Consider the following 57,671-nt stretch of genomic DNA (forward strand, 5'->3'; position numbering starts at 1 on the left):
ATCACTGGCCTGGCGAATAAATAACCCTGCATGAGTTCAACTCCCAACTCCAGTAGGGCATCGCGCTCCTCGCTAGTCTCAATTCCCTCAGCAACAACGGTGATGTTCAGCCGGTTTGAAAGCAAAGCGATGCTTTCGACTATGGCGCGCCGCGCTCGGTCTTTGTCGATTCCGCGCGTGAGCGCCATATCGATCTTTATGACTTGCGGCTGGAACATCGCCAGAAAGTTGAGGCCAGAATAGCCAGATCCGAAGTCGTCGATAGCCGTGGTGAAGCCTTGGCGCTCGTACTCTTGGAAAATGGATTTCAAATGATCCGGATCATCCACGCGTTCGCCCTCTGTCACCTCAAACATAAGGCGATTGACCGGAAAGTCGAATATGCGAGCTGCTTCCAGGGTTGCGCGGATGCACGTCTCAGCCCTGTACACGGCATTGGGTAGAAAATTGATACTTAGCTTGCATTCGGGGATGGCAGGCAGGCCAAGGCGGGCGGCGAGTTCAATTGCCCTAACTCTGCAGGCCTGATCAAACCGATAGCGATTGGTGTCATTCACCAAGCCGAGGATGTGTGCGGCTGATTCACCATTGACACCACGTACTAATGCTTCGTAGGCGTAAGGTGCCCCTGTGCGGACATTGTAGATGGGTTGAAAAGCCATGGTGAATTCGAAGCCCAGACCTTCAAGATTTCGACATTCCGCGCATCCGACAGCCAGAGGTATAAGTTGCGTCATTGCTAGTCCCTTGATAAATCGACACTCGATATAATCGTTCTCGAATGGTTGGTATCTGCGTGGGTTGATACACGCGTGGCGAGCATTTATGGTGGGGCGTCGGAGATTATGAAGCGCTACTCAATGCTGAAACAGACTCACAATATGCCCAAGACGTTGCGCATCTTCTCCTGCCGCGCGACCACGTGCCAAGGTGCTTTCCGACAGCTTGGCGGTGTGTCCAGCAACGTTGGCTACATTGGTTATCCGCTGGTTGATTTCGTCACTTACCGTCGATTGCTCGCGGGCAGCTTCCGCAATGTGCAGGCTCATTTTCGATATGGAAGCCACTAACACGCTAATATTGATAAGGGCCTGACCTGCTGTTTCAACTCTAGCTACGCCATTTTCGGCGTGCTCACGGCTTTCCTGCATCACTTTTACAGCGTGTTGCGAGACACTTTGTAGTCGCTCAATCATGCTTTGGATTTCTTGTGTTGAGGCTTGCGTGCGGCTGGCCAGTGTCCGCACCTCATCGGCCACCACAGCGAATCCGCGCCCCTGTTCACCCGCACGCGCGGCTTCGATGGCAGCATTGAGTGCAAGTAGATTTGTCTGGTCAGCAATGTTGCGAATAACTTCAAGTACACCGCCGATGGACTGCGAATGCGTCTGCAGTGCTTGAATAACCTCGGCGGCTTCACGCATTTCTTCGGCCAAAGTGCGTATATCATCAATTGTTTGATTAACCACACCGATTGCGGTTTTCGCCTCACGATCAGCATCTTCTGTTTGAGCTGCGCTAGCTCGGGCATTGGAGGCGACACCTTGAACGGTGGCGGCCATTTGGTTGATGGCGGTGGCGACCTGTTCAATTTCGACCCGCAGTACTTCGGCGCTTTGCTCAGCCGCCAATGCATCCGAGACCAGATAGCCGGACGATTGCCCCAAGGTATTACCCACTTCGGCAACTGTTGCGATTTGCCCACGTAGCCCAGCGATGAACTGATTAAAATCGGCGACCACCACACCAATTTCATCATCATTCTCCTGATGCAAGACGACGCGTAGGTCACCGCTGCCAGCACTCAACTTTCGCAATGAACCCGACAAGTGATTTAGCGGCGGCAACACTCTTCGGTTGATCAGCCACAGCGTGATGAGCATGAATACCAGTACAAGCCCCCACGCCAGCAAATTATTAAGTTTGAGAGACTTACGTACTGCTGCTGTGACGTCCTGGTTCGCCTGATATTTTTTGACCAAAGGCTCATGAAGGGCAGAGAAATTTTCTATTACCTCTTCCGAGCGCTTGTCAAAATCCTCCATCACCTTATCGCCAGCGGCTTTGCCTGAGGCGCTGTAGGCCTGAAACATGCGGTCGCCGATGCGATCAAGCGCCTCTATAGGCCCACGAGAAATTTCCAGCTCACGGCCCAGTTCGGGTATCAACGTTTTTAGCTCATTCAGTTTTTCAACTGCCTGTAGAGAATTTTGATGACCTTGAACAACAGAGTCTCGCTCACTGGTCAAACTGGCATCCGTGTAGAACTGCTGGACTTGTGCAGCGTGATAACGAAGCTCTTGAACGACTTCGCGCGCCTCGCTGATTTTCTCTGATTGATAGCCAAGCTCATCCATCCTCTCAACCTGCGAAGACGTCCATAAAGAAAGACCTAACGCCACAAGAACCATTGTGGTCGCGCTGCCAAACATTAGGCGTGCAATATTGAGGTTCATTAATCGTCCTTCAGAGCGGTTTGGAGGTGGCCTTAAACTGTGAGCCCAAGAGCGCTAGAACCATGCCAGCACGAGGCCATGACTGATGATACGAACTTGCACATACTTGTACAATAGCTATACATGGGTATCACTTGTGCATAGGGATCAGAAGCGTGGTTTCCCTCACCGTCGACTCTATCTGTTTGTAACCGCTCCATTATCTCGATGATTCCCTCAGGCGTGTTGAGCTTTACCAGCGCTTGGCACCTGCCGCCCTGCATGCTGCGATTGACTTCAGATGATGAGCCTCGGCAAGGTGAGGCCGCGAGCTCAGGAGATCCTAATGTTTCCAACGTATTGGATGTTCTCCACCGGGTCGAACTTCAGGCGATAGCATCCGGGATCCCCAGTCATAAATGAATCAACATATTAAAGCAGGGAATTTGCATCATTTTGATTGAATCCGAGCGGCCGCTAAGCGAAGAACCCGTGGGTCATTCGCTCAAGCTCATCCCTGACCAGTAGGTATCCTTCAGCCTCGCGTGCAAGCTCCAGAGGCGCTCGGTCACCGAAAGCTTTTTGGGCTGATTGAGCCAAGCATCTGCCTTTTCTTTGTTGCCAAAAGTCTGTTCGGCTTGGTGCTTTATCTGCTCTAGATAATTCATCTCTGACTTCCGTGGGATGGGCGCTTATTGGTAGGCGCGAGGTTCGCAGACGATTAAGCGATTGCTCAAGCAGCTTCGATTTTGATGATGGGGCGTTTATGTCACTTTACTCTCTCCCTGGCAGCCGCCGATCACAAGGCCGTACCGACTACTGCAGGCTGGGCAGTCAATGCGCGTGCGTCGGCAGAGTATCTCTAGAAGCATTTTACCAAGGCGGTAAAGGATGTCGGGAATTTGGCTTGCTACCTGGGTACCGACCCAGACTATACTGAGGTACATAATAGAGCTGATCGGAGATGTGTCAGTTTTTTTATATATGGAATTTAAGAGAATTAGCAATTGATTAATGATCTTCCGACGTCAGATGAGTTTTTTTCCGCAGGTAAAGAGTTGCTGGACTTTGCTTGGGGTACACTTTTTGATCTTTTCACTGATTTAGATCAAGCGGAGTATTTTGGCTATGATCAGGCGGAGATGTCTGAGCCGTATTGGATTGCAGCTAAACGCCGACTGAGCACCTCTCTTGCTGTTGCCCAGCAGGGTGTTGAACAATTGTTGAAGGGAAAAATATGCGAAATTTCCCCATTCCTTTTAATCAGTGAACCCCCTGCAAAATGGCCATCACCTTACGGAGGGAAGTCTATAAGCTTCAATACCTTCAGGATGCCTGATGCTCAAGACTTGCCCAGAATATATGATACTTTCTCCAGTTCTCCCTTATCTAAGAAGTTCGCGGAAGCTTTCCGCTCGCAACGTGAACAACGTAACGCTATTATGCATTCGACGGGTAAAGACTTTCGCATCCAGGCTACTGAAATCGTTGAGGTGATCCTGTTTTCTTACTCTGAACTTTGCCCGAACGAATCCTGGTTAGGTATTCGTAGAGATTTTTTGAAAACGGGGCCAGCATCTTAGCTTGGTAGCGGCGAATTTGCGACTAACCGAGTTTGTTGGGAAGCAAAGATCGCGATCGACAAACTTCCTCCGGCTTCGGTGTCTCGGTATTTTGGCATCGATAAGAAGCAACATCGCTTTTTTTGCCCACAGTGTATACAAGACGCTAGTTCCGACGATAGTTTTGAATACCCTTTGGCAGTGTTGAATCCTAAGGAAGGTCTGAAATAAGACCTTCTTTTTCTGGCAAATCGGGCGTCAAGCGCTCCGAAAGAAAGTACTTCACTGAAATTTCGAAAATATCGGCTTTTATTGATGAATAAGCCGGTTTTAAGCACTTATTAACCCTTAATTTCCATACTGCGGACGCACCTGTCCTATAGGCTCCATCAAATGTCGGCGCGCCATCCACAGATTCGACAGTGCAAACAGTGTCACCAACTGCGCCGTGTTCTTTACCAACCCGCGAAACCGCACCTTGGTGTAACCAAACTGGCGCTTGATCACCCGAAACGGGTGCTCAACCTTGGCCCGAGTTTGCGATTTGGCGTATTCAATCTTGCGCAACGCACGGCCAATGACGCTTTTTTCTCCATGTTTGCGGCGGCTGCTGGGCCTGGCGGAGATCGACCAGATCATCTCGCGCCCCTCATGTTCAAGCCGCTTTTCTACGCCGGTGTAGCCCGCGTCGCCACAGAGATGGGTCTCTTCGCCGTGCAGCAACTGATCGACTTGAGTGACGTCCGCGACATTGGCTGCCGTGCCCACCACGCTGTGCGTCAGACCCGTATCAGCGTCTACTCCGATGTGCGCTTTCATCCCGAAAAAATATTGATTACCTTTCTTGGTCTGATGCATTTCGGGGTCGCGTTTACCCTCTTTATTCTTGGTCGACGTCGGCGCATGAATGATCGTGGCATCAACAATTGTGCCCTGACGAAGCATCAAACCTCGGTCTCCCAGGTAGCCATTAATGACCTCCAGGATTCCCCCGGCAAGATGGTTTTTCTCCAGCAGGCGACGGAAGTTGAGAATCGTGGTTTCGTCGGGAATGCGTTCCAGATTCAACCCCGCGAACTGGCGCAGAATCGTGGTCTCATAAAGAGACTCTTCCATTGCTGGATCGCTATAGCCGAACCAGTTCTGCATCAGGTGCACACGCAACATGGCCATCAAGGGATACGCCGGGCGGCCCCCTTCGCCTTTTGGATAATGCGGCTCGATCAAAGCGATCAACCCCTTCCAGGGGACGACCTTGTCCATCTCGCTCAGGAAAATCTCACGGCGGGTTCGCTTACGTTTACCGGCGTACTCGGCATCGGCGAAAGAAATTTGCTTCATGGGGGGCAACCGCTCGGCTCATGTGATGGGGGACATTTCACCAGATTTGAAAACCTTTTTCAGAGTTTCCCTAAGGGGGCTAAGACAAGAAAATTGTATTGCCCTGTATGTGATTCCGAGCACAAAGTGAGGCGGAAGCCGTGCCCTGCTAATTGTGGCGCGAACGTTTTGGATGATGAGGGTACTTGCCTGCTTTGCAAGCAGTCGTGACTAACAGGGTTGATTATCGCTCTATTCGCCCGCGTCTGACTATCCGACAACCAAGGTCGGCCGTGGGCTCTGGGTCGTAAATACTGGTTATTTACTGTTTCACTACGTAGCGGAAAACGGGCGGCTGCGATTATGAATTTGATCCAATCGGGAAGGTTGAACGGGTATGATACATACTCCTATGTGATGGACGTTTTCACGCGTCCGCCAGCGCAGCGTGCAAGTGTTATTTCTGAATCGGTGCCGCACAGGTGGCGACCGGTAGTTATGAAAGTCGGATACCCAGGAACTTACCGTTTTTTTGGCAATGCTAACTTAGGGCAGGCTGGAGTACGCTTCTCTGCTCTGATATTTTCAGTGGCTAAGGCACTAGTCTGCCGCATAAATACGCATGCGCTAGAGCGATGCCGAGGTATAGATAGAGCTGAAAAACATCAAAGACGGGAGAACAAGTGAGAAAGGAGTTTTTGAAGTCTGCAGAATCCGAGTGGAGGATAAAATCAGTATTGATATCGGAAGTTTTGGTATCTGCCTATCGTATATAGTACCCGCTCAGGTGGCATGCTGAGTATTTGTCAATCCGGATGGTCACTCACTTAATTTTGGCTCAAAGTGAAAATACCCGAACAATCCTTTGATATTCCAATGGTCTGTCCGGCTGCAGGGCGGGCGGTAGTAGAGAGGCATGGGTGCAGACGTCTTCGAGGAGATGCTTTTGCTAGTGAATTTGTAAACCTGCGCCCTTATACTTTAACAAAGACGCAAATTAAGCAACACCACCCGGCGAAAAACTAACGCCCTAGGAGCGAAGACAGTTCAATCAACGTCCCTAGGCCAGCGTTTGCTCTATGAGCCGCTCCAGAACCCCTTCCGAATCGTCAGCGACGCTTCCCTGTTTGCTGGCCCTCCATGAATGTATGCACGGGACAACCCTTGATTAAAGGTTTCGCATCCGATCTCAACCTGCACGCAGCCGCTGCAGGAGCTCCCCATGTCCGTGCACACCGGGTCGAAAGCACAGCTGAAGGCAAACATACTGGCATCGTCGAACCAACGCTTCAGGTAATGCTGAAAAAGAGTCAGCAGACCCCCTGCGGTATAGTTCTGGACTGATGAGACGTACAAGATCACTGACAAATCCATCGGCAGCAGGTATTCCTGAATACTCTTGGAGTCGTACCCCGTGTGGCGGCGCGCCGTGAGCATCAGGGAATGGCTGATTGAGTGCAACAGATGAAAAGGAGCACCTTTCTCCGGATGGGCCTGAGGGATCGCTTTCGCAACCATGCCCGGATGCAGCGACAGCGTCGGGTAATGGCTCAGGATATAGGCATGGCTCTTAGACCTGTCTACAAGTACATCATCGCCTGGTGTTTCCAGGTGCGCAGAGTCGATACACCATCGCAACACCCTGCAAGGATCTAGCCGGATCCAGAGCGCTTCAGTTTTTGCTGACATGGCATACACCGACGTTTTGCCTCTCATGGCCTCGTCTATCCGATCAGCAAACGCGTTGAGTACGACTGGCGGCACTCCTTCAGTGCCGGATGGGCTGCTTTTTTCACGTGTATACCCAAGTGTAGCCAAAACAACTCGCAAGTCCGGAATGTGAGAGATCGATTCAATTGCGTAACGCGCTTGTACGCTGCTCCATTGCTCGCTAAGGGCCGCGCGCTCCAACGGGTCAGTAGTCGCTGCGATTTGTTGCTCAACCGATATGCCGGTAACGTCATGCTGAAGGAAAACGGCCTCAAGTGATCGGCGGTGCTGCATCAATCCAATCAGCGTGCTCTCGTCTGGAACGAGGGAGCGCACCTCCTTAAAGCAACCTGATGAGCTAGCAAGCTTGGCGTCAATTTCCGCAATTTCTTTATTGGTGGACTTCAGCATCTCGGCCATGAACTCATCGGCTTTGGCCAGTTGGGTGAACCTGAGGACGCTTTCGTATTTTTTGGCTCTAATGGCCCGAAGCGCCTCTTGTTCGGCCTCATCTGCAACACTGGAGGACAACAGTTGTGAAAGTTTTTGTTCCAGCTCGCGTCCGGTGATTTTGCGTAGCAGGGCGAGCGCTACACCCTGCGCAATGTCTTGCGCGGGCCCGGTTCCTGCGGGCTGCTCGTCATGCAGACACTGCAGCAATTTCGCAATGAGCTTGCCTCGATCCTCGCTCAGTGCGATGTATTGGGTGCTTTGGGCGTAAAACGATTCTCCGCTCGTGAGCGGGGTGCCCCGCTTGTTGATTTCTTGTTGGTAGCGGTCGTTGCAGGCAGGGCAGTTGTCTTGAAGCGAACCTGCCAGCTTGTCGTTAGTTTCGACGTCAAAAAAAGAGGAGTGAATGAACGAGCCAGCATCTCGATACCCAATATTCCTGTTGCGCCGCGCCGAATGATGTATGTAGATCGGGCTGCCGTAGCCGCATCGATGTACTGCCAGATACGGAATCTGGATCATCTCTCCGGAGCATCCAGCGCGCTTGCAGGATATATAGCTTCGCCCGGCTCGATTCTTGATCCGAGATTCCATCTTAGAGAGCGCCTGGTCTTCGGTTAACCAAGAGTCGTGAAAGTCGATGACCTTGCATTTTTTGCAAGTAAGCATCAACGGCGCGGGAGTGACCGAGATTTCCGAAGGCGACTGAATTTCAAGTCGCTTCTTTTCAGCCGCTGTCATGAAAGTAGGGTCTACAACGCCGCCTAATCTAACCCAGTCGTTCACGAAGTTGAGCACGGCTTCACGCAGTTGCTCTTTGTCTACACCATCCAACGAGGAACCACTGCTAAGCACTCCAACCACACGGCCATAAGCTTGGTTTCGTAGTCGCGTGTAGGCACCAGGGAGAAAGGACTCTCTGAAGAGACGGCTGCGGCTCACATATTCCTTATCCATATTCGTATCCTTACCTGGCTAGGGCCATAAGAACCTGGTCAGCAGCGCTGTTGACCGGTTTGATCAAAATCTGGTTCTCAATATCGCGAAACGAACGGAAGGGCGCATAGCCAAATATGTCACCTAGCGCTTCGCTTATCGTTTGAGCATTTTTACTCCCGGGCCAGTTTTCCAGTTCAAAAAACGCATTGTCTACGCGCTCCTTGAGGGCGGTATTGAATCCGGATATGACGCGCTGATCGAACTTTCCCTGCAGCGATGCGGGGATACGTAGGGAATTGATGACCACGGTTTTGATTTGCTCAGCGATCGCTTTGCCACTGCTGCCGCGTAATAAAGAGACCAGTGGGCTTACATAGTTTGAGATATCTGATCCCCACGGTTGTTGCCGTGCCCAGTTCAGGATGATTGATGAGAGGATTCCCGGCAGTGTACGGTCGATGATATTGGGTGCAAACCGGTTGATCGGAACCGAGTCGACGAGGCGATCAAGGAAGGTGTGGTAGTCCCCAAAGTTCATGAATACGCCGGACTCGAAAAGTTGGTGCGAAGAAAGCACGCAAAATACGATTCCCGGATGTACGCGCCCACTCCGTGCAGATGCCTGGATATATTCAGCTGTGGATTTTGGCCATCCGGCCATGATCATAAAATTCAGTTCAGCGATATCCACCCTGTGTGATACCACGCTGGTGGCAATAATGTGCCGGCAGTTATCGTCCGGGGCTTTCGTTTCGACATGGCGGATGGCATCGAGGATCATGTCCAAACGGGTCTCACCGTCTAACAAGCGGGCGTTACGCTCTACCCCTGTTTTGTTGTTGACCTCTTCCATGTAGCGCATGATTTCCGTGATATTGCGCTTGCTGTTCGCATACACCAGATCAGTGTTGAGATTTTTCTCAATGTAGCGCAATGCGTCACCAGCTTGTGCCGCGGTGAGTTCCAACTGCGTGAGTAGGGAGGGATCGCCGGCGGCGAGGCGGATCCGCCATTGATCCACCTGATCCAGAAACCGAGAGCTGACTTCAGCCACCGCCTGCATCGCAATTCTTCCTCGGCCAATAGGAAGAATGCCAGCAAACCACCGACGAATCAGTGGTACTTCGGTTTCAGTATCCTGAACTTTACGCGCATAGAAAGACTCACCCTGATGTACCCCAGGGGCTGGGAATCTTACCGCCTTTCGCAGGTACAAATGATGGATATGGTCTTCGAAATCCTTGATCGTAGCCGTGGCCGCCAGCACTTTGGGGGCCCGACCATGGTGGCTGATCTGGAGGGTGCTCAACAGCGTTTCATAGTGCGCGTCGAAATTTCCCAGCGACTCGCGCAACAAGTGCAATTCGTCCTGCACGAGCAGGGCAAACCCAGGGTCTTTCATTGGCGGTACGGCGACCACTTTCAGTTCGCTTGTCCTGGTGTTATTGCCGCACTGGACACCTTCCCAAGCGTCGTTTTTCTTTACGATCCGACGATGCTCGCATTTGGATGCCTGCGTAAATCCATGCTCGGGACAAAAATAGCGCGCGCCGCCGAAATAATTCGCGAACCTTTTGTTGTGGCCAATCACCGCGAGCTTATCCACGGTGCCAACCAGAACCGAGGGCAGATATCGGTAGCATTCTTCATCTGATACGTAGATGCCGATTTCACCCCTGATCCCCTCGCCGTGGATCCCGGCGTCCGCTTCGGTGTTTGACCAACATCCCTCGTTGGTACACACATGCTTGATGCGTGCGCGAACCAGATCTTTCTCGATGCTTACAGAGCCCGATGAACCGCAGTAGGGACAGTCACTGATGAATTGATAGGCCTTCAGCCGTTCTTCGCTAATAGCAGGTAAAAAGCCTTTTTGTACGTCGTCCCCAAATGTGCTGCTAATGCGACTGGGCGTTCCGTCACCGGTGTAGTAGCCAATCGTCAGCGGCCAGCCGCCGAGGTTTTCACGCTGGCGGATCTTATTGGTTTGGGCTAGCACGAAGGAAAGTCGTTGGAATTGTTGCACCGACAACATGCGTAAAGGGAACCGTATCCATGCGGTGGTACCGTGATCCCGGCCTCTCATCCGTGCGAATAGCATCGCCATGCTGATGATGCCCAAGTACGCCTCTGTCTTACCGCCGCCGGTGGCAAACCATAGAACGTCTGCGGTTTCCATGCTGCCCCGAAGTTCTGTTACAGGAGCATGGCGTTCGTAGATCGAGCGTATTTGGGTCAGGATGAAGCCGAGCTGAAACAGATGCCAGCCGGCAAACTTCTTACCCTGCATTTTGATGGCCCGGGCCATGGCCTCGTTCATCCACTGGAAGCACTGGCGCAGATCGTCATGCTCTCGCAACAGGTCTACACCGTCTCGGATCCTGCTGATTTCAAATTGGAAGGAGTCCCGGTCTGCAATGGCTATATCACGATCTGCCATGAGCCCTGCTGACTCCAGAGAATGAATTCTAGAGGCCCACAGCCCCAAGTATTGTTCCTGGGCGTTGAGGAAACTTTCACAGACGACCAAAGGGTCGTGCGCGAGTCGTTTATAATCAGGAGCGTGCGTCATGCCCACATCGCCTGGCCGGGGTGCGTCAACCCGGGCCTGGGCTGAAGTGGGCATGCCATCGGTCATGAACTTATTGTCGTCGAGCTGAATAACACCGCAACTGACCCCATAACCCGGCAGACCGTCATCATCCCTGTACCGATAGTCCTCGGGCTGCAGGCGGTGAGGAACTTTGTGGCTTGTCCCGGCAGCCAGCTGTGCCACCAGGCGAGCATCGAGGAGGTATGGAAACTCGATACCGAAAGCACGGGCATTTGCGGTGGTGGTCTGGTTCTCCAAAAACAGCTCAAGCAAAAAGCGGCCTTCCATGTTCGCCCCAAAGGCAGTTGGCGCAGGGCGCAAACGACCGCGGAGGTTGATCTCATAGCTGAGAATCTCATTGGGGTCAGAGATAATTTGTTCATATACGGCGTAGTTCAGCCCTCGCTGATCAGCTAACGCAGCTTCACTCCATTCGAAACTGAGTCTGGCCCCCCCGTTGGGGTTCAGGCGGCAGCGGCGCATGATTCGGGGGTCGTCCAACCACCGATTTTTCTCTATGTTGAGGGTAGCGGTGACCACCGACTTGGCGGACATCCACTCGTTTGGCTTAGCTGGATCAAACGCGAGTGTGATTTCCGAAAAACAGACCGTGTATCGTTTGAACGTTACCGAAATGGTTTGGCTTCTGCGCGGCGTTGCACCGTCGAGAATGACGTCTCGCGCCATGCTGCGGATGTCCGGTATGTATCTGTGCACCAGATCAAATTGCCCGCTTAGTTCGCACTGGATTAGCCCTTCAGCGTCCGGCGAGACCAGCAGCACAATTCCCACCGAGTTAGGGGGCTGCGGCCCGGTGTAGTCAATGTCCGGTGCGGGGCCAATGCAGCCCACCAAGCTAAGCCGATTAGGCTCAGTGCCGTCATACAATTTGCCTTCAGGAGGCAGTACGTCCGCATCCTTGTCACTGAGTCGCAGGCGCATCTCACTGAGAAATGCGGCTGTCAGTCCCATTTCCTCTCGATAATTGAGCGTCATGGAGCTTCCTTAAGTCTGTGTGGTTTCCAGGTGTTTGCCAGCTTGATGAATGACGAGCAGCTGATCGTCCTCATCCCAGTCGAAATGGATGCGTAACGTGCGTGAAGGATCGCGTGCGTTGCCCAGACAAAAGTGCCTGTTGATATCGGCTGGCTTGCCTTTATATTTTCGGTTGTCGGAGTGCTGCCCCATCGTCACGGTGGACATCTTGGGTTGAAAGTCGATGCTTTCCTGTGTGAAGTTTTCGAGGACGTCGTGAAGACGCTCGGTTTTATTCCGATAGTGCTCGTAAAGCTTGGTGGCCATGAGCAATAGACATGCCCGAAACTTGGCGGTATCACGATAGACCGAATCACGCATCGATTTCAGGGCTGGGATCGTCAAATGGATGCGTTCCGGGTGCATCGCCAGGATGCTGTTCACTACATCCGACAGACCTTCATCCTTTACGGCGACAGCCTGAGTAACCGGCAGCCGGATTGATCTCACGGTGGCAATTTCAATCATGTCATCAAACGCATGCCCATCTAATGTGAGGGTGCCGATGGTGATGGTAGTGGCACCCTTGCTTCGATCAAGGAGGGCTTTTCTAAGCTGTTTACCCACCTGCTGATGAGCGCAACGTACTTGCTCGATAGCATTTGAAACGTAGACTGCAGCATTTTCCGGCTGCTTGACGCCTGCAAGACGCGCAAATACCAGCACAGCGGTACGATCTCGTGGGCCATACACGTTATGCCTGTACCAGTTCGAAACAGTTGCATCGCTGACGCTTACATTTTCCTTCTTCAAGTGAACTTGCACCTGAGATGGCTTGAAACGGGCTGAGACGGCGTCGACCATTAATTTCCATCGATCGGCCGCCCGAATCATTTGCTGCATGCCTTCCGAAAGGGCCACCATCTCGAAGAGTTTTTCCTGAGTTGCCAAGCGCTCATTGGTGTACTTGAGCAGGATGATCTGATCACCGGCCTCCAGTTGTTCCGCCGGAGTAGGGTGAATGTCCTCGTTTTGGAGAACCAACACTGGGCGTGTCTTACTCCACGGCAGGGGGGTAGGCGATTCATCAATCGTAATCCAGACAAGCTCCGGGCTTAAAACATCACCATCCTGGACTTCAGTCACGGGCTCAGCCGGCTGCTCCAGTAACAGCTCCAGCCAGTTATCCATTTCCATTTCGAGCGGGATTACCGCGTGATGTTTGCGTGGCGGATATTCGCTGTGATCAGATTCAGTGACAACGGTGAGTGCCAGAGATTGGGGCATTGTTTCACCGTCCTTGCAGCGAATGCCACCCCAATCTAGCTGCCAATGTCTTAACTTGTCGCCTCGGTCTGCGCTAGCCGTACCATGTTCCAACCACCAGCGCTGCAGCACGCGCACTATCTGGTCTGCCTCATAGGCATACACGGGTATTATCATTTTTTTGCACGGGATAGCGACCCAGTGTTGCCGCGTCGGCCACAGCATGCCGGTAATGATGACTTCATCGAGCATGCCGTGGTATTGCCGATAAGCTTTCACACCATCCATAGCCGTTAGCTGTATTATTTCGATCCACTCAGCATCGAGTATGTCATCCAGCCAATTGCCTAAGGCCAAAGCCTCGTGTGGGCTGCCACATAAGACGAGCGTTTTCACCTTGCCAGCCCGGGCTCTGATGAGGTGCTGCTTTAGCCACCCGGCCTTGCCTGAGACGGATTGCATCAGCAAGCCATGTAACTCAGAAATTTGCCTGATCAAATAGCGCGATGCCATTTCGGTCTCGCCATAGTGACATGTTCCTTTCTCCGCCATTTCCAGCCAGCGATACAGCGATCGCACAGGAAACAGGCCAGGGCGCGTCGCTGCCTGAAGGACTGCTTCAAGGCGCGCCAGAGGGACAATCAGCTCGTTTAGTCCGCGAAACAGCTTTCCGATAATGGCCAGCCGATCTTTGAGGGCAGGATCTTTGGAGCGTTCAAGTTCGCGTCGCAGCTGGAAAAAACGGGTAGCGATATCTGCGAGAGCTGCATTTGCGATGTCGTCGCTGATGGACGCCTGCTGGAAATCCAGCTGGGGAGGCGTCACGGAGTCTAGCGATGCCTTATCTGAAAGACGCATGATCCACAGATGGGTGCGAGTTCGATTCGTTCGCATTTTGGCGATTGCGTCGCTGTCGCCCAAGGATAGCAATACTATTCGGGGAGTCTGTGGGAAACACTCGTCAAGCGCACTGTCTACCGCCCAAGCGTTGTCATTACCGCCGCGCGTACCATCGACCACGATGACAAAAGGGCGAGAGCCTCGACTGATAAGGTCAGTGAGCTCCATCAGATCAGCGGATCCATCCACCACCAACGTCTGAGATGTGTGCGAGGTTTTGTGTTCCTTTAGGTTTGCGGGGCGAAGAACGCGAGTATGCAAGGCAGCAACTCGTGAAAGATCTTGGGCCCCAAGACGAGGCCTAGATATAAATACTATGTCTGGATACTGTTCCACGTTTCCGGGATTGAGCCATGGAGCCCGAATCCCGCCTTGAAGCGCATCCATCCGAATGCGATGCAAATACACCATTAGCCGTGTAATGCCTTCGCCACTCAATACGGGCAATGCGATGGCGATCGATTGCCCATACTTCAGCGCGCGCCCGGCCACGGCGAAGCTTGCTGCTTCCGCAGAGTCGGATGGCAACAAGCCTAAGGTGCCCCACGCGGTGGAGGAGGGGTTCAGCAAGTCGCCAGCGGGTACAGCGCCCCAAGACTCCCGCATTTGCGTAAGCCACTGGGCAGGGACTGCGATTTCCATGGCCATGATTAGGCCTTGGCTTCTTGGGTAGATTTAGACAGCAGCGCCGCCTTGATGCTTTCCGGTACTTTGTAGAAGTTTTTCTTGCTCTTCACGGGTGCGATCAACCGCAGACGAGACAACCAGCGAAGCGCGTCTTGCGGATTCACATCGGGGTAGACGTCCATGAGCTGAAGTGCGATGTCGTCTTCATCAAACTTTTCCTCTTCGCATACCGCGCTCAGCACAGATGTCGCCCAAGGAACAGCGGAAACGCCGGCCTTGACGAGAAATTCATCCATGCTCTTCGGCTTCGCTTGCAGTAGCGACTGGTAGTTTTGCCCGAAGGCGCTGACGCGCACTACGTCAGGCTTTTTCTTTTTGGCCTCAAACAGCCTATCCAACGAGAAGTACCAGCCCTGACTGAATTTTTCGAGGGTGGTGACGGACGTTGAGGTGTTCTCCAGTTCCAGCTTGTTGAGGAGATGAGCGAGTGCGGTTGTTTTCCAAACGTCCAGCGCCACGAACGGCTGCATGGATTCACGTCCTGCCGTAAGCTCGGTATGACTTTCCCACTGCCACAGCGCCTTCGGTGTCATGAGGAAGATGACCCGCACGCGGTTGCGCTTAGCGTTGATGTTAAGTCGTGCTTCGTGGGCGATATCAAGCAAGTCCAGCGTTTTGCTAATAGGTTGATCACCGGTCAGTTCCACGAACAGCATGATATGTTTTTTAAGTGCTTGGACACCCAGAACGCTTTCGTTGAGAAGCTTTTTGAAGTCGCCCGCCGAGCCAAGGTCTGTGTCTTTTTTGTGAGCGGATTGATAGCGACCAAATGGATTGCCGTTGAGAACCGGTTCTTCTTCTCCGATCGCAAGAAGAGACTCCACCATCCAGAGGGGATTCAAACCGAGTGCCTCTGACCCGGTGATGACACCGACCGAGTAGTTGGACGATCTAGCCTCTACCGTGCTTTCTTGAGTTTTTTCGTTTTTTTCTTCGCTGATGAGGAGCTTTTCGTCCCGTAAGGTGAGAGGTGACGGGCGAACCGCTTTTTCAGGGAAGGCGTGTGCGGAAAGTGGATCATTTTCGTTAATCGCATCAATGGCTTCGAGGAGTTTGTCCTCGACTTTTTTCTGCGGGCCGCCGACCAGGTTCATGATGTTGGCGTTGCGCAGGGAGTATTCTTTGCCACCTTCGTTGCGCCGCGTGCATTGCAGCACCCCTAACCCGCACAACTCATCCAGAAATGCTTCAAACAGTGCGACGGTCATTGGTTCAAAAATATCGGGAGCCCACTCTTCGACAATCGCCTTGGCTCGGCTTGGCGAGAAGGTTCGTTTGCTCTGCGCGATCAGGCTGTAGGCGATCAGCTTGTAGCGCAGGTCAAGGTTGAGCGTGATGTCGAACCGATCACAAATCAGCTGGTTAATGTTGTGGTCACGCCGGATCTGCTCAATGTCATCCGTTGTGATGACGAGGCTGCCAACTTTGTTTTGATGGCGAGCACTCAAGGTCTGGATAAGTTCATGGCAAACGATATGAATCAGACCTGGGTGGCGGTTGGTCTCTACCAGGATACGGTTCATGAGAAGCGGTGTTTCGAACTCGTAGCCCAGATGACCCAAAGGCTCGCGAATTAACTGAAGAGCTTCGGTAGGAGTCATAATGGACACCTGGATCGCGCTCCCGAGCTGATGTAGCGGATAGTTTGGGGCGTCAGCGAAGCGACGTACGTTTTCCAAGCCTGCGATGACTACCTTGAAGCGCCCGTTACTATTGTTAACCAGACCGCTTAGTTCGCGGAAGATCCGGAAACCGTTAGCAGCGTCCAAACCAAGGATCGGATCGATTTCGTCGAGACACACCATGAACGCATCCGGGTTCTCTCGGCGGAAATAGTCCTGCAAAGCCGCAACCTGACCGGCTGTATCGATCCCATAGGTTTCATTAATCAGTTTGCTGGTCACGGCATAGTTATAAATAGTCTTCCAGACGAAAGCGCGATGCTTATCGAGTTCGTTACCCGACAGGTTGGCTCGGTCAAGATTGCCATCCATCTGGTGCAGGAAGGCGTGGGATCGTTGCTCAGGATTATGAAAGCGACGCTGTGTCTCATTGAGTAGTGTCGTCTTACCCAATTGCCGGCCGCCAAAGATCATCGCTGCGCCATTGCGCATCGTTGTCAGCATTTTGATGTCGTTCTCTCGACCGTAGCGCATCTCAGGGGGCGCCGGCTGCATCTGGTTACCCGTGTACGGATTAAAGAACGTCCACGGTAGACTCAGCTGCAAAAAGGTCTTAAGGCGCGAGGTTTCCTGGACGTTCAAACCTGCAAGGACGGTGAGCAAAATCGGGTCGACATGCAATAGCGTATGTCGTTCTCGTTTGGAGAAGCTTGCGAGGTCGTTACGCTCGTCGTTTGACAGATCTCGTCCTGAAATCAGGATCATTCGATCGTGTAAAAACTGGGTTTGTTCATTCAGAACTGTACGGAGTTCAGCAACCGTCCATTCCCCGGTCGCGACCAATACGTTTATAGCCTGCTCTTCAGATTTCTGGTTGAAGAAGACGATGCCTCGCCCAGTCTCTCGTCGCCGCACAGACATAGTGAGTCGGCAAAACTTGTTATGTGCGGTGAACCCTGTCTTATGGGGCATGGTGGTGTCGAACACCGGATAAACAGCCTCCAACCCTAGCGTATGGAGCACATGCACAAGCTGATCATAGGACAATTTATCCAGGGATTTTAGGCGTCCACGTAAGCCCACCAGGTCTTCAATTGCGCGTTTAAAATAGGAGGGGAGTGGGTCGAGCAACAACCCCTCAATTTCCTGAGCTGCGAGATATCGAGGGGTTGTGCCGAGATAAAGGAAATTTAGGACATTCGTTCTGTAACTGACTGTAATTACGTTGTTTTTTATTTATTCTCGTTGTGGCTTAAGCCAATACCCAAGAGGCTGTCATCCCGTATCTAGCTATGGCTTGCGCCGCAGTAAAGAGCCCGCAGCGTTCTCCTCGAAGGCTCTAGCCTCTTCGATATAACCGTGTACGGTGCCGTCATGCCGCCAGCCACCCTGACGTTTGATCTCGAGAAAGCCCGCCCCAGCCCGATGGGCGCTTGTGGCCAGTCCACGGCGTAGACTATGGCTGCTCATCTCGGGCACATACGACAGCCCTGCTGCTTCGGCACGTGCCGACAGGATGGCATTAACGCTACCTTCGTGCAGTCCAACCTCGCCGAGTACTCCCCAGCGACTGATGCGCCGGAACAGTGGACCTTGCTCGATCTGCGCCGTATCCAACCAGCCCCGTAGTGCCTTCGCTGGGCAGCATATGCTGTCGCCGAACGGGATCGCTTTGTCCAGTCCCTCGCCCTCCTGATCGGTCTTGGAGCGAGGCAGTGTGATCCGCAGTCCTTCCCGCTCCCACTGTAAATATTGCACTTCCAACATGACTAGCTCGCTGCGTCGGAACGCCCCGAAGTACCCCACTTGTAACAATGCGCTGTCACGAAGCGCGGTGAGCCCTTCAAGCGTGTCCAGGTGCGCCACGATGCGTTCTAGATCCTCCAGCAGCAGGGCCTTGGCTTTTTGTCGAGGGCGTCCGTGCACTCGCTCAATCCCACGCAAGGTTTTGCGTACGGTGGCGCTGGCGCCTGGGTCGGGAAAGCCCTGATAGCGATGCCATTGCGACAGCGCGGTCAGGCGCAGGGCCAAAGTGCGTGGGTTCAGCACTTCCGCGAAGGCCAGCAGGTAGCGAATCAGCGCGGCTTCATCGCACGGCAGCACGCCGCCCCAGGCGAGAAAGTGGCGAATGGCCGAGCGGTAGGTGCGCCGGGTGTTGTCGGCGGTGGCCGCCGCCAGAAAACGTTGGTGTTGCTCGGCCAACTGCGCGGGCGTGGCCAGCGTACCGGGGGTACGCGGGGGCACCGCGGGTGTGTCGAGCCACCTGGCGGGGAGATTTTCGTCGTGATGGCTGGCTGTCATCCCAAAACGCCTGTTTAGGCCGTGTGTACTGCGGATTATAGAAGCGCATGCCAAACCTGTGCACCTAACTCACGATAACCAAGCTTATCGTGGGTTAATTGGCGCTCTCGACGAGCTTAACTATTCTTTACTTAAATCGATGTATTACGTTTCCCATAATACGGTACGAAAAAATCTGAGGTGTTCGTTCATGGCCCGTTCCGGCGTCCTTTATGTGCATGTCGCCCATGCGGCGGCCCAGCTCGTCGCAGACGGCCGCAATCCGACGATTGACAGCATCCGCGCCGCCCTAGGCGAGACGGGCAGCAAAAGCACGATTGCCCCGTTGTTAAAACGTTGGAAAGCCGCGCATCCCGGCACGCTGGCGCAGGCCGAACTGGGGTTGCCCGCGGAGCTCGTCCTGGCGCTGAAGGGACTGTACGAAAAAGTTCAGGCGGAGGCGGCCATTCAACTCCAGCAGGCCGTAGAGGCTCACCAGTCAGAGACCGCCGCGTTGCAGGAGCAGTTGCAGCAAGCGTTTGTCGAGCGCGACGCGTCACTCAACGTTCAGAAGCAGCAGACCCATGCACTGGCCGCAGCCACTACCCGCAGCCAAGAGCTGGCTGACACCGTGCAGCGTCAGGAGATCGTCTTGGCCGGTCTAGGCAGTGAAAAGCTCGGGCTCGAACAGCGCCTGGCTGACCGCGCCGCCGAAGTCGCCTCGCTGACCCAGCAATTGCAACACTCGCGGGTGCAGTTCGAGCACTACCAGGCATCGGTCGCGCAACAACGCGCCGACGAGCGCCAGAGCGCTGAACAACGCCACCATCGCCTGGAACAGGAGCTGACAGAACTCCGCCAGCTCCGGCTCGCGCAGCAAACCCGCCTGGGTGAGCTGCAGGCACAGGAACAACGCCGGGCGCAGGACAATGATCTGCTCAAGGACGCCCTGCTCACGGCCGAGGAGGCGCTCACTCAGAGCCGCAGTGCGCAGGAGCACCTGACATATCAACTCACCGAACTGAAACAGGGCCATATGACTCTGCAACAGCACCATGCCCAGGGCGAGCAGTGTTTGGTCGAGACACTGACGCGCCTGGCCGTGATCGAGAGAGAACGGAGCTTTGTGGCGGAACGTTTAACTCAGGCCGAAACGCAATTGACTGAGCTGGCCACAGAAAAGCAGCTACTCCTGCAAGAAAAAGCAGTGCTATCCAGTCAGCTCGCGGAGTTCAGGAGGATGGAACCGACCCCGTCATCCTAACGCCCCAAGATCCGGGTGATGCATTCATCGATATAACAGAAAGCGCGCGCCGCACATGTGAACCGTGCGCGTTCAAGCGCTATCCACCGTTCGCAATCCGGAAACTCAAGTGGACGCTGGTTCTCTCTCCGTGCTGCTCAGACTGACCTGTAATGTTAGAGAATCTAAATCTGGTGACCGCCTCCTGTCTGAATCCTGCGCATGAACCCCAGTCTGAGGGCTGTGAAAAACCGTTTCACATGGTCGAGGCCAGCCGGTGAGCCAGCGGATACTCGAATCCGATCGGCCGGGAGTCAAGGTGCTGTCGGTCTTTGACTTTGGGCACCTGACCAGGCACAACAGCTTTTTCCATTCCTGAGGTTTGCTTTTGGGAGGCGAGAGTTCAGCCGGAGAATGCAAGACTGGCGGTGCCTAGCCTGCGATTCCTCACACGTCGGCTCAACCGTGATGAACTCAAGGCTCATCTGATCAGCACATTCCTGAAGGGGGAAAGGAATGGGTCAAGCAGAAAGCTGAGGATTCCAGGAGGGTGTTTTGGACTAGGCTGATGCGATAAGCAGGTTTACGATCAGTCGCGACCGAAGTCGAGTCCGGGGCGGTAGTAACGCTCTGTTCTGCTTTTCCAACCTTGGTGTTGCAACCTTTCGCCGATGGCCTCGGCATCAAGCTGATTGGCACCGAACTGGAGGTCATCGAAGGATTGCTGATAGGACATATCACCGGCAACAACTGTCGGTGCGAGAATAAAGTTCTTCGCCTTGAGGCTGTCTATGGTCCTCTGAGTCAGTCCGACTCAGAGCTTGGGGCGATACCCGGGTGATCGAGAACTGCTGGCCGCCCCGCAAGACGCCCATTGGCGGAATTTTCATCCGGCACGGCGCCGTGGACAACTGCACCTGCCGGCCATCAGATAGCCGGCTGGCGGCGGAATGAGCTGAGCTGCGTTGACTTTCGTAACGCGGCACGCTTAGAATTCACATATTGTAACAATTGAGGTCGTATTGTATTGGACAGTCATTGTCGTCACTCGGAGAAATTCTCCGCACAAGCTTGGCACGACCTCAGCTAGATTCCCTTAGCCAACGTCTTGCCAAGTGCAGGCGTTGCGCGCATCAGTATCAAACTCCTTCGCGTAACTAAAACATCAAGCCTGAGCGAGCAGATTTTTCTGTACTCGCCCTGATCGTCGCTTGCGTCTTGCGCTCGCTACGATCGCAGGTTTGTGCACCCATCGTCTGCCTCCGTTTGTGCAGCAGCGATTGTTTTAACGTGTTCGTACCACCGGGTACGTAAAGGAGGGCGTCATGCCACCCGAAAATAATCCAAGGCCATCTCAATATTTGAAGCTGTGCCTCCACGAAAAACATGAAGGAGAGACCTCTTATGGACCCCAGTAGTAGTAGTAGTAGTAGTAGTAGTAGTAGTAGTCCGGTCACTCTGATTGAAAGGGCGGCGTCTAGCGGGTAGCAGTACAACCATCACTGGCTGATCTCCTCCCTGTACTTCCCCCCGCATTTCTCTCCGCGTGACCTCTTCACGACCCTGACCACTTTTGGTCGACGGTTTAGTGCCCGTTTATTTCGCGCCCCTCAGCGCCAGGATGGCTGATTTTCCACTCTGATCCAGCTTTAGGCTTTGGTTTGCAGAGGGAAAGCACCTGCGCACCTGTCCGGCGGGAATCGAAAGCGGCATCCAGCGTTACGCTTTGGAGAGATTTCGTTATGTCCAACTTGAAGATTGAAATTGCTGTTCTTGACAGTGCCCACGTCGGAGACATCCGAGGAGCATTCGGCACCATCCGTCATGACGACATCGCCCCGCGCAATAGTTGGTGGCAACGCTTCAAAACACTGATGGCCATCCTCGGCCCCGGGTTGATCGTGATGGTCGGCGATAATGACGCCGGCGCATTCAGCACCTACGGCCAGGCCGGCCAGAACTACGGAACCATGCTGCTGTGGACCATGGCACTGTTGATCCCGGTGCTGTATGTCAACCAGGAAATGGTGCTGCGTCTGGGTGCTGTGACGGGTGTCGGCCACGCCCGGCTGATCATCGAACGCTTCGGCAAGTTCTGGGGTGCGTTTAGTGCGATCGACCTGTTCATCCTCAACGCGCTGACCATCGTCACCGAGTTCATCGGCATCAGCCTCGGGATGGAGTTTCTCGGTGTGCCCAAGGTGGCCGGTGTGTGCGTGGCAGCGGTGTTCATCATGCTCGCAGCCTGTACCGGCGACTTCCGGCGCTTCGAACGCTTCGCATTGATCCTGGTGATTGGCAGCCTGCTCTTGGTACCCATTTTCGTGATGATCCATCCACCGATGGCACAAGTCGCTCACGATTTTTTCATCCCGCAACTGCCGACTGATGGCAAATTGTCGGAGGTGTTGCTGCTGATCATCGGCATCGTGGGTACCACCGTCGCACCATGGCAGCTGTTCTTCCAGCAAAGCTACGTGATCGACAAACGTATCACCCCGCGCTTCATCAAGTACGAACGCGCCGATCTATGGCTGGGCATTGCGATGGTGGTGATTGGTGCAGTGGCCATGATCGCCTTCACCGCGCAAGTGTTTGTCGGTCACCCTGAGTTCGGCCAGTTCACCGATGCCGGCGCCATCGCCACAGGTATCGCCAAATATCACGGGCGCCTGCCGGGCGTATTGTTTGCCATCGCATTGATCGACGCCAGCATCATCGGTGCAATGGCGGTGTCGCTGTCGACCGCCTACGCACTGGGCGATGTACTGAACCTGAAACACTCGCTGCATCGTAAACCAAGCGATGCCAAGGGCTTTTACCTGATGTACTGCGGCTTGATCGCCCTCGCTGCGGCGCTGGTGTTGATTCCGGGTGTGCCGCTCGGTCTGCTGACCAACGCAGTACAGACGCTGGCGGGTGTACTGCTGCCAAGCGCCACCGTGTTCCTGTTGCTGCTGTGCAACGACAAGGAAGTGCTGGGCCCATGGACGAACAAGCGCTTCACCAACCTCATTACTGCGGTCATTGTCGCGGTACTCGTACTGCTGTCGATCGTCTTGACAGCTGCGGTGGCCTTCCCGGATATGTCCGGTGAAACCATCACCAACATCCTCATCGGTGGCGGCTTGGTGGGACTCGTCATCGCCATTGCGGTAAATGTGCTGCACGCTCGCAAAGAAGTCGACAACGGGGCGCTGCCTGAGAACACCGTTACCTTCACCCAACAAATGATGCACGCCTGGCGGATGCCTCCACTGGCACAACTGAAGCCGATGGTACTGTCGCAACGTAACCGTATCTGGATGGGCGTGCTGCGCGGCTATCTGGTGGTGGCAATGGTCATGGTGATTTACAAGGTCATTCAGCTGGCACTCGCTTAAATGTAAGCGTCGGTAAAGCCCGGACATGGTGTCCAACTAAATTGATTTGCCCCCCGAAAGCGATGCCCAACCTTCGGGGTCAGATCACACATTAGGTGGACACCATCACCCCAAGCGCTGAGATCATGAAGGTGTGTTGGCAGGACGGTTACAATGAAACAGCGCTTCGACAGAGCGTCCTTCTCCAGTAATTACAACTTCACCCGGATGTCACTCCTCGCGTAATCCAGCAGCGCGTTCGGGTTTCTTCGGCCAGTTATGCTTAGAACTCTCCTTTTGGAGGATGTCCTGATGTGTGGAAGACTGTCCCAGTACCACGGTATTCACGATTTCGTCGCCGCGCTGAGCATGCCAAACCCCGTGGTCAACTCAGTCGGAGAAGCACCGCTGGAACGGTACAACGTGGCGCCATCGACTCAAGTTGCCCTGCTTCATCTTGAAGATGAAACACTTCGTGCCGACCTGGTACGCTGGGGGTGGCACCCTCATTGGGCTACCGATCGTCTGCCGCCGATCAATGCCCGCGCCGAGAAAGTCGCACATGGCCTCTTCTTCCGGGCGATCTGGCCTCACCGCGCCATCGTGCCGATCGACAACTGGTTCGAATGGGTTGTTGAGAACGGAATAAAAAAACAACCCTATCTCATCCGGCACCGAGACAGATCGCCCATCCTGTGTGCGACCATCGGCCAGTTCCCTGACACAAATGAAGGCCCAGGGGAGCATGATGGATTTGTGATCATCACCGCCGACAGCGCCGGTGGCATGATCGACATTCACGACCGGCGCCCGGTGGTTCTGGAGCCAAAGTTAGCTCGGGAATGGCTGGACCCGACCACGTCAAAGGAGCGCGCAGAGCAGATGGTGCTGCGCCATGGCGATCCGACCGAGGCCTTTGAGTGGTTTAGGGTCAACCCCGGTGTTGGCAACGTGCGAAATCAGGGCGCAGGCTTGATCAAGCCTTTGACCAGCCTGTCATAAGCCGCCTCGCTGGCCTGTCCAGCTATTTGGGCTTTCAATGTAGAAATGAAAGGTCTTCTTGAGCATCTGCGGCGTTGGGCAAAAAACCTGAAACGGCAGACCATGATTCTATGGTTTTGCTACCACCACCCTCAAACGCCTTGGCTACCAAAATGGATTTCGGTTTCGTGATGACCTATGCGCTAAGTCCCATCGACCTCATTCCTGATTTCATCCCGAAGTTGGGGTATCTGGACGATGTAATCATTCTGCCACTCGGTATTCTGCTGGCGATTCGATTTATGCCCCCTTGGTTCTCGAGGAGTGCCAGCTAAAAGCGAGTGCGTGGGAACAAGATCAGGTGAAGCGCCGAGAGCGAGTTAGAGCCGGGTTAGAAAAAGTCGATATACTGTGTGAGAAACCTCGTGAGCACTACTATGACACTCACTGACGCTACTCTCGTGTTGCTCTTGGCGGCGCGCATTCATGGGACAGATGAGGCTGTCAGGGCCTCTGCGAAGAGCTGTGTAAAGAAGTTGCCGCGCGGCAAACGTGATCTCATTTACACGGTGATTAATAGCCGAAGCCCGCTCGAGCTAGTGGACTTTCTAGCGCAGAACCTCGATACGTGAGTTCTCTTACCGTGACCATCGTTGAGGTCCAGTCCTAAAAGTCAGGAGCAAGTGCTGCCAAAGGAGCCAGATGTTTAGAGCCTGTTTGCAAGCAAGAACACAGGGTAGAAATATCCTCTTGAAGGACCACCGCCTGTTCCCAAATACTGTCAACATCAGTGATAGCTACGGCGAGAGGAGAATCTTCCAATATCGTCATGGCCATGGCATGCAGACGTAAGAAGTTGTCCCGAATGCCGCCGATCCCACCAATTTCAGCAAGACAGGCATCTAGCCGGTCCACCAAATTAAGCAATTGAGAGGTGTCGTAGCTCACGCGTAGGGAATCGAGTGCCTTGGCATCAACTTCCCCATAGGGTGTCACTCGAAACGAAGCGGGTGGGATGTGCATCAGTTCGTCTCCTCAACTTTGCTATGGGACATCTGTTGCCCACGAATCGAACCCGCAGCCTGCTGGAAAATGGAGTCTTTGATCCAGGGCTCAGGGGGGCGCTTGAGGCTGAGATTGAATTCTCCAAAGCGTTTGACGTTGCTGGTCAGGTAGGGGCTGAGAAACGATACATCTTCATCGGTAAACTGCCAGCCGTCACGGGCGAGCTTCTGCAGGATGCGCATCATGTCAACGGTGTTCTGCAAGATCACTGAGGAAGCAATCATGTCGTTGTAACGCAAGCGCTTCTGTTGCTCATCTGGATCGTTCTCGGCGATGACATCGCCGCCGAAGGACAGCCACTTCGAGAAACCGTTGTAGGACTCGATCTTGTTGGTATTGGCGGTTACTTCTTGGCGCAACTCACGGTTGCCAATCCATTTGAGTAGGAAAATGGTCCGGATCACACATCCCAACTCCTGCGCTGCATGGTAGAGCTTGTTGCGCCTACTGTAAGAACCGAGTTTACGCAGCAGCATTGGCGAGGATATTTTGCCGGCCTGAATCGACAGCGCCACCTGCATCAGATCCTGCCAATGGGTTTCTATCTGGCTCCAGTTGACGGTATCAGTAAAGAGGCTGTTGATATGCTTGTACTTGACCGAGCGATCGGGCCGATACATTACTAGGTTGCGCCAGTTGCGAATGCGAGGCATTAGATTGATGCCCAGCAAATGGGTGAATGCAAACACTGTTGCGGACTGGCCTTGAGTGTCTGAATAAACCGTATTGACTTCAACGCTATGATCCGCTTTCAGCAGGCCCTCAATGACATAGATAGCCTCCCAGATGCCTGGAGGGATGAAGTGCTGAAAGACTGCGATGTAGTTATTTGCCACATGTCGGTAGGCGACCGCGCCCATCTTGCGATATCGGAAATGGTAGCCTGCGAGCAAGTTTTCATCGTAAAAGTCAAATTGTGTCCCGTCGGCCGCTACCGCCTTACCGTCGCCCCAGAGCTTGGGCAGATCAAGCTGGAGATAAAGCTCGACCAACTCCCGGTTAGCCTTATCCAGCTTGTCGAGTGGCAGGTGCCGACGATTGGTGTAAGACAGCATGTGTGGGGTCACGTTACCCGCCAGATGGCGAGCAGCCTGGTTCGGCCCTAGGTTGCAGCCCATGGCGAAGATCGTCATCAGGTAGCGCTCGGCCGGCTCCTTCAGTTTGGGATCGCTGCCGGACATCGGCCCGAAATGACGGGTGAACTGAATCCAGTGTTCGATGTTGGCCATGATGTCGAGCACATGCCTGGCAGGCATACGCTGTGTGATAGCCGTTTGTAACGAGATTGCTGAAGGCGGGATGTCACGGGCGACCACTCGGCGCAACACAGGATCACCGGCCTCATTAATCGACACATCACCGCGGCAACTGGGAAACTTGTCATCCAACTGCTGAGCAGTACTCTCAAGTTGCTCCTTCAAGCTGGCGACAAACTCTGTGGCCGTACTCGGCAGGCCGACCTTTTCGCAGTACTCCGGCAGACGAGCCAGACACTCATCCCAAGGCAGTAACTGTTTGCGGTAGTCAGCAAACGACTCCGAGCCAAGCACACAGATATCGCCAGAGCGAAGCTCATTGGCCAGATGGGAAAAAACGCAGACTTCCAGGAAGCGCCGATTGGTCGGTGGCCCTTCGCTGGGGGCACGACGGACAACTTTGATCCAGCGATCCGAGGCGAATGACAGGTCCACATGCTCGTCGATCCATTCCCTATGCAGGATCTCGTTGGCCTGGACCAAGTGCAGAGCCTCGATCAGCGAGCGATCCTGGGTTGTTGGCTCCAGTTGCAGCAGATGACTCAGGCGGAACAGCAATGATCGATGGGATTTGAAGTGCTTCCAGAGTAGCGGGAGATAGTTACTGCCGCCTGTGGCCTGGACTTCGGCGCAGGCCTCGCGAAGGTGATCAAGATTCCCTTCGGGGGACAGATACTCGCGAATCAAACTGCCAGCTTCCTGATCGCTTGGTTCTTGGCTGAGAATCTGAATCACACCATCCAAAGTGGCCACGAGCAGCTCTAGTTTTTTGCGCTGACGCTGCTGGATTTGCTCCAACTCATCCTTGGCTCGCTTGTGAATAGTCGCGATACGCTTGATGAACATCTCAGCAAGGTGATCCCGTGCTCGTACACGCATGAGGTAGATCAGAGCCAGCATCAAAGTGTAGCGCTTTGGAAGCGAACAATCCTTAAGTTCAGAAACATCCGCTTTCTCCGCTTGATTCGCAAAAAACCAAATCTTAGTATCAACGATCCCTTCAAAGATGGAGTCGAGATCACCGAATCCCTCCAACCAACTTAAGTGATCGATCAGTATCTCCAAGTGTTTGCGAGAGGGCTTTTTGGGGACATGCTTCAGGGCATTGAAGTCGCTTTGGCGACGACCGAAATCGGTGTCAAGAAGCTCTCTGAGACGGTAGATCACATCTATCGGAGCTCTATCGACGACTCGATTGAAAATCTTTTCCTGGAGAACAACTTGGGCGTCTTCAGCCGCGTCATTGAGCGTCGAGTAGGCCGGGAGTTCGTAGCCTCGCTCAAGCAGCTCGCCAATCAGGACATTGATGACGTCAACACGCTGATCAAGGATCACTACCGCTTCGTGGGCAGCTTCCTGCGCAATTTTTAGGGCATCGGTCCCATAAAATGGAGTGATCTGTAGGTATTGGCGGATAGCTGTTTGATGACGATACAGGGTTCGGGGGGTTGCATAACGAGGAACTATGCGCGCCCCGTAACTCAGGCAAGACCTGACATGGTTGACGATTTCAGCTGGAATTTCCTCGAAAACAGGGAAGTAATGAAGCTGTTGGAATGCTTTAAGCAGAACGGCTAACCCAATGGTAAGAGCAGGGCTTTTAGCCGTTCTAGAGAGCCATTCGAGCTCCGATTCTGAGAGCGAATAGCTCTGATGAAGTTCTTTCGACGACAGATTCGTCGGCAGCTTCGGATAGGCTGTCCGCTCCAGAGAGGCCATGGAGTTCTTCCCTCAAGAAAAAGCAAAAGCTTCAGCATAGACGGCTAAACTCGGGACGAGGAAAAGCAACACAGTAAAAAATTTAATATATATATATATATATATCATACGGTTACATTAAGAGTGTCCTAATTTTCCTTTATCTCGGCATGACCCCGAGTTGATGCGGATCATCTTAAGATGCCTCACAAAAAGCGGTGGGTGCCGCACGCCCGCTTGAAAATCCCTGGACAGCATCGTCATGGGGAATCGGATAGTTGACTTCGCCGGACGCTTCGGATGTTCTAACGCGCGCTGCCGATGCAGCGGGCTAGTGAACTCGATTAGTTGCTGCCGCATAACTGGCAGCTACCTAAACTGGGTTAACTCACTAACCTAAGGGGATAGAATGCTCATTGTCTTCAGCGGACTTCCAGGTACCGGAAAAACGACTATCGCAAGTGACCTTGCTAGCAGAACGAGTGCCGTGTATCTGCGGGTCGATACGATTGAACAGGCTATTCGTGACTCCGGTGCTCCTGCAAAAGACGTAGGGCGGAGCGGTTACATGGTCGCCAATGAGCTTGCTCTGAGCAATCTTCGTTTTGGCAGCACTGTTATAGTTGACTGTGTTAACCCAGTAATCGAAAGCCGAAAGACGTGGAGTGATATCGCCACACGCTCTGGTGCTCCATTAGTGAACATCCAAGTGATCTGCTCTGATAAATATGAACACCAGCGCCGGGTAGAAACCAGAAAGATTGATATTCCTGGACTGACTCCACCAACCTGGCAGTCTGTACTGGATCATGAATACGAGGCGTGGGAAGCGCTCCGTTTAAGATAGACACAGCCCTGACGTCTCCGGCGCAGGCGGTGGCGGTGGCGATGATCACCGAACGATTTTTATCCAAGGAGTAGCGCCAGCTAAAAGCCAGGGTCGCAAGGTGTGATTAGCAGACGCTTACAGTGTTCATAGGTACTGCAACGTTAAAAAACTTCGCGGTCTGACGGCTCTTCGGACTCAGGATCAGCTTCATAGAGGGTGATCGGTAGCAATCCATGCTCGATGGATTTAGTCTGCGGATCGTAGTAAGCCTGATAGAAATTGAACGACTGAATGTCTTCCCGCTCGCAGTGGGCTCTGATGATTCGGATGCATTTCAGCTTGTCTTCCAGCGGAGTCTTGATGCCAAAAATCAGGCCATCCAGGCTTGTAAAACGGTACTTGAGGATCCGGTGCTTTTCGTCGGAAATATCGAGGTAGGAACTCAGCACCAGGCGATACTCTTTTTCTGATCCCCATTGAGGAAGCTTGGACGTCAGCGCGAAATCGACATTTTTGTGGTGCTCCATCCAAAGCTCATTCGAGTGGGATCTCAACCACTCGCTTTTGCTGCTGAGATTTCCTTGGGCATCGCTGTACCAGAAGCCACTCAGGGCTTCATTCGAAACGTTACCGAGGAATCTGAAGAAGTCCATCTCTGAAAATTCTCGATCATAAAACACCTCTTTAAAGCTCATGTTTTGGAAGCTGTGAGAGATACCGTTGTATCCTCTGCCGTCTGGCTTATTCATTTCCATTGTCATTGAGGGCGCGTCGCCGAGAACGCGATATCTCAAACAGATTCCCCTATGATTATCACCATAGCTACCCCAAATCGCCGAGTTATTGCACTCTTTCATGAAGCAGGCGACATACCATTGCGGGTGCATCAGTCGTTCGATCTGATCAGGTAGTGGGGCACGAAAGCGGTGATTAATTCACGTGCCCCGATGTGACCACCTGGCATAACGTGCGCGGTTCTAATGGCGTATGTCGCATTGAGTAACGCCATTTTTTCATACGAGCCAGCGTCTCGAAGCGTGCCATCCTGAGCTTCGATGTTAGAGATGGCCTGAAGGTGTAGGTCGCGATCACCTAGCGGATCCTCGGACGTCTGGTCGGGGTACACACCAGACAGTCCGTGCTTGAAGTTGACGAGCAGCACGGTGGACAACAAGCGAGTGTGCAAGGTCGCAAGATAGAACGACAGCTCTGGCCTGTAGTGCCTCGCTTCATTCTTTGAAAGAGCGCGCACATAGCCTTGGATGACATCGCAGCCACCGATCAGCGCATCCATCTCTTGGTACCCGGCTTGGAAAGCTCCACGTAGGTTGGAGGGGTACTGCTCTATGGGAAGATTTTTTGGCAGGGGCGTTCCGAGTCGCACCGCTTCATCCAACTCCCAACTTCTGAGCGCCAGCACCAGGAGGTAGTGCCTGAAGAAGTTTCTCCATATGATCTCATCGCCTGCCCAGTAGATTTCTTTGTAGCCTTCTAGAGGATCATTGAGTTGTTCAGGTGGCGCAAAATAAATCTCAAGATTTTCTAGCTCGCCGGGGAGGCCTTTCTTGATGTCAGTAGCCTCATTCCCCAATAAGCGCTCCGCTGTCCGGAAGCGGTACAGGTGTCGTTCCATATAGGCTCGTCGATAGGTGGCTGGGAAAAATCGCTGGCATGTCTTGGTCTTTAACAGCGGGCCGGGCACTCGGGACTGTAGCCCACCAGATCGGCAGCCTGCCCATAAAAATGCCCGATGCTGCATCCTATCTGGGTTAGGGCGCTGCTGAAGAAGCGGGCTATGCAAGTCACTTTCGCCCGCGGAGATGGCTCCTCGTTCGCCACAAGCGTTCCGCGCCACTGAATAACCTACGCTGGATCAGGTTTCGACTAAGACTCCAAGACCACGCAAACGGATGGCCGCGGCGCTTTTAGAAACAGCAAAATATCGGCTCAGTGCGTCGAGCACCAGGTGGTAATTTCTGATGTTGTCCCGCTGGTCATCGAGAAAAAGGGCGCCATGTCCTCGGTTGCGAATATCGTGGTGCTCAACCAGAAGCGAGAAAGCTTCGAGAAAATGCCGTTCAGGCATCAGTAGGTAAGACGCAAATGTATTCGCTTGCCATTCGAGGCGTTCCAATTCGCTTTTGGGGACAGCGATGCGCTCAAGCTGATCAATGTCCTTCGAACGTAGGCTCTCCCGTGCAATGTAGCGGCCGTGATTGAGATAATAGTGCCCCAGCTCGTGAGCAAGCGTGAACCGGGTCATCGGGGCTGTTTTGTCGCGAGAATTGATTTTTATCTCCAAGGGGGCAAATGTGATCCTACCTAAAGCACCGTCTGGCTCATCTACGTAGCTAACGGTCAAGGCACTCGACGTGGTCGCACCAGCGACTACGGCTTCCAGATCTACTACCCCCCTTGTATAACCGGCAGATCGCAAAACCTGCTCTGACAGATTTTCAATTGCTCCCTTAGAGATATAGCCAATTCTGAGGACTGGCAGGTGAGGAGGCCGAATGATTTCCAATATGGCTGGATCGAAACTGCCAGCCAGATCAAGCCCTGTCCAGATCCCCCCCCAAGCATTAGTGTAGCCCCCAGGGGTAACAGCATAAGCTCCCGTGAGAGTCGGCCGGAAGCCAGGCTGGGTCAGAGCGTACTCAATTTCAGCACGCTTTCGCGACGACGCATTTCTCACTCCCGTGAGGAGGGCGCGAGCCAGCTCCCATTGGAAGCCTTCGTCCGGAAAATACCGAATAACACCGAAACCCTGATTCCTGGCGATGTTGATCGTGCCGGACTGGAAGGCGCTTGCCGATACGAATATCCCTTTTGCATTGAATCCTGTGACTTGGCGGATCTTGGTCCCAAACTCCTCGATATCTCCAACCGGAACGGTGCCCGCATAATTCTTACATTCGACAAGAACGATCATTGACGGCTTAGGTTGGCCAGGAAGGAAGATCTCTATGGCGATGTCAAAAACGATGTCGTCTTCTCGATCGCGAGAGTAATAGCGCCGCTTCCTGAAAATCCGGCAATGCTCAGGTCGGCAAAAAAACCGCCCCTCATCGATCTCGCGATTCAGGAATTGGAAAACCTGCTCCTCGAAGAGATCACCTTTGGCGAAAGTACTGAGCACTAGTGGTTCCATCTTGGTAATAGCGATCCTGATATTCTTGGATTAGCTGCGGCGCGAGCCCATGGACGCAGTTGACCCCTCGGCTTTATCGAACGCCCCGTGATCACCCTAGCTATGACTCCAGTTTACAGGCGAAGGGAAGGGGAGAACGTCCATTGGAGGCTCTCCTAGAAGCGCAGTTTTGGATATTCGCCGTTTTCGACAGCGAACCGAAATACGGCATGGCATGCAGAAAGGAAGGCTGCTTCAGTCTCGCACCGACGTGTTAGTACCTCCAGCTCGGGGTAGTCGAAGAACACCACAGGAACCTGATGTTTATCCATGAAAGCCAGAGCCCGCTCACTGTACTCCTCATACATGTCTGTGAAGAGCTCCTTCACGATCACTATGCCCACCATTGGCTTGTCAGAAAAATCGACTTGGATACTTTCACCGGATGGCAGTCTCAGTTGCTGAACCGGTGCCCGCAGAGCCGTCGAGAACGCGCCGCCAAGCTGGGATAACCCTCCAACGAGCTGGTTGAGCGATACCCGGCGTTTTCTGTCCATTGATCTATTGATCATCGCTTCCGTGTTGGGACTGTCCTTGGCCTGCAGGAAGAGATTTATTTCGCCGCCCAGAACGGCGACGTCGACAAGCTCTTCGTTGTCACTAGGCTTGATCGGGCCGTGAATGATTTCGTTGGCTGAGAACACCCGTTGCAAGAGAAACACGATATCCTGTTCCTGGTAACGGCCTGGCTCAGGGCGAACCAACGTGCTGGTCGAAAATCCGGATGATCCATGGAATGCGTGTTGATCTTCACGCAGATCGAAATATACGAAATCGCTAGGGAACAGCTCCTCACCAAGCAGAACGGGAAACGCTTCGCGGTCATCTGAATCAGTACGTATAGAGAACCATTGCTCCGCTTGATCAATCATCATGTGAGAATCGGGGTCACATAGCACCGGTAGGTCTCGAATTTTGGCCCGCAAATATGCGAGTGATGCGGATGCTCGACAGCTGAGCTGCTCCCTGTTGTGTTCATCGAGAAAGCAGACATCGAATTCGTCCGGTAGGTCAGCCAACGCTGAGCACAGGGAATCACTGGGCACTAACGGTGTAGTGATAGCGAGGGGATTGTCCAGATCGTCAAAAAATGCAGATATCAGAGCCAGGCCGTGCGTACCCTTCATCTCAACGGGAGCCAGGTACCACTTCAGCCCTTTTCGGGAGCGAGCCGTCAGTATGATCTCCTTCGACGTCTTTACTAGGAGTACGGCCCGTTGTTCCGTTAGATGATTTTCAGGCGCGACGGCGATGCCGCGGCCGAATGTGCGCATTGGCCCAAACAGATCCGGTCTCGTGAAGGTGAAATACATCCTTGCTCCTCAATGATGAATGCTCCGATTCGCACCGAATAGTAGATGGTGCTCACCGGCCACCCTCCCATGATTGTTTGAATTTTGTGACAGCCTGTGATGGGCCGTCAGCCAAGCCTGCGCCGGTGGCAATATTACTCTTCGCGTGGAGGGAGGCACCAATGGCAGTGTGGCAAGATTTCAGCCCGACGGTAGTCGTGGCGGGCACCAGAAGGAAGAAGAGGGCAGCTACGTCCTTATCGGCTTCGTGGAAAATGCTGCTTAGTGGATGCAAGGATGCCCACCCGAATAAGGGCGACTTCCAGCTGGAACACTGGCGCTTGGGCGCACGCTCCCCACGCTCTCTGGAACTGCCGAATTGTCCTCCCGTGCTGCGTGACGGCAAACAGCCCGACTAAGGATAGACAAACGTTCGTTCTGTTTGACCATCAAAAAAGGATGAGGGGTTGCGCCGTTACCCCGGCGGCGTTGGTTAAACGGGAAAGAGGGCTGCCATAGGCCCGGCAGTTTCCCTTGGCGTACGGCTGATTAGCCTCCAATAAACTGCGTTCGTAGGAGAGGGCTATAGCACTAGGTACCAGCACATTGAAACTTCTACGCCTTGACCAAGGTAAGGTCAGCTTCAGTTGCGAGTGCGTTTATGAACAGCTGAGGGATGTGCGACTCACCAGGATATGTCATAGCAAGTTGAGTGGTCGCCCGATTAAAGGCTTCACGAATATCCTGCCCAAAGCCAATTGACGCGTAAAACCGGGCGGCGAAGTCTTTAGCTGCCTCATCTGCTATGGCGCCGTCCATGCCAATGGCCGCGTGAACATGCACAGAACAACGTTCTGCCAGCTCCAAGGAATGGCAGCAATTGAAAACGGCTAGCTTCAGATAGCGGGCGCTCCCGGCTATTGCACGCAGCATTCCTTCCAGAGGTACCAGGTGGGGCTCACCATTTGGGCTCTCTAACACCAAATGTCCGGCACTTGTTCCATGCCCACTGAAGTGCATGACGGCCGGCTCATTTTCATCAAGCGCTTGGAGTAGATCCTCCGCACGAACAGCCCAGTGTGAGTTTACCTTCAGAGCGTCACGATGCTTAGAAGCGCGGATGTGGGCGTTCACCCCACGGATCTCGTTTTGGAGATCCAGTGCTTTTTCAGATTTGCGACCGGGATCAGCACCGAAAAATAAAATCAAAATTTGTTCAGGGAGTTGCTGAAGCTTGGCCACTTCACGCTCTAGATCGTCCGCTCGGGCCATTTGATTAGCTAGGCCAGATTGTAGGACGTTAAGTTGGCGGTTGCGTGACTGGATGTCTCGGTCGACCTGCTGATTTAGCCGTTGCTGTTCAGTTTGTCGCTTGCGGGCTGCTTCCTTTAGCTCCCGTTCCAAGGCTTTGTCGAGATGCTGCTGGTCTGCTAGAAGCCGAGCCATTTCACGGTTGATGTCGGCGACGATCTTCGCCGCGTCTACCTCAGCTTTGGTTCTCTGGCCGTCATACCGCTGCGCTTGTTGTTGCTTTGTTCTGACAGTCGACGCAGACTGGGCACGGGTCGCCTCCGTCTCGGCTTTACGGCTGGCTTCTCCATGCTTTGCCGCCTCGTGGAGTTTACGGGCGTGAGATTCCCTCAGGCGAGCAATGCGCTGTTGATGGGAACGTACCAAACCGCGATAGTGATTTGAGCTCATAATTCACCCCTTGGCTTCCTGGCATTCTGTACTGGCGCACCACTCATAGACGCTTCGCTTGAGCATTAGTTTTCATATACGGCGGCTTCTAACCAAGCGCAGACAGACGGACGCTCTCATGGACGAAACCCTGACCTACCTGAAAGATCGCTATAAAGACGAGCAGGCGCGATTCGACCATTTCGAGAACAAATGCGCTAAGTTCCTCACTGCTGTGTCGATTGTGATCGTAGCTCTGACCGCTCTCGTGAGCGCAAAGGGGAAGGTGATTTTCGCTCTCCATGGCCCCCTGGATGTCTTGGCTTTTGGGTCGTTCATCGCCGCCGCGTTCTGCGTCGTGTGCTCTTGGGGCCACGCCTTGAATGCGCTCAGAATACGGGACTGCCCATCGCTGCCCTCAAGCCGTGAGACCGCAGAATGGATGAAAAACGCTGCCCCTAATGCTTATAAACAGCACCTCTTTAACTGCTACATAGACACCTTAGAAAAATTGAAGTCAGCTATCGACGAAAAATCCAAACCCTTAGACTTTGCCTACAGCGAAATGGTCTACGCCGCATGGGCGTTGTCGCTGTTGGCAGTAATCAGCATTGGCAGGGAGTTATATTCATGAGCAACGATCAAAAACCTAAGAATCAGGAAAACAAAACGCCTGCGCCGCCACCTACAACGGAGTATCAACGACGCTCTGAAGAGAGACCAATCAACCATAAGGATCACCCTAGTCGGCGTTAGCCCAGGGTTGTGGACGCCGGGTGGTCGGTCGTGCGGAGCAGGAGACTCATTAAGCCGTCCTACTAGTTCGATCAACGTCTTCACTGGCGGCCCTGTGATTGCAAAGCCTACAGCCGACCCTACGGGGCGCGCCCTTAATGATCTCTCGCCGCGTGCGTCGTAGAGAGGAGGGCGCTAGCTCCTAGATGTAGATATTACGGGGGCTGAGGCAAACCAGGCCCTTCAGTGGCCAAGCTCCCACAGTTAACTTTCTACCCTCAGTGGGTCTGAAACCACTGGGATTTCGATATATCTGGTCGAATGCCAATATCTGGCCAGATGTCTGCTTTAGCCCCAACATCCTGGGAGACGAAACTCTTCGGAATCCAGCCTGCGCGCTTTGCCGATTCACGCAGCTCGGCAAATGTAAGCGAGGCACTGGGCTCAAGCTTGTCCGAGCCTTTCCAGTGCATCCGAGCCGATGCAGGCCTGTCGCGAAGGACTTGTAAGATGCTGGTGGTAAAGTCGCTGAGCTTTTCAATGAGGCTGCCGTACCCATAAGCATCGACGCCACGCATCAAAGGAAGCAGGTAGCTATGAGGACTCAGCAATTGGTCATGCTGGTGCCTGAATTGCGCATAACGCTGGAAGTAGGGCTGGAATTGAGCAGAAAGGCGGAAGCGTCGACCAAGGTAAAGCGGACTTTCGAAAATCCCTGGCCCCTTGGCAATCCCCAGCTGTGAAGCCAGGTAAAAGCTCGCAAATTCAGTTTTGGGCTGGTTTTGTACTGGATCGGATACTTCGAAGTCTCGGGGTTTGAAGTAAGAGAACGTTGGCTTGATGGTCTGTGTGGCACCAAGCGCCTTCATGGGAATGTCCGAATGGAGGGCCGCTGCGACGACGAACAAAAACGGTTCCGATTTCTCACTATAGTTTGTGAGCGACTCCGCAATACCCATCAGGTCAGAGAGTTGTTCCAATGTGAAGATTGTCCGCCGATTTTCTGTACGGGCTTCGAAGTCTTTCGGCAATAAGTCCCTAAAGGGATTTTCAGTCTCGGTACCTGCGGCAGTGTTATCGTAGGCATCGGCGAGCGACTTGGGGCTTGGCAGAGAATCGGTGAAGGCGAAATACTCCCGTCCATGCGTTATGAACCAGTTCCGATGGTGTTTAGAACTCAGACCTGGATCATCGCCCGAGAAGGTCTGTCGGATGATCGGACGCCATAGCGGATCGAGAGGCTTCTCTGCGAAATTCCCGCGGGTCTTTTTGGAGTACCGGCTACAACCCGGTGTCGCTACCCACGCAACCGGCGGTCTCATGATGAACTCTATAAAAGTTTTTGCGTCGGTGCCGTTCCAATCATCCAAGGCTTTCCCTCGGATTGACCAACTCCAGTGCATCATCGACTCTAGGATCGGGCAAAGCACTTTGTAGTGCCGGTCTTGGAATCCAGGCCGTCGAGATTGTGAGATGAGAAAGGACATGCCCGTTCGCCAGGCGTTGAGCGCATTCAGGTGCTCGGGAATTGTCTTTAAGCGGCGCCGGACTTCCAGGTTTATCGGTTGTTCAACGTGAGCATGGTCGTTAAGCAGACCTAGGGGTGGGAACAGAGGATAAGGAACTGTGGGCTCAGCCATAGATATAAGTCCTATGCGAACACGGTGACCGCCTGAAGTAAGCGGGAACTGAGTGACTGGTTCAGCTTGGTTTACCAAGTAAACAAGTCACAGCATGTAGATCAGCGCACCGTGCGTAAACGTCATGGAAGGATTCCTTTTGGGGACTCATGACGGAGTGGATGCCCAAGACACAAGCTGCAGCGAATAGGCGCAATGAGTGGCCAAGGTTACTCATGGAAATCGCAAGCGCTGAACGGTCAATCGGTTCTTCATAGACAGCGTACACTCAAGTGAGAAGCACGACAAAGATCACATTGGCGAGTGTCTGACTAGGCTTAAGCAAAAATAGTTGGTGGCTTTGGAGTTGAGATTCGCCGTCTTGTTTTCAAATCTTAGGATTCGATAAATCAAATCTCGCAATCTCGAAAGGCTAGAAGGTAGGGCTCAGAAGCTGTTGATTTGGTTGGATTCTTATAATTCGAGGCAAAGTCCGGTTTTTACCGACTGGTGACACCAGCCGTGTTCGGGGTGGTCAATTAATTGCGTCAGCAACTGCGCAAAAGTCGGGTGCCGTGCCAGTGCCACCAGACCGCCGAGGTCAGCGTTGCCCACCACCTGATGGCGCAACACGTACAAAAATAACAAATGGCTTAACCGTTCGAGAAAGGTCGAGGAGGGGGCGGGCAGTCGCTGGCACTCTTCCAGGATCAGCGCAAACAGGCTGCGCGCCGCGCTTGAAGACGGATCATCAGCGCGCAGGATGATCAGGTCCGGCAGTGCGTTGATGATCAGCGTCGACAAGCCTGACTGGAAGTGAAAGAAACCACACACCAATCCAACTCCATCCTTCGCTGTTTTATCCAATGGCTGCATTTCTGTACGTGGCTGGTGCAGTGCTTGTTCCAGAATCGCTTCGTTGGACAGGCGATATTTAACGTCACGCACTAAAAACACTGCATCGCCGACGCTCAACGGTTGTGGGCAGGATTGCCCGTCGATATGCAACCAGCACTGTCCGTGTACCACCAGGTGAAAACTGGCACGGGCCAATCCGTATGTGCTGGCGTGCCAGCCCCCGCAATAGCGGCCGACGTGAAACAGGCTGGCATCGAGTTCAATACTTTCTAATAACCAATCAACAGTGGGGCTGGAGGAAATCATCTAATGAAAAGACTCTGGAGCAAGAAAACACGACGTTCGAATATGGAGAGACGTTCTTATAACTAACAGAATGGGGGCAGTCTTTAACTCGGAGTGTTAACCCATGTCCCGCGTCACTTTGCAGACCCAACACACCGCACCTGAAGCAGCACGCCCCTTCTTGGACGTCGCACTGAAAAATAACGGTTACCTGCCCAACCTGCTCGGGGTGCTGGCCAATGCACCTGCTGCACTGGAAGCCTACCTCACCTTGTCGGGACTCAACGCCAAGGCTGAGCTAAGTCTGGGGGAAAGGGAAGTGGTGCAATTGGTCGCAGCCACCCGACACGGTTGTGATTTTTGCGTCGCCGGGCACACGGCGGTGGCCTTGAATAAAGCCAGACTGTCGGAAGACGTGGTCACCGCGCTCCGTGCTCGGGCTGAGTTGCCTGAAGGGAAACTGCGAATTTTGGCGGCATTCACCCAAGAAGTGGTGGCCACCCGGGGCGACGTCAGTGATGAGGCTTACCGTGAATTTCAAGCTGCGGGTTACACCGAAGGCAATGCGTTGGAAGTCATACTGGGTGTCAGCTTGGCGACCTTGTGCAACTTCACTAACGTCTTCGCCCGCACGCCGCTCAATCCCGAGTTGGCGAAATACCGCTGGGATAAAACGGCGGTTTGAATACACAGCCTATTGCTTGACGGGAGACGTTCATGCTTGACCCAGGATTGACACAGTGGCTCGACGCGCAGGCTAACGCTTTGGATCTGGGCGCCTGCGACGCTGAGACGGTGCTGCCGCAGTTGGCCCGTGCTGGCGTGCTTCAGGTTGGAATCAGTACTGACCAAGGCGGTAGCGGCGGTGATCTGGCTGATGCCGTGGAGGTTTTGTCCAGCGTGGCCAGTCATTCGCTGGCCGCCGCGTTTGTGCTGTGGGGGCAGCGGGCATTTATCGAATACCTGCTGCAAAGCCCCAACGCCGGGTTGCGTGAGCAATTGCTGCCTGATCTGTTGAATGGTCGGATGGCCGGTGCCACAGGACTGTCCAACGCCATGAAGTTTTTATCCGGCATCGAAGCCCTGCAGATCCGCGCGCAATCGCATGAGGGCGGCTGGACGCTTGAGGGTCAGTTGCACTGGGTGACCAATTTGCGCAAAAACAACTTTGTGGTGGCCGCTGCCATCGAGCCTGAGCAGGGCGGCGTGCCGTTCATTGTCGCGATACCTGACTCAGCGCCGGGCCTGTATCGTTCCGCTGACCTGGAGCTGATGGGTTTGCAATCGAGCAACACCGCTGCGCTCAGCTTGGAGCGCGTCGAATTGAGCGCGCAATGGTTGTTGCACGAGGATGCGCGGTCATTTTTACCGGTGGTCCGCCCGGCGTTTCTCGGGTTGCAATGTGGATTAGCCATCGGCTTGGCACGGCGCTCGCTGGTTGAAGTCGGCACCCATCTTGAAAGCTCTCGTTCGGGTTTGCGCGACGAGTTATTTGAGCAACGCGGGCGTTTGGAAAACGTTGTCTTGCAGTTGAAGCAGGGCTTGCTGGCACAGCGTTTTGTTGCGCAACCCGCCGCGTTATTCCAGTTACGCATTGCCCTTGCTGAATCCGCCGCCAACGCGGTGCAGTTGGAATTACAGGCCAGCGGCGGCAAAGCGTACCTGTCCGCTCACGGCGCAGGGTTTGCCCGACGCTGGCGCGAGTCGGCCTTCGTGCCCATCGTGACCCCAAGCCTGGTGCAATTGCGTGCCGAGTTGCAGCGTCAGGCGCAGGCCAACCTCAAGACCCCAGCTTGTTGCCGTGGCTGAGCGTGGATAGTGCTGGTGCCGTGCGAAATGCTCGGCGTTACAGAAATCTGTGGGACCGAATTTATTCGGGAAAGCTTCAGTCCTGACACCCTGCAATCTCAACCGTTGATAAGCGGTGCTGGCAGCAATACCGCGAAAGGAGTACAAATGTACTCCATGAGCCTATTATCTCCCCGACGTACTGCCATCCTGACCTTTATCCGCGAGCGCATCGTGCAGCAGGGTCAATCTCCGAGCCTGGCTGAAATCGCTGAGGCCTTCGGTTTTGCCTCGCGCAGCGTGGCGCGCAAACACATTGTGGCCCTGACTGAAGCCGGCTTAATCGAGGTTGCGCCCAATCAGGCGCGCGGTATTCGGCTGGTCTCGCACTACGCGGGCAGCCGTCAACGCCCGGAGATGATCGAGATTCCGGTGTTGGGCCGGGTCGCGGCGGGGGCGCCGATTGGGCCGGACATCGGTCTGCACGATACCTTGGTGCTGGATCGCGGCATGTTTCATCGGGTGCCGGATTATCTGCTGCGGGTGCAGGGCGATTCGATGATCGAAGACGGCATTCTCGACGGTGACCTGGTGGGCGTATTGCGCAGTGCCGAGGCCAAGGACGGACAAATCGTCGTCGCACGACTGGACGGCGAAGTCACCATCAAGCGCCTTGAAACCCGTGCCGGGGAGTTTCGTCTGTTGCCACGCAACCCCGCCTATCAGCCGATTGTCGTCTCGCCGACCCAAGACTTCGCCATTGAAGGCGTTTATTGCGGCTTGGTCCGTCGCGAATGATGGGCGCCGTGGTCAGCCTCGACACGCTGCTGGACGAGCGTCGAGTCTGGAAAGGCCGATCCGTCGCGCCGCCCGTCAGTCCGCAACCCACCGGGCACGCCGCCTTGGATGCGGCGCTGCCAACCGGGGGCTGGCCCGCGTCGGCCCTGAGCGAAATTCTGGTGGCTGCCGATGGCAGCGGTGAGTTGCAATTGCTCTGGCCAACCCTCAAACGGTTGGCGGAAAAAGGCGAACGCATTGTGCTGATAGCGCCACCTTTTGTGCCTTATCCCCCTGCGTGGCAGGCGGCGGGTATTGATTTGCGCTGGCTGACGCTGGTCGATGCCAGTCCTCGGGATGCGCTGTGGGCGACCGAGCAATGTTTGCGTTCTGGCAGCTGCGGCGCCGTGTTGTGTTGGCCGCCGCAAAAACAGGCGGATGATCGGGCATTGCGTCGCCTGCAAGTCGCCGCTGAAACCGGCCAGACCCTGGCCTTCGCCTGTCGACCCGCCCACGCGGCATTAAACCCGTCACCGGCGGCGTTACGGATTGCCATCGATGCGCGACCTCGGCAGTTGCGCGTTCTCAAATGTCGGGGTGGGCTGACACCGCCGTCACCGATCCCGTTTTCAATCGATTCCTGAGGTTCATATGCTCTGGGCCTGTGTCTTGCTGCCACAGTTGGCGCTCGACGGCGTAATGCGCCGTCGCGCCGACCCCGATCAGCCGTTGGCGCTGCTGACCGGCACTGCACAGCGTCGCGTATTGCAGACCGTCAATCCGGCTGCGCGGGCGTTGGGCCTGCGTGCCGGACAATCGTTGACGGCAGCGCAAGCATTAGTCCGGGATTTTGCGACAGTGGAATATGAGCCGACCGATGTCGAACGTTGGCACCGTCTATTGGCTGCGTGGGCCTACCGGTTCAGTTCCCAGGTCAGCCTGAAATACCCTCGGGTATTGATGATGGAAATCGAATCCAGCCTGGGCCTGTTCGGGCCGTGGCCGGTGTTTGAGAAACGCTTGCGGGACGAATTGAGCGCCTTGGGGTTTCACCATCGAATCGTGGTCGCACCCAACCCAGCGGCGGCGCGGATGCTGACCAATGTGCATGACGGTCTCGCCGTAACCTGCCGCGAATCTCTACACGAAGTGTTGGCGCGGATGCCCATCGACCGCATCGGACTGAGCCGTGAGGTTTTCACTGCCTTTTCACGCATGGGTTTGCGTACGCTGCAGCACGTACTGGCCCTGCCGCGCGACACCTTGGCGCGGCGCTTCCCGGCGCAGGTGTTACAGCATCTGGATACCCTGCTGGGCGAGCGAGCGTTAGCGCTGGAGTGTTACTTGCCACCGGACTTTTTTGACACGCGAATCGAGCTGAATTTCGACGTCGAGTCCCACCAAGCGCTGCTATTCCCGCTCAAGCGTTTGATCTCTGATTTGGCCGTGTTTCTCGCCGGGCGTGACAGCGGCGTGCAGCGTTTCGCGATTCATCTGGAACACCTGGAAGGCAAAGACACAGTGGTGCCGGTCGGATTGCTGAGTGCCGAGCGTGAAACCGCGATGCTGTTCGAGCTGGCCCGGGGTCGACTGGAGCAAATACAGGTGTCTTCACCGGTGCGGGCGCTGCGTTTGCTGGCCCGTGATCTGCCGAGTTTTGTTCCCACCCACCGCGAGCTGTTCGATGAGCGTCCGCAACAGGCATTGCCTTGGGAGCAACTGCGCGAACGGTTGCGAGCGCGATTGGGTGATGAAGCGGTCAACGGTTTGCGTGCCCATGCCGATCACCGTCCCGAATGCGCTTGGCAACCGAGCATTGAAACCAAGTCCACTGGACCGCTGCTGATGGCTTTGCGTCCGGGTTGGTTATTGCGTGAGCCGGTGCCGTTGAGCGAGTCGGCCGTGCGTATTCTCGCGGGCCCCGAGCGTATCGAATCCGGTTGGTGGGATGGCGGCGATGTGCGGCGCGATTACTTCCTGGTGGAAACCCGTTCTGGTCAGCGTGCCTGGGCCTATCAAACGGTGGGTGAAAACGGAAGTTTGCAGTTGCAGGGATGGTTTGCATGACGGCCGAGACGACGGGCTATGTCGAGCTGCACTGCCTGAGTAACTTCAGTTTTCAGCGCGGAGCGTCCAGCGCCAAGGAGTTGTTCGAGCGTGCCCAGCGCCACGGTTATCAGGCGCTGGCGATTACAGATGAGTGCACGCTTGCTGGTATTGTCCGTGCTTGGCAAGCGTCACGCGATTGCGGTTTGCCGATGATTGTCGGCAGCGAAATACGCATAGAAAACGGCCCGGCGTTGGTGCTGCTAGCAGAAAACCTGAGTGGTTATCAGGCCCTTTGCCGGTTGATCACTGTCGGTCGGCGTCGCGCCAAGAAGGGCGAGTACCGCCTGTTGCGTGAAGATTTCTGCGGGCCGTTAGAGGGGTTGTTGGCGCTCTGGCTACCGGATTTACTCAGTGACACCTGTCCAGAACACGGCCATTGGTTGAGCCGCGTGTTCCCCGAGCGCTTATGGCTCGCTGTTGAATTGCATCGTGGCCCTGACGATGCTCAGCGCCTGAGCGATCTCTTGGCGCTGGCTGAGTGCATGAACATTCCGGCCGTGGCCAGCGGCGATGTACACATGCACGCCCGTGGCCGACGCGCCCTGCAAGACACCATGACGGCGATTCGTCACCACACCACCGTGGCTGAGGCTGGGCATCGCTTGTTCCCCAATGGCGAACGGCATTTACGCTCATTGCCGCAGCTGGCAGCGCTGTACCCGGCGCACGTGCTGGCAGAAACCGTGCGTATCGCCCAGCGTTGCAGTTTCGATCTGGGTCAGTTGCGTTATGAATACCCCCATGAGCTGGTGCCCAAAGACCACACTGCGGCCACTTGGCTGCGACAGATGACGGAAGAAGGCGCGCTTCGTCGCTGGCCTGGCGGTGCGCCCGAGAAAGCCCGTACGTTGATCGAGCGTGAATTGAGCCTGATCAGCGAAATGGGTTATGAAAGCTATTTTCTGACCGTACATGACATCGTCCGCTTCGCCCGTAGCCAAGCCATTCTGTGTCAGGGTCGCGGCTCAGCCGCCAACTCGGCGGTGTGCTTTGCCCTGGGCATCACCGAGTTAAATCCAGCGGTCAGCAATATGCTGTTCGAGCGCTTCATGTCCAAAGAGCGCAACGAACCGCCGGACATCGATGTCGATTTTGAGCACGAGCGCCGCGAAGAAGTGTTGCAGTACGTGTTTCAGCGCTATGGCCGGGGCAGGGCGGCGCTCACCGCCGTAGCCAGCACCTATCACGGCTCCGGGGCGGTGCGCGATGTGGCCAAGGTGTTGGGTTTGCCGCCCGACCAGATCAATGCGTTGGCAGATTGCTTTGGCCGTTGGAGCGATAACTTGCCGCCGCCGGAACGCCTGCGCGAGTGCGGTTTAGAGCCCGACAGCCCGATCTTGCGCCGGGTCTTGGCCTTGACCGGAGAATTGATCGGTTTCCCTCGGCACCTGTCCCAGCATCCGGGTGGCTTCGTCATCTCCGAACATCCGCTGGAAACCCTGGTGCCGGTGGAAAACGCGGCCATGGCCGACCGCACCATTATTCAGTGGGACAAAGACGATCTGGACATGGTCGGGCTGCTCAAAATCGACATTCTGGCGCTGGGCATGCTCAGCGCCTTGCGCCGCACCTTCGATCTGGTGCGCCGCTACCGGGGGTATGACCTGACGCTGGCAACCATCGAGCAAGAGGATGCACCCACCTACGACATGATCAGCCGTGCGGACACAGTGGGCGTGTTTCAGATCGAATCCCGAGCGCAAATGGCTATGCTGCCACGCCTGCAACCCAGGACTTTTTACGATTTGGTCATCGAAGTGGCCATCGTTCGGCCGGGGCCGATTCAGGGCAACATGGTGCACCCGTACTTACGGCGGCGTAATAAAGAAGAACCCATCAATTATCCCTCCGAAAAACTTAAAGCGGTGTTCGAACGCACCCTCGGCGTGCCGCTGTTTCAGGAGCAGGTTATGGAATTGGCGGTGGTCGCTGCCGATTACACGCCGGGGGAGGCCGATCAACTGCGCCGCTCCATGGCCGCCTGGAAACGCCACGGCGGGCTTGAACCGCATCAAAAGCGCTTGACCGAAGGCATGCTCAAGAACGGTTACACCCTGGAATTTGCCAACCATATCTTTGAACAGATCAAAGGCTTTGGCAGCTATGGCTTCCCGGAATCCCATGCTGCCAGTTTTGCCCTGCTGACATACGCCAGTTGCTGGCTCAAATGCCACGAACCTGCGGCCTTCGCTTGCGCGCTGATCAACAGTTGGCCCATGGGTTTCTACAGCCCCGATCAGATCCTGCAGGACGCCCGTCGTCACCAGATCGAAATCCGTCCTGTGGATGTGCGCTACAGCGAGTGGGATTGCTCCCTTGAACCGTGTAATGCGGATCTGGCGATTCGCCTCGGCCTGCGCATGGTCCGAGGCTTTCGTGAGGAAGACGCGAAGCGCATCGAAAAAAACCGAACCCAGCGGGCGTATATCGATGCCAGCGATCTGTGCGAACGCGCCGGTCTTGACCAGCGGGCTCGGGAGTTATTGGCAGATTCCGGAGCGTTACGCGGTTTGCTCGGGCACCGGCATCTGGCGCGCTGGGAGGTGGCGGGCGTCGAAGCGCAACGCCCCTTGTTTGCAGAACAAACGGCCATCGAAGAACCCCAAGTGCCGTTGCCGTTACCCACCGTGGGCGAAGATATGTACGCCGATTACGACACCCTCGGGACGACACTCGGCCCGCATCCGCTGGCTTTGTTGCGGCCTCAGTTGAGCGCCCGACGCTGCCGCAGTTCAAGAGACCTGATCAGCATCGAGCACGGGCGCAGCATCAATGCCGCAGGGCTGGTCATCGGTAGACAACGACCGCAAACCGCCAGCGGGGTAATTTTCGTCACCCTGGAAGATGAGCACGGAATGATCAACGTGGTGGTCTGGCACGATTTGGCCGAACGCCAACGTCGCGTATTGGTGGGCTCGCGGTTGTTGCAGGTCTATGGTCGCCTTGAATCAAAAGACGGCGTACGGCATTTGATCGCCCAACGCTTGCAAGACCTGACGCCGCTGTTGACGGGATTGGATGTACGCAGTCGGGATTTTAAATAACCGATAAACATTTCTGTAGGAGGAACCGCCACGTCTTCGACGCCGCGCTGTCGCGCAGCAAACTGTGTGGCACTTTGTGTGGTTTGAGGTTGCAGGGTGGCAGGACTGAAGCCTTCCCGAATAAATTCGGTCCCACAGTTTTGACGCTGCACAGATTTCAAGGAGCTGCCGAAAAGTAGTTTGAGATCCAACGTGTTGGCGAAGCGGTTTACCTGTGACACCGCATCAGGCCATTCGCCAACACGTTGGCTCCTACAGATTTATCAATGGGTCATTGGGTCTTTAGCTTCGTCCTTGCTCATGGTGTCTTTCTTCATAGCGTCTTTGGACATACTGTCTTTGCTCATGCTGTCTTTCTTCATGGCATCTTTTTTCATCGCATCTTTGGACATGTTGTCCTTGCTCATGGTGTCTTTTTTCATCGCGTCGTTGGACATGCTGCTTTTGCTCATGGCATCGCCGCTGGTTGTGTCGGCTGCGAAGGCACTACCAACTGCACCCAGGGCCATGCACATGGACAATACGACTACGGATAATTTTTTCATGAGTAATTCCCTTCAAACGTTGGTTGGAGAGGCGAACAACCTGTGCTGCACGCCGTTAGTTATTCGCTAACTGGTCTCCATTGTTGAGCGCTCGCCGTAACGAAGTCCTCACGCATTGTTAAATTAAACGTGATAACTCGATGGCACCTCCAACGCCTTCAGATCCGCTGCGCTTTTAACGATTCAGCGATGTAATCGGCTTGTCGAATGGCCAGGGTGACGATGGTCAAGGTCGGATTCTCTGCCGCACTGGTAGTGAATTGGCTGCCATCGGAGATGAACAGATTCGCGACCTCATGGCTCTGTCCGTGGCTGTTGCACACGCCGTCTTGCGCGTTGGCGCTCATTCGGCACGTGCCCATGTTGTGGGTCGAAGGGTAGGGCGGGACGCGGTGGGTTTTGAGTGCGCCGGCCGCTGCGTACACCTTTTCGCCCTGGGTGAATGCATGTTCGCGCATGGCCAGGTCGTTGGGGTGATCGTCGTAATGTACGTTGGCCACCGGCATGCCGAACTGATCCTTGACCGCGTCATTGACGGTGACGCGGTTGGTGGCGCGCGGCATGTCTTCACCGATCAGCCACATACCGGCAAGGTGCGTGTATTGGTCCAACACCCGAGTGAAGTCACGACCCCAAGCCCCGGGATTAAAGAACGCCCCCATGAACGATGGGCCCAGGGAAATCGTTTCCATCTCGTAGCCACCGACGAAACCACGCGAAGGTTTGTTGGCCACTTCGTCGCTGATAATCCCCGCCATGATGGTGCCGCGATAGAAATGCACCGGTTCCTTGAATTCGGCGAACACCGAGCCGGTCATGTGACGCATGTAATGCTTGCCCACCATCCCCGCGCCGTTACCCAGGCCATGGGGAAATAAAGTGCTGGACGAGTTGAGCAACAAACGTGGGGTTTCGATGGCATTACCCGCCACCGCGACCACCCGTGCTTTTTGCCTTTGCAGTTGACCTTTGGCATCCGCGTAAACCACTGCGCTGGCCAGGCCTTTGTCGTCGTGTTCAATACGCACCACTTGGGCCTGTGTGCGCAGTTCAAGTTTGCCAGTGGCTTCAGCCGCGGGGATTTCGGTGTAAAGCGTCGACCACTTCGCGCCCATTTTGCAGCCCTGGAAGCAGAAGCCCAACTGCTGGCACGCGGCGCGCCCGGCTCGAGGTGCGCTGTTGATCGCCATGTGGCCGGTGGAACATTCGGTGTAGCCAAGTTTCTTTGCGCCGTTGTACAGCACTTTAAAGTTGTTGTTGCCGGGCAGACCTGGAACGTTGTTGGTGCGCGTGACGCCCATCTTGTCTTCGGCGCGGGCGTAATAGGGCTCAAGCTCGGCCAGCGTAATCGGCCAATCCAGCAAGTCTGCATCTTTGACCGCGCCGTAGGTTTCTAGCGCGCGAAACTCATAGTCGCGAAAGCGCAAGCTGGCACCGGCCCAGTGCGTTGTGGTGCCACCCACGGTTTTGCAGATCCAGGCAGGCAGGTTCGGGAAGTCTTTCGCCACCCGCCAAGTGCCAGACGTGGTGCGCTTGTCTGACCAGGCAAGTTGAGTGAACGATGGCCATTCGTCGTTAATAAAGGTTGCAGTGGACTGGCGTTCGCCTGCCTCCAGCACCACCACGGAAATACCTTTTTGGCACAGCTCGTTGGCCAAGGTGCCGCCGCCGGCGCCGGAACCAATAATTACTACTACGGTTTCGTCATCAAGTGCATAGGTAGTCATTGCAGTGTTCCTCAAGAAAGGGGGGCAGGGCTGGCATCGGCAGGGGGATTGGGCAACCACGTCAGGTCGTTGAATCCACGGTGCAGATAGCCACCTTTCGGAAAGGAAGCGCCTTCATAACCAAAGTGCAGGTAAGCGAGTTCGTTGCTGTACAGGGACGCCACGGTCGTCCCGCGCACCATGGTGAAAAAGTCGCTGTGTTCTACCGATGCCAGAATTGCGACTTGGTGTGCTTCGTCGAGCTTGAGCCATGAACCACCGGCTTTCTGATCGAGGTCGGCCACGCCATTCTTGAGCAAGTCAGCAATGCCGGGGTCTTTGGAGGCTTTTTCGTCGAGGGCTTTGACCGAGAAGGCGTAAACCGCGTCCTCCATGGTGTCGTGGGGATACATGCGGCGGACGATGACCAGCAGATGATCGCCAGTAGCGCTGTCCAGTGTGGTCATTGGCAGTGCCCAGCTTTGGCTGGGAGCTAATAAGGCGATGGGCCCAGAACCGAACAACAAGGTACCCAGCAGCAGACCGCCGCTTCCCTGAAGAAAGCGGCGGCGATCGAGTTTCAGGTCACTCATGGCTAATTTTCCTTGTTATTTTTTTTGTAGGACGCGATTCAGCTCACTTGATACTAGTAGGCCTGAGGGGAGAGAGGTAATAGCGAGCTACTACGTGGTTGTAAGGGAGGGCTGATTTCATTGGGGAAAAACAGCTTCCCCAAAACCTCCCCAATATCTCCCCAAAACTGCGACTGCACCGTTACGCGACATCGATCCATTCCGTGCCCCGGCCATCCCGGTAAAGATCGGTCATTGCTGCCGTTTTGTGGCCCAACAATTTCTGAGGGTCGCGTCCCTCCAGTTCCTGAAGTCGGGCTGCCAGGGATCTCATTTCATGGAACGACGGCTGGCTGTCGCCAAGTACGATATTTGCCTTGGCCGCTGCGCGATCGCGGGCGGCTGCGAACGTAACGGTGAGCACGTTCAGCGTCACAGGCGTGCCCGCGATCGCGCTTGTCGTACGTGCCGAATGGTGAACCAGGTGTTTGGAAATTACCGAATTACGGCACGCTTTGATTACCTCGCTCAACTGCAGGGAAACGCATTCCAGCCGAAGTGCCGTGCCGATACGAAGGCGGGCGCCCGTCTTTTGCTGAATGACGTGAAGAGCCCCATCCGAAACATCCTTAAAAAGCATATTCCGAATATCGTCCCGTCGCTGGCCAGTGAGCAGAGCGAGCTCCATCGCTCGCTTCATCCAAGGCTGTTTAACTTCAGCGTAGATCAACTTCCAAAGCTCAAGGGTGAGCCGTTGCCTCTGAACTTTCACCCTCGCTGCCCTGGTCACGGTTACCGGATTGTCTGTCCTCCAACCCACAGCGATCGCCTCACGGAAAACATCCTGGAGCAATGACCGCATTGCGCGTGCCATTGATGCCTTGCCTTCTGCCTCGATCTCCTTCAAGTAAGTTGCTACTTCGAGAGTCCCGATTTCTCGAATACCCAGCGTGCCCAAGGCCTTCTCGATCTGATTTAGGCGCCTTCCGATTGTTGCAACGCTGGATGCAGAAAGATCGCGTTTCGAATACTCGATCCTGAATTCTACAATCCAATCGCTGAGCGTTCTCCTCGGACCCGCTGCAATTCGCTCCGTGAGGACCGGCCCGGTTTTGAAAAACGACTCCCTGTTTTGATCGTGAGCTTGCGTAATGGCAGCCGCTTTATCGGAACCAAGCCCATATACCTTGCCGGTTTCTGAGTCCCGGTAGGTGTAATAGGTCTTCCCGTTGCGGGCATCCTTTTTTTTATACAAATTCGGTGGAAGGTGTTTTGAGCCTGATTTACGCGGCCTTGGCGCCATGGCGGTCTCTCGCTATTCGGCTGGCAAGTGAGCCGGGTTTGAGATATTGAGCGGCTGGATCTACATAATAGCTGCGGCCATGCTTGATGGGGGCCGGGTAGATGTAGCCATCGCGGGCCCACTTGCGGAGCGTGTTGACCTTTGGGGATGGATCAAAGTTGTTGTCTCCCCACTTTTCAAGCGTAATCTTGGCCATGCGTGCAACTCCAAGCCGCCCTATGGCGGCAGAAGGTGGTTAGTTGGCGAATTTGAGGATCGCCGCATCGGCAATCTTCATCGCTGCTTGGGCATCGTCCACATAGGCTGGGTCGAATCCGCCAGCCAGATGGATGGTCCCCTGGCATGCGCGCAGGTTTTCGCGTGTGAGTTTCAGTGCCGCGATCAGTTCTTCCCGCCCGGCAGCCTCCCCGCGCCCAATATCCCAAAAACGCTGGGCCCAGTGGTTAGGCGGCGGTGGCGATCCGTCTTGCGCACCCACCGTCATTGCACCTATCGCGCAATCCAGCAGGTCGCGCTTGTAGGCGTTGTCGCCGTCGATACTCAGGCCGTGACGCCGCAAAGCATCCAGCGCGTTATTCAGGTTCGACTCAGGCGACGGCAGCACCAAATCAAAGTCTTTCGTGCCGGGACGGCAGGCCACCACCAGCAACTCGCAATCGAGCGGCAGGTGTTGGGCCATATCAAAGATTGCATCTACAGCGGATTCGCGGAACTGCTTCTGTAAATCGGACATGTAGAAATCCTCACCTGCCGGATTCTGGCAGGCTTAGTGAAGTTGGGGCGGAGAGGTTAAACGGCGAGGATGTGGCCGAAGAGAACTTCTTGATTGCGTTTGTCAAACCAGAACATGCGGCTGCCACAACAGGGGTCAAGGATCTTTGCAATAGCGCTCACTTCAGCACCAAAATCAACAGAGAGATCACAGCGCAGATGGTGAAGAAAATCGACGCTACTCGTACATAAGTGCCGTTTTCCAAGTCAGACATTGTTGCTGACTTGATAAACGTTACAGCAGGGAGGATGACGAATACGACTAATGCGATTTTCATGATGTTGCTCCGTTAAGACGGGCTATCCCCGCAGATGTGCGTACAAGGCCTGTCGCGCTTTCGAGCAAGCCTTATGGTTACCGTGAGCCCTGGTCTTCCTGCACTGGTCGCAAATGACTTCGTGCCTGATGTCGAGGACTGGCGTGGGCTGTTTTGGATTTGCGCAAAGGGAGTTCACGATTCATCACTGATGTACTTCTTCCACGGCACCTTTACGCCATTGACCAGAAATCCCCATTCACCTTGCCAATGGCTGGTGATGAAGAGGGTGAAGACGCCACCAGGTGATACCTAGTCAATGCGGTGGTATTCGCCATGCTTGAGCGTTGCTGTTTCGCCCGGGCGCCGGTCTACGTATTCGGTTATCTGGGCGCCGTGCGGGACATTGAAGCCTCGTAGTGCACGGTCTTCGTGATCAAGCAGCCGCTGTTCGGTGTACCAGCCGCGCAAAATCACTGTTCGGGCGTTCCAAGGGTGGTCATGCATATCCCGATCTGAATCGCGGCGCTTGATGTGGTGAATGCGTAACGACCAGGGAAACCACCGATGCTTCGGCTTGTGGGTTTCGCGGTGGTAGGGGTTGAACAGCCACCAGCGGCCCATGTACATCTCGACGCCGTCAGCGGACATGATGTGGAGGTAGGGCGTGCGCTGAGCGCGAACGATTATCCAGTCAGCGACGGCAGGGCGGGCGAGCAGCTTTGCGGTCAGCCGCCAGAACAGATTGATCATATCGGCACCTTCGGAGAGGCTGGCAACGGCATCCAATGGCTCACGCCGACTATCGCGTCTTCGCCTGCGACACATTGCAGCCAAACACCTCGATTAGGGTCATAACTCACACTGTCTGCGAACGGATCATCCATCACTAATGGACTTGTAATCACCCAACCAAGAACGCTATGCAGGTGTGTCGGTAGCCGCGCTGCGATCGGCGCCCATTGCGAAAAGCTTTCAGATTGGCCTCGAAGCCTGCCCAGTGAGTATGCAGCGTCCTGAAACTTCATGGCTTCGTCATGCAGACGATCAAAGTTCTGAACGTATTTAAGATGCAATGCTTCAATTTCGCTCCGATCTTCAGGATGGTTCTGGTGTTCTATTGGCATGGGTATACCTCACCGGATATATTTCCGGCTTTATCGAGAGGATTGGTTTATGGATCGAGTCGTGTTTGCAGGCTGCCTACTGCTTATCGTGTTTGGCATATTGCTTGGGGTTGGAATGGGATCTGCCGAAATTACTGCCAACCAAGTTCGAGGCGTTTTCGAATTACTAAGCTTTGCGGGTAGCGCTGTAACTGCCGTGGTGGCAGTTTTTGCGTTGACCAGTTGGCAGGCTCAATTTCGTCACGCAGAAAGATTCAAGTCCGTAAAAACGCTACTTGAAGCTTCGAACGATATTCATAAAATGCGGTGCTACCTTTTTAAGCTACAGGAGAAATTTCTGTGGCTTTTGGAAAATGACCGCAAGCAAAATGACTTGATAGATGCAGAGGAAGCGAGCAAGAAAGAAGAGTGGTTTGCGATTCAGGACAGATACACGAAAGCATGGTCGGCAGCTGAAATATTTTTATCTGAGCGCGAGCGCAGCAACGTTCCTCTAACCGGCAAAAAGTTACGCGCTATTTCTTTTGATCTCCCTATGCAGCTGACTATTCTTTATGCCAATTCACAGGTATTGGTCGATAGAAATAGCTTTGCGTGGGCAGCTCGAGAAATTGCTGATAACTACGGGGGTCAGGCTAGTGCAACAGTTGCTGCTATTGAGCGTATTTTCAGTGCTACTAAGTAGGCATGAGTATCGATCAAAAAACCCGCTGTTAGGAATCGGCATTTAGCGCAATAGTTAAGAGTCGTTCAGGCGGCCACCCGACACTGAGTAGCTCGCCATGGATCATTGGCCCGAGCCAACGCCGCCATAGGCGGAGGGCTGACGCTGTTACCGCACATATGAACCTGTTGGGTCTTAGTGAACGGCTTGCCGTCGGCACCCTTGTCAATGATGTAGTCGGCGGGGAAGCCTTGAGCCCGGTACAGCTCTGCCGGTTGCAGCATCCGAAGACAGATGTCGACGATCACGTACGGCGTACCTTTGACCATCACAGTGACCAAGGCCAGGCGATCTTTAGTTGTGACCGTCGGCGCTGGCTTATCGCAGCCGCTCATGTTTTCGGTGCCGTAGTAGCTGATCAGAAACGCAGCTACACGTGCACCTTCTTGATGCTCCGGTGACAGCCGCAACGACACCACTGAGCTTTTCCCGCCGCCGCCCGCAGTGATGGTCGGCGCTGGTTCGTCGATACCCCGGCCGATGTTGGCGCTGAACTGACGTTCCATGAATGCGGAGACCAAGCCGTGATGTGTGCCGCCGGCGCTGACGGTATGAAGTGGGTCGTCAATGTTCCGAGCGTCACAGTTGCCGCGAAAGTGCACCAGGTTGGCGGCGACCAGTTGTTGCTGGCTGCCGGTGTTGGTGACCGTTGTCATCGGGTCCTCAATGCTCTTGGCGTCAGTGGCGTTGAAGCCACCGTTCATTTGCGCCATGAACACAGTTGAAATACCCATTGCGTGGGCGGCACCGGCTGGCCGCTGGTAATTGCCCCCGCTGGTGATGGTTGGCAATGGAGCATCAAGCGCCTTTCCTTCATCGGCGAAACGAAACTTGACCAGATGCGCAGCAGCGATCGCACGGTGGTTGTGAGTCAGCATGGTGCCGAGTGGTTGATCAACTGCAGTTGGCTTGCCTGAGTATTCTGGTCCACCCGTACCAACCATCACAGGGCTAATCAAAGTCAGTTCGCCGCGATTGGCGCAGGTGACCGTCGGCAACGGATCAAGTGGATCATTGATGCGGTCGCTACCCTGATGTGTGGCCGGCGCGATAATCGGACTGACCACGGAGAACGCCCCGCCTTTTGGATACGACGTAACCGTACGCAACGGGTCGTCAACTGATTGCACAGCTTCATTCGACCAGTTCGCGATTGGCACAATGAATGGCTTAGGGTTGTCGATAACGAACTTCTTCATTCCCTTGGCAACTCGCCTTAGCGTGGCTGGTGCCAGGTCTTTCTTCCTGCCGAAGATGCTTTTGCCAAGGTCGCTGAAATCAATGCACTCAGCGGCTGTTCGCCACTTCAGTTGCCCTTTGGCTGGCTTCTTCGCATGGGTTGGCTCTGGCCACACGATTGGCTGGCCATCGCAGCGGGCGAGCATGAACAGACGTTCGCGGCTGGTGGGAGCACCGAAGTCGCAAGCCTTGATCACCTTCCATTCAACGATGTAGCCCAGGAACTCCAGTTCGGTGACAAACGTGGCCCACGTGGTGCCTTTGCGTTTCGGATCGGGGATGAGGAACTGTTGTCCAATCGGAACCACTTCACCGGGCGCAGCGATCGCACCGCCAAGTTTCATGACGCGCCCGGTCACCTTGCAGCGTTTGGCGATCAGTGGGCCCCATTGCAGGATCTGCTTCACGTTTTCCAGGCTGATCACACGGGGTTTCTTCTTGCCTGCCCACTTGAGCCCGACCCATGAAAGGTTGCGAATCTCGCGCTTGCGGGGCTGGCCCCCGGCCGCTTGGCTGTGGTGCGTGCAATCCGGCGACATATGGAACCAGCCGACGGCCTTGCCACCGCACTCGGTATTGGGATCGCCCTCAAAGACATCCGTGGTGAAGTGTTTGGTGTGTGGGTGGTTGACGGTGTGCATGCTGATCGCCGCCGGGTTGTGGTTTTTCGCCACGGTCACCGCGCGACCAAGCCCAATTTCCAGCCCGGTACCGGCACCGCCACCACCACAGAAGAAGTCCACAACGATTTCTTCGTCTTGCGGATTGAAGCCAAGGCCGTACTGAGTTTTGAAATCGAAAGGGTTTTTTTTCTGGTGAGCGGACATAGATGATCCTCGCCGGTGTGGCGTTATTCGTTGAAGTGGGATATTTGTGTTCGCCCAATAGCTGGGCCAGCAAAAACGGAAGTCTTATGATCGTCGCAGAGGTGTGCCTTTACGAAAAAGCAATATTGAAGTTCCGCAAGTGGTTCTTCGTTTACTCACTGTTAGCGGTTGCTGTGCCTATTGCTGTGACATTGGCCGTATGGTGCCTGGACAAGCCAAGCTCTTGGATATCCAGGTCTGGTGCAGTGATGGCTGGAATCGCTTTTCTTGCACACCTCAAATCCACTGACATGATGGGGGTTTTGACCCCAGGTGGGATGGTGGGCATGAGTTTCGGCGACACACGTAAAAAGTATCTTCCGCAGATAGTAGTCTTCGGTCGGGTAGCCATCGCAGTTGTATTGATAGGCACCGCGGTCTGGGGCTTTGGTGATCTGCTGCCGGTGGGACTTGCTTCTGCGCAATAGGTGAGGGCGGATCAGGCGGTGAAGAGTTCAAATTGGATCGCCTGGGCGGAAGCCTCGCGGACCATTTTCAGTGTGTGTTCGATGCGGACTTTGGCGATCGCGGCGTACTCTTCGCTGAGTTCACAGCCGATAAAGTTGAAGCCTTCAAGCATTGCCGCCTTCCCGGTGCTTCCGCTGCCCATAAACGGGTCGAGCGCGGTGCCACCTGGTGGAGTAACCAAGCGCAGCAGGTAGGCCATCAAGTCAGTGGGCTTTACCGTTGGGTGAACGTTGCCCACTGTTGGGGTGTTCTCAACCTCTCTGAGCGTCGTGCCGTGGGTGAATTGAGGACCTGGATCAGCTATGCCTTCGTTCCGATCGCGCTGGGTTGCTTTGGGCACTTAGAAGAAGCGGGCGGCGCTGCCGGTGTCGCCGTGGAAAGCGCCCCGCACGCGTCCCATCATGCCGCTGTACTTCACTGAGCCGCTGAAGCCGTTCGCGGCTGGTTCAGTTCCCAGCACCGGGGCGCTGGCGCCTGCATTCGTTGGAAAGAGCGCCACAATATCGGGACTGCCGTCGTGTATCAGGTTCGCTGGCCAGCGGCCCAGCGTCGACGGCACCGCCGTCATAGCGATTGCGCCAGACTTTCCGTTGCCATAGTTGCCGCCGCGAGTATCAACGGTGGTTTCTCGATCCCAGTTTTTTGCCAGGTCGGCTGCGTCATCTGCCGTGATGCGGCATGCGTCGATATTGATGGCGCCGGTACCGTGATCCGCCACGTTGGTGGCGACGGTGCAAGCGAACGGCTTGCGAGCCAAGCAGATCGGGTCGTGCCCCGGTTTCAGGGCTGTGCCCCAGCCCGCATGTTCGCCTTTCAGGTTGTGGCTCTTCGGAAAACCGCTGCCAAATACCCACATGATTTGGTCGCGGATCTCAAACCCCGCCATTTCGATACCACAAGCCATGTGGTGATAAGTGCGGGTCGAAGCGAACGACAGCAAGTGACTGCCAGGCTTGAGCACCCGAAAGGCTTCGGTCGCCCACTCGAGACTGAACGCTTGAAATGCGCGCATGCCGTTGGGCGTGAGGTCATATTTTCCGGCTTCCGCCGCGATAGAGCGATGACCACCATTCGGGCCGCAGGCATCGGCGTGCGAGGGCATGCTCGCTCGGTAGGCGGCGCGATTTTCGATATCTTTACCGTCCCAGCTCTTGCCCATGAAGCGGATCCCGTAGGGCGGGTCGGTCACAACGCTGTCTACCGACTCGTCGGCCATCTGCCGCATTAGATCCAAGCAGTCGCCGACCAGTATCTGGTAAGAAGGGGGCATGTCGACTCCTGATAGGCGTCGATCTTAATGATCGTTCGCATTCAATTGCTGTGGTTGAGAAGCGCTATTTGAGCTAGATTCATTTCCATTTGAATGGGTGGTGGGCGAAGTGGCAGCGGAAGCTATTAAGGTGTTTATTTCTTATTCTCACGACAGTGATGAACATAAAGCTTGGGTTTTGAAGTTAGCTACGGATCTAAGGCGAAATGGTCTAGATGCCATTCTTGATCAATGGGACCTTGTTTTGGGAAGTAATCTCCCTAGATTTATGGA

42 protein-coding genes and 7 pseudogenes (2 of these 49 only partly in view) are annotated in these 57,671 nt (G+C 54.7%); 19 read left to right on the forward strand and 30 right to left on the reverse strand.

Annotated features, from left to right (window positions below; all coding sequences use genetic code 11):
- The 4 genes and pseudogenes from RHM65_RS18520 to RHM65_RS25445 all read right to left on the reverse strand — a co-directional run.
- Positions 1-737 carry the 5' portion of an EAL domain-containing protein gene (locus RHM65_RS18520; RefSeq protein ID WP_322170271.1) on the reverse strand. It extends 43 nt beyond the left edge of the window, so only the first 737 of its 780 coding nucleotides appear in the window; it begins with the start codon at positions 735-737; its stop codon lies off the left edge, out of view.
- A gap of 120 nt (positions 738-857) precedes the next feature.
- Positions 858-1,562 carry a methyl-accepting chemotaxis protein gene (locus RHM65_RS25435; RefSeq protein WP_416194845.1) on the reverse strand — a complete coding sequence of 235 codons (705 nt, stop codon included), beginning with the start codon at positions 1,560-1,562 and terminating at the stop codon, positions 858-860.
- A gap of 153 nt (positions 1,563-1,715) precedes the next feature.
- Positions 1,716-2,456: pseudogene (locus RHM65_RS25440) on the reverse strand (HAMP domain-containing protein); the annotation flags it as partial.
- 456 nt (positions 2,457-2,912) lie between these two features.
- Positions 2,913-3,035: an antitoxin Xre/MbcA/ParS toxin-binding domain-containing protein gene (locus RHM65_RS25445; RefSeq protein ID WP_322170265.1), complete on the reverse strand. Its 123-nt coding sequence runs from the start codon at positions 3,033-3,035 to the stop codon at positions 2,913-2,915.
- Between the two features lie 407 nt (positions 3,036-3,442).
- Between RHM65_RS25445 and RHM65_RS18535 the strand changes: the two genes are divergently transcribed.
- Entirely contained in the window at positions 3,443-4,018 is a 576-nt protein-coding gene (locus RHM65_RS18535) for a hypothetical protein (RefSeq protein ID WP_322170262.1), read from the forward strand.
- 327 nt (positions 4,019-4,345) lie between these two features.
- On the opposite strand, the gene RHM65_RS18540 is transcribed toward RHM65_RS18535, so the two are convergent.
- Complete coding sequence (locus RHM65_RS18540; protein WP_322165339.1) at positions 4,346-5,338, reverse strand: IS5 family transposase; 993 nt, start codon at positions 5,336-5,338, stop codon at positions 4,346-4,348.
- A 255-nt stretch (positions 5,339-5,593) separates the two neighbouring features.
- Between RHM65_RS18540 and RHM65_RS18545 the strand changes: the two are divergent.
- A pseudogene (locus RHM65_RS18545) lies at positions 5,594-5,803 on the forward strand (IS66 family transposase); the annotation flags it as partial.
- Between the two features lie 591 nt (positions 5,804-6,394).
- Here RHM65_RS18545 and RHM65_RS18550 read toward each other — a convergent pair.
- From RHM65_RS18550 to RHM65_RS18570, 5 genes are all read right to left on the reverse strand, one after another.
- On the reverse strand, positions 6,395-8,434 hold the full coding sequence (locus RHM65_RS18550) for a hypothetical protein (protein WP_322170259.1): 2,040 nt from the start codon (positions 8,432-8,434) through the stop codon (positions 6,395-6,397).
- A gap of 10 nt (positions 8,435-8,444) precedes the next feature.
- Entirely contained in the window at positions 8,445-12,005 is a 3,561-nt protein-coding gene (locus tag RHM65_RS18555) for a helicase-related protein (protein ID WP_322183878.1), read from the reverse strand.
- 9 nt (positions 12,006-12,014) lie between these two features.
- Positions 12,015-14,798, reverse strand: a complete 2,784-nt coding sequence (locus RHM65_RS18560; RefSeq protein WP_322170252.1) for a hypothetical protein — start codon at positions 14,796-14,798, stop codon at positions 12,015-12,017.
- Positions 14,799-14,800: 2 nt separating this feature from the next.
- Positions 14,801-17,593, reverse strand: coding sequence for a hypothetical protein (locus RHM65_RS18565; RefSeq protein ID WP_322183880.1), 2,793 nt, complete (start codon positions 17,591-17,593; stop codon positions 14,801-14,803).
- Positions 17,594-17,749: 156 nt separating this feature from the next.
- Positions 17,750-18,760 carry a site-specific integrase gene (locus RHM65_RS18570; RefSeq protein ID WP_322170245.1) on the reverse strand — a complete coding sequence of 337 codons (1,011 nt, stop codon included), beginning with the start codon at positions 18,758-18,760 and terminating at the stop codon, positions 17,750-17,752.
- A 190-nt stretch (positions 18,761-18,950) separates the two neighbouring features.
- Between RHM65_RS18570 and RHM65_RS18575 the strand changes: the two genes are divergently transcribed.
- The 6 genes and pseudogenes from RHM65_RS18575 to RHM65_RS18600 all read left to right on the forward strand — a co-directional run bounded on the left by RHM65_RS18575 (position 18,951) and on the right by RHM65_RS18600 (position 24,957).
- A complete protein-coding gene (locus tag RHM65_RS18575; RefSeq protein ID WP_322170242.1) occupies positions 18,951-20,003 on the forward strand; it encodes a DNA-binding protein in 1,053 nt (350 codons plus the stop codon).
- 256 nt (positions 20,004-20,259) lie between these two features.
- Positions 20,260-20,917: pseudogene (locus RHM65_RS18580) on the forward strand (HAD-IB family phosphatase).
- A gap of 807 nt (positions 20,918-21,724) precedes the next feature.
- Positions 21,725-23,365, forward strand: coding sequence for an Nramp family divalent metal transporter (locus RHM65_RS18585; RefSeq protein ID WP_322170239.1), 1,641 nt, complete (start codon positions 21,725-21,727; stop codon positions 23,363-23,365).
- Between the two features lie 291 nt (positions 23,366-23,656).
- Positions 23,657-24,346 carry an SOS response-associated peptidase family protein gene (locus RHM65_RS18590; RefSeq protein ID WP_322170236.1) on the forward strand — a complete coding sequence of 230 codons (690 nt, stop codon included), beginning with the start codon at positions 23,657-23,659 and terminating at the stop codon, positions 24,344-24,346.
- A 170-nt stretch (positions 24,347-24,516) separates the two neighbouring features.
- Positions 24,517-24,660: a YkvA family protein gene (locus RHM65_RS25450; protein WP_416195078.1), complete on the forward strand. Its 144-nt coding sequence runs from the start codon at positions 24,517-24,519 to the stop codon at positions 24,658-24,660.
- Positions 24,661-24,762: 102 nt separating this feature from the next.
- Complete coding sequence (locus RHM65_RS18600) at positions 24,763-24,957, forward strand: hypothetical protein (protein ID WP_322170234.1); 195 nt, start codon at positions 24,763-24,765, stop codon at positions 24,955-24,957.
- 34 nt (positions 24,958-24,991) lie between these two features.
- On the opposite strand, the gene tnpC is transcribed toward RHM65_RS18600, so the two are convergent.
- A complete protein-coding gene (tnpC, locus tag RHM65_RS18605) occupies positions 24,992-25,348 on the reverse strand; it encodes a Tn3 family transposase post-transcriptional regulator TnpC (RefSeq protein ID WP_407074095.1) in 357 nt (118 codons plus the stop codon).
- A complete protein-coding gene (locus tag RHM65_RS18610; RefSeq protein WP_322183882.1) occupies positions 25,348-28,365 on the reverse strand; it encodes a Tn3 family transposase in 3,018 nt (1,005 codons plus the stop codon). Before RHM65_RS18610 ends, tnpC begins: the two co-directional genes overlap by 1 nt.
- A 388-nt stretch (positions 28,366-28,753) precedes the next feature.
- On the opposite strand from RHM65_RS18610, the pseudogene RHM65_RS18615 reads away from it, so the two are divergent.
- Positions 28,754-29,265: pseudogene (locus RHM65_RS18615) on the forward strand (AAA family ATPase).
- Positions 29,266-29,334: 69 nt separating this feature from the next.
- Here RHM65_RS18615 and RHM65_RS18620 read toward each other — a convergent pair.
- From RHM65_RS18620 to RHM65_RS18640, 5 genes are all read right to left on the reverse strand, one after another.
- Positions 29,335-30,060 (reverse strand): DUF2971 domain-containing protein, encoded by a 726-nt coding sequence (locus RHM65_RS18620; protein WP_322183884.1) that lies wholly within the window; start codon positions 30,058-30,060, stop codon positions 29,335-29,337.
- Positions 30,060-30,806: a hypothetical protein gene (locus RHM65_RS18625; RefSeq protein ID WP_322170231.1), complete on the reverse strand. Its 747-nt coding sequence runs from the start codon at positions 30,804-30,806 to the stop codon at positions 30,060-30,062. The genes RHM65_RS18620 and RHM65_RS18625 overlap by 1 nt, the downstream gene beginning before the upstream one ends.
- A gap of 240 nt (positions 30,807-31,046) precedes the next feature.
- Positions 31,047-32,312 carry an ImmA/IrrE family metallo-endopeptidase gene (locus RHM65_RS18630; RefSeq protein ID WP_322170228.1) on the reverse strand — a complete coding sequence of 422 codons (1,266 nt, stop codon included), beginning with the start codon at positions 32,310-32,312 and terminating at the stop codon, positions 31,047-31,049.
- Positions 32,313-32,479: 167 nt separating this feature from the next.
- Positions 32,480-33,676, reverse strand: a complete 1,197-nt coding sequence (locus RHM65_RS18635) for a hypothetical protein (protein ID WP_322183886.1) — start codon at positions 33,674-33,676, stop codon at positions 32,480-32,482.
- 594 nt (positions 33,677-34,270) lie between these two features.
- Positions 34,271-35,356: a hypothetical protein gene (locus RHM65_RS18640; RefSeq protein WP_322183888.1), complete on the reverse strand. Its 1,086-nt coding sequence runs from the start codon at positions 35,354-35,356 to the stop codon at positions 34,271-34,273.
- 118 nt (positions 35,357-35,474) lie between these two features.
- Here RHM65_RS18640 and RHM65_RS18645 point away from each other — a divergent pair, with 118 nt between their 5' ends.
- Positions 35,475-35,969 (forward strand): hypothetical protein, encoded by a 495-nt coding sequence (locus tag RHM65_RS18645; RefSeq protein WP_322170222.1) that lies wholly within the window; start codon positions 35,475-35,477, stop codon positions 35,967-35,969.
- A gap of 379 nt (positions 35,970-36,348) precedes the next feature.
- Here the strand turns inward: RHM65_RS18645 and RHM65_RS18650 are convergent, their stop codons facing one another.
- On the reverse strand, positions 36,349-37,710 hold the full coding sequence (locus RHM65_RS18650; RefSeq protein WP_322170221.1) for a hypothetical protein: 1,362 nt from the start codon (positions 37,708-37,710) through the stop codon (positions 36,349-36,351).
- A 468-nt stretch (positions 37,711-38,178) separates the two neighbouring features.
- Positions 38,179-38,853, reverse strand: a pseudogene (locus tag RHM65_RS18655) (cupin domain-containing protein); the annotation flags it as partial.
- Positions 38,854-38,956: 103 nt separating this feature from the next.
- Between RHM65_RS18655 and RHM65_RS18660 the strand changes: the two are divergent.
- From RHM65_RS18660 to RHM65_RS18685, 6 genes are all read left to right on the forward strand, one after another.
- A complete protein-coding gene (locus RHM65_RS18660) occupies positions 38,957-39,517 on the forward strand; it encodes a carboxymuconolactone decarboxylase family protein (RefSeq protein WP_322170603.1) in 561 nt (186 codons plus the stop codon).
- A 32-nt stretch (positions 39,518-39,549) separates the two neighbouring features.
- On the forward strand, positions 39,550-40,641 hold the full coding sequence (locus RHM65_RS18665; RefSeq protein WP_322170599.1) for an acyl-CoA dehydrogenase family protein: 1,092 nt from the start codon (positions 39,550-39,552) through the stop codon (positions 40,639-40,641).
- A gap of 147 nt (positions 40,642-40,788) precedes the next feature.
- Positions 40,789-41,418, forward strand: a complete 630-nt coding sequence (gene lexA / locus RHM65_RS18670) for a transcriptional repressor LexA (protein ID WP_322170596.1) — start codon at positions 40,789-40,791, stop codon at positions 41,416-41,418.
- Positions 41,418-42,041 carry a translesion DNA synthesis-associated protein ImuA gene (gene imuA, locus RHM65_RS18675; RefSeq protein ID WP_322170954.1) on the forward strand — a complete coding sequence of 208 codons (624 nt, stop codon included), beginning with the start codon at positions 41,418-41,420 and terminating at the stop codon, positions 42,039-42,041. Before lexA ends, imuA begins: the two co-directional genes overlap by 1 nt.
- 7 nt (positions 42,042-42,048) lie before the next feature.
- A complete protein-coding gene (locus RHM65_RS18680; RefSeq protein WP_322170593.1) occupies positions 42,049-43,464 on the forward strand; it encodes a DNA polymerase Y family protein in 1,416 nt (471 codons plus the stop codon).
- Positions 43,452-46,550, forward strand: a complete 3,099-nt coding sequence (locus RHM65_RS18685) for an error-prone DNA polymerase (protein WP_416194777.1) — start codon at positions 43,452-43,454, stop codon at positions 46,548-46,550. The genes RHM65_RS18680 and RHM65_RS18685 overlap by 13 nt, the downstream gene beginning before the upstream one ends.
- Positions 46,551-46,813: 263 nt before the next feature.
- Here the strand turns inward: RHM65_RS18685 and RHM65_RS18690 are convergent, their stop codons facing one another.
- From RHM65_RS18690 to RHM65_RS18730, 9 genes and pseudogenes are all read right to left on the reverse strand, one after another.
- Positions 46,814-47,095 (reverse strand): pentapeptide MXKDX repeat protein, encoded by a 282-nt coding sequence (locus RHM65_RS18690; RefSeq protein ID WP_322170587.1) that lies wholly within the window; start codon positions 47,093-47,095, stop codon positions 46,814-46,816.
- A 158-nt stretch (positions 47,096-47,253) separates the two neighbouring features.
- Complete coding sequence (locus tag RHM65_RS18695) at positions 47,254-48,822, reverse strand: GMC family oxidoreductase (protein WP_322170583.1); 1,569 nt, start codon at positions 48,820-48,822, stop codon at positions 47,254-47,256.
- Between the two features lie 11 nt (positions 48,823-48,833).
- Positions 48,834-49,394 (reverse strand): twin-arginine translocation signal domain-containing protein, encoded by a 561-nt coding sequence (locus RHM65_RS18700; protein ID WP_322170580.1) that lies wholly within the window; start codon positions 49,392-49,394, stop codon positions 48,834-48,836.
- Positions 49,395-49,575: 181 nt separating this feature from the next.
- A complete protein-coding gene (locus tag RHM65_RS18705) occupies positions 49,576-50,676 on the reverse strand; it encodes a phage integrase Arm DNA-binding domain-containing protein (protein ID WP_322183890.1) in 1,101 nt (366 codons plus the stop codon).
- On the reverse strand, positions 50,657-50,872 hold the full coding sequence (locus tag RHM65_RS18710; protein WP_322170577.1) for an excisionase: 216 nt from the start codon (positions 50,870-50,872) through the stop codon (positions 50,657-50,659). Before RHM65_RS18710 ends, RHM65_RS18705 begins: the two co-directional genes overlap by 20 nt.
- Positions 50,873-50,911: 39 nt before the next feature.
- Positions 50,912-51,409 (reverse strand): hypothetical protein, encoded by a 498-nt coding sequence (locus RHM65_RS18715; protein WP_322170575.1) that lies wholly within the window; start codon positions 51,407-51,409, stop codon positions 50,912-50,914.
- Between the two features lie 157 nt (positions 51,410-51,566).
- Positions 51,567-51,725, reverse strand: coding sequence for a hypothetical protein (locus RHM65_RS18720; RefSeq protein WP_322170573.1), 159 nt, complete (start codon positions 51,723-51,725; stop codon positions 51,567-51,569).
- A 174-nt stretch (positions 51,726-51,899) separates the two neighbouring features.
- Positions 51,900-52,457 (reverse strand): annotated as a pseudogene (locus tag RHM65_RS18725) (hypothetical protein).
- On the reverse strand, positions 52,454-52,831 hold the full coding sequence (locus RHM65_RS18730; RefSeq protein ID WP_322170570.1) for a hypothetical protein: 378 nt from the start codon (positions 52,829-52,831) through the stop codon (positions 52,454-52,456). The pseudogene RHM65_RS18725 and the gene RHM65_RS18730 overlap by 4 nt, the downstream one beginning before the upstream one ends.
- A gap of 49 nt (positions 52,832-52,880) precedes the next feature.
- Between RHM65_RS18730 and RHM65_RS18735 the strand changes: the two genes are divergently transcribed.
- Positions 52,881-53,516 (forward strand): hypothetical protein, encoded by a 636-nt coding sequence (locus RHM65_RS18735; RefSeq protein ID WP_322170567.1) that lies wholly within the window; start codon positions 52,881-52,883, stop codon positions 53,514-53,516.
- Positions 53,517-53,581: 65 nt separating this feature from the next.
- Here RHM65_RS18735 and RHM65_RS18740 read toward each other — a convergent pair whose 3' ends face one another.
- Positions 53,582-55,621, reverse strand: a complete 2,040-nt coding sequence (locus tag RHM65_RS18740) for a DNA cytosine methyltransferase (protein WP_322183892.1) — start codon at positions 55,619-55,621, stop codon at positions 53,582-53,584.
- Positions 55,622-55,623: 2 nt separating this feature from the next.
- On the opposite strand from RHM65_RS18740, the gene RHM65_RS18745 reads away from it, so the two are divergent.
- On the forward strand, positions 55,624-56,088 hold the full coding sequence (locus tag RHM65_RS18745; RefSeq protein ID WP_322183894.1) for a hypothetical protein: 465 nt from the start codon (positions 55,624-55,626) through the stop codon (positions 56,086-56,088).
- An 11-nt stretch (positions 56,089-56,099) separates the two neighbouring features.
- Here the strand turns inward: RHM65_RS18745 and RHM65_RS18755 are convergent.
- Positions 56,100-57,398, reverse strand: a pseudogene (locus RHM65_RS18755) (DNA-methyltransferase).
- A gap of 100 nt (positions 57,399-57,498) precedes the next feature.
- Here RHM65_RS18755 and RHM65_RS18760 point away from each other — a divergent pair.
- On the forward strand, positions 57,499-57,671 hold the 5' end (the start) of the coding sequence (locus RHM65_RS18760) for a toll/interleukin-1 receptor domain-containing protein (protein ID WP_322170556.1). The gene runs 1,009 nt beyond the window's last position; 173 of the gene's 1,182 nt are visible here — the first part of the coding sequence; its start codon is at positions 57,499-57,501; the stop codon falls past the right edge of the window.

The sequence above is a fragment of the Pseudomonas sp. CCI4.2 genome, from assembly GCF_034350045.1.
In the GTDB taxonomy this organism is placed as follows: domain Bacteria; phylum Pseudomonadota; class Gammaproteobacteria; order Pseudomonadales; family Pseudomonadaceae; genus Aquipseudomonas.

What these genes read in the sequence shown, in the direction of transcription:
- RHM65_RS25435 (WP_416194845.1), bottom strand. Translation starts at nt 1,562, where the DNA reads ATGGCCGCCACCGTTCAAGGTGTCGCCTCCAATGCCCGAGCTAGCGCA.
- RHM65_RS18540 (WP_322165339.1), bottom strand. Translation starts at nt 5,338, where the DNA reads ATGAAGCAAATTTCTTTCGCCGATGCCGAGTACGCCGGTAAACGTAAG.
- RHM65_RS18550 (WP_322170259.1), bottom strand. Translation starts at nt 8,434, where the DNA reads ATGGATAAGGAATATGTGAGCCGCAGCCGTCTCTTCAGAGAGTCCTTT.
- RHM65_RS18555 (WP_322183878.1), bottom strand. Translation starts at nt 12,005, where the DNA reads ATGACGCTCAATTATCGAGAGGAAATGGGACTGACAGCCGCATTTCTC.
- RHM65_RS18560 (WP_322170252.1), bottom strand. Translation starts at nt 14,798, where the DNA reads ATGGCCATGGAAATCGCAGTCCCTGCCCAGTGGCTTACGCAAATGCGG.
- RHM65_RS18570 (WP_322170245.1), bottom strand. Translation starts at nt 18,760, where the DNA reads ATGACAGCCAGCCATCACGACGAAAATCTCCCCGCCAGGTGGCTCGAC.
- RHM65_RS18575 (WP_322170242.1), top strand. Translation starts at nt 18,951, where the DNA reads ATGGCCCGTTCCGGCGTCCTTTATGTGCATGTCGCCCATGCGGCGGCC.
- RHM65_RS18585 (WP_322170239.1), top strand. Translation starts at nt 21,725, where the DNA reads ATGTCCAACTTGAAGATTGAAATTGCTGTTCTTGACAGTGCCCACGTC.
- RHM65_RS18590 (WP_322170236.1), top strand. Translation starts at nt 23,657, where the DNA reads ATGTGTGGAAGACTGTCCCAGTACCACGGTATTCACGATTTCGTCGCC.
- RHM65_RS25450 (WP_416195078.1), top strand. Translation starts at nt 24,517, where the DNA reads ATGACCTATGCGCTAAGTCCCATCGACCTCATTCCTGATTTCATCCCG.
- RHM65_RS18600 (WP_322170234.1), top strand. Translation starts at nt 24,763, where the DNA reads ATGACACTCACTGACGCTACTCTCGTGTTGCTCTTGGCGGCGCGCATT.
- tnpC (WP_407074095.1), bottom strand. Translation starts at nt 25,348, where the DNA reads ATGCACATCCCACCCGCTTCGTTTCGAGTGACACCCTATGGGGAAGTT.
- RHM65_RS18610 (WP_322183882.1), bottom strand. Translation starts at nt 28,365, where the DNA reads ATGGCCTCTCTGGAGCGGACAGCCTATCCGAAGCTGCCGACGAATCTG.
- RHM65_RS18620 (WP_322183884.1), bottom strand. Translation starts at nt 30,060, where the DNA reads ATGCACCCGCAATGGTATGTCGCCTGCTTCATGAAAGAGTGCAATAAC.
- RHM65_RS18625 (WP_322170231.1), bottom strand. Translation starts at nt 30,806, where the DNA reads ATGGAACGACACCTGTACCGCTTCCGGACAGCGGAGCGCTTATTGGGG.
- RHM65_RS18635 (WP_322183886.1), bottom strand. Translation starts at nt 33,676, where the DNA reads ATGTATTTCACCTTCACGAGACCGGATCTGTTTGGGCCAATGCGCACA.
- RHM65_RS18640 (WP_322183888.1), bottom strand. Translation starts at nt 35,356, where the DNA reads ATGAGCTCAAATCACTATCGCGGTTTGGTACGTTCCCATCAACAGCGC.
- RHM65_RS18645 (WP_322170222.1), top strand. Translation starts at nt 35,475, where the DNA reads ATGGACGAAACCCTGACCTACCTGAAAGATCGCTATAAAGACGAGCAG.
- RHM65_RS18650 (WP_322170221.1), bottom strand. Translation starts at nt 37,710, where the DNA reads ATGGCTGAGCCCACAGTTCCTTATCCTCTGTTCCCACCCCTAGGTCTG.
- RHM65_RS18660 (WP_322170603.1), top strand. Translation starts at nt 38,957, where the DNA reads ATGTCCCGCGTCACTTTGCAGACCCAACACACCGCACCTGAAGCAGCA.
- RHM65_RS18665 (WP_322170599.1), top strand. Translation starts at nt 39,550, where the DNA reads ATGCTTGACCCAGGATTGACACAGTGGCTCGACGCGCAGGCTAACGCT.
- lexA (WP_322170596.1), top strand. Translation starts at nt 40,789, where the DNA reads ATGTACTCCATGAGCCTATTATCTCCCCGACGTACTGCCATCCTGACC.
- imuA (WP_322170954.1), top strand. Translation starts at nt 41,418, where the DNA reads ATGGGCGCCGTGGTCAGCCTCGACACGCTGCTGGACGAGCGTCGAGTC.
- RHM65_RS18680 (WP_322170593.1), top strand. Translation starts at nt 42,049, where the DNA reads ATGCTCTGGGCCTGTGTCTTGCTGCCACAGTTGGCGCTCGACGGCGTA.
- RHM65_RS18685 (WP_416194777.1), top strand. Translation starts at nt 43,452, where the DNA reads ATGGTTTGCATGACGGCCGAGACGACGGGCTATGTCGAGCTGCACTGC.
- RHM65_RS18690 (WP_322170587.1), bottom strand. Translation starts at nt 47,095, where the DNA reads ATGAAAAAATTATCCGTAGTCGTATTGTCCATGTGCATGGCCCTGGGT.
- RHM65_RS18695 (WP_322170583.1), bottom strand. Translation starts at nt 48,822, where the DNA reads ATGACTACCTATGCACTTGATGACGAAACCGTAGTAGTAATTATTGGT.
- RHM65_RS18700 (WP_322170580.1), bottom strand. Translation starts at nt 49,394, where the DNA reads ATGAGTGACCTGAAACTCGATCGCCGCCGCTTTCTTCAGGGAAGCGGC.
- RHM65_RS18705 (WP_322183890.1), bottom strand. Translation starts at nt 50,676, where the DNA reads ATGGCGCCAAGGCCGCGTAAATCAGGCTCAAAACACCTTCCACCGAAT.
- RHM65_RS18710 (WP_322170577.1), bottom strand. Translation starts at nt 50,872, where the DNA reads ATGGCCAAGATTACGCTTGAAAAGTGGGGAGACAACAACTTTGATCCA.
- RHM65_RS18715 (WP_322170575.1), bottom strand. Translation starts at nt 51,409, where the DNA reads ATGTCCGATTTACAGAAGCAGTTCCGCGAATCCGCTGTAGATGCAATC.
- RHM65_RS18720 (WP_322170573.1), bottom strand. Translation starts at nt 51,725, where the DNA reads ATGAAAATCGCATTAGTCGTATTCGTCATCCTCCCTGCTGTAACGTTT.
- RHM65_RS18730 (WP_322170570.1), bottom strand. Translation starts at nt 52,831, where the DNA reads ATGCCAATAGAACACCAGAACCATCCTGAAGATCGGAGCGAAATTGAA.
- RHM65_RS18735 (WP_322170567.1), top strand. Translation starts at nt 52,881, where the DNA reads ATGGATCGAGTCGTGTTTGCAGGCTGCCTACTGCTTATCGTGTTTGGC.
- RHM65_RS18740 (WP_322183892.1), bottom strand. Translation starts at nt 55,621, where the DNA reads ATGTCCGCTCACCAGAAAAAAAACCCTTTCGATTTCAAAACTCAGTAC.
- RHM65_RS18745 (WP_322183894.1), top strand. Translation starts at nt 55,624, where the DNA reads ATGATCCTCGCCGGTGTGGCGTTATTCGTTGAAGTGGGATATTTGTGT.